The sequence below is a fragment of the Onishia taeanensis genome (genome assembly GCF_900100755.1).
Classification (GTDB): domain Bacteria; phylum Pseudomonadota; class Gammaproteobacteria; order Pseudomonadales; family Halomonadaceae; genus Onishia; species Onishia taeanensis.
The window spans coordinates 56,945-114,615 of sequence record NZ_FNCI01000007.1; the positions used below are offsets into that span (position 1 = coordinate 56,945).

Consider the following 57,671-nt stretch of genomic DNA (forward strand, 5'->3'; position numbering starts at 1 on the left):
CGCCGTCGGCGGCACTGGTAAAGTAGCGAATGAAGCGACTGCCCATGATCACTAATAGCAGCACCCCGGCCACGGCGGCCATGGTCTGCAGGATCTCGCGGGTCAGGTAACGAAAAATGATCAAGACGGTCTCCCGTGTCTCCCGGCAGGCCGCATCGACTGGCGACACTTGCCCTGTGCTGGTGCCGGCTTCCCGTTCAGCGTGGCAGGGTGGTCTGGTGTCGCGCCCCATGCAATGCGCCACTGCATTGCGTACACTGGGATATCGGCCACGGCACACCCTGTCGTGCCGGCATTATCCAGAATCCCCCTTCGCTTGTCTTGTGGAGACGCCATGGAATTCCCTGTTCAGACGGCCAACCCGGCCAAGGTCGAAACGGCCTGCCTCGCCCTTCCGGTGTTCAAGGACGGCGACCTGCTACCGGCGGCCGCCAAGCTCAACGATGCCAGCGAGCGCCTGATCGGCCAGTTGATCGAGCGCGGCGACTTCAGCGCCGACCTCGGTAAGGTGCAGATGATTCCCTTCGCTCCCGGCCTCAATGCCGACCGGCTGCTGCTGGTAGGCCTCGGTGAGCGCGACAAGTGCAACGAAGGCAGCTTCCGCAAGGCGCTGGACGCCACCTTTGCGGCCCTGTCCGAGCTGCCGGCCAGCGAGGCCAGTGTCGCACTGACCGACGTGCCGGTGCCGGATCGCGATACCCAGTGGAAGGCGCGCATGATCAGCGAAGCCGCCACCCGCAGCATCTACCGCTTCACCGAGTTCAAGTCTACCCCCGCCCCGGCACCGCGCCTCGAGCAGGTGACCCTGCTGGTCAGCGAGAGCGATCACGCAGACAAGGCCAAGGAAGGCGCCCGTGTCGGCGCCGCCATCGGCGAAGGCATGAACTATACCCGTACCCTGGGCAACCTTCCGGGCAACATCTGCACGCCGCGCTATCTCGCCGGCCAGGCCGAGCAGCTGGCCGCGGAGTCCAAGGGCGCGCTTACCGCCGAGATTCTCGACGAAGAGGCCCTGGAAGCGCTGGGCGCTCATTCGCTGCTCTCCGTGGGTCACGGTAGCGAAGAGCCCTCACGGCTGATCGTGATGAAGTACCAGGGCGCCGACGACCCGGACGAGGCCCCGCACGTGCTGGTCGGCAAGGGCATCACCTTCGATTCCGGCGGCATCTCGCTGAAGCCCGGTGCCGGCATGGACGAGATGAAGTTCGACATGTGCGGCGCGGCCAGTGTGTTCGGCACCGTCAAGTCGACGCTCGCCATCAAGCCCAAGATCAACCTGGTGGCGATCGTCGCCTCCGCCGAGAACATGCCCGATGGCCGCGCCACCAAGCCCGGCGACATCATCAAGACCCTCAAGGGTCTGACGGTCGAGGTGCTCAACACCGACGCCGAGGGCCGCCTGGTGCTGTGCGACGCCCTGACCTACGCCGAGCGCTTCGAACCGGCCAGCGTGCTCGATATCGCCACCCTGACCGGCGCCGTCATCATCGGGCTTGGCCACCACGCCACCGGCCTGATGTCCAACGACGACGATCTGGCGCTCGATATACTGGATGCCGGCGAGACCGCCTGGGACCGCGCCTGGCACCTGCCGCTGTGGGACGAGTATCAGGAACAGCTCGATTCCAACTTCGCCGACCTGGCCAATATCGGCGGCCGCCCGGCAGGCACCATCACTGCCGGCTGCTTCCTGTCACGCTTCACGGACAAGTATCCTTGGGCGCACCTGGACATCGCCGGCACCGCCTGGGACTCCGGCAAGCAGAAAGGCGCCAGCGGCCGCCCGGTGGGCCTGCTGACCCAATACCTGCTCGACCGCGAGACCGAACTGATCGAGGCCATGGCCAGCAACGACTGAGGCTTCGCATCGCCCTAGCGGCGTGCTAGCGTTTAGGTATGGCGGGCCGGGATCTCCCGGCCCGCTGCCTTATACGATGCAACCCCTTTCCTCGAATACGATCAGGCCCCGCGTGCCTACTGCTGCTATGGAGACCCTCCTGTGACCCCTTCAGGCTTCGACGTTCGGCCGACTGCCCACCCCACGGCCCCTCAGATCCGCGACACCATCCTCGAGAGCCCAGGGTTCGGTCAGTACTTCTCCGACCACATGGCCCACGTACGCTGGACGGAAAGCGCCGGCTGGCACGGCAAGGAAGTGCGCCCCTACGGCCCGCTGACCCTGGACCCGGCCGCTGCCGTGCTGCACTACGCCCAGGAAATTTTCGAAGGCATCAAGGCCTACCGCCATGCCGACGGCTCGGTGTGGACCTTCCGTCCGGAAAAGAACGCCGAACGCTTCCGTCGCAGCGCGCGTCGCCTGGCCCTGCCGGAGCTCGACGACGAGACCTTCATCGGCTCGCTGAAGGCCCTGCTCGAGCAGGATAGCGACTGGGTGCCGACGCCGGCCCATGAAGGCGAGGAATCGAGCCTCTACCTGCGGCCCTTCATGATTGCCAGCGAAAGCTTCCTCGGCGTGCGTCCGTCCAAGGAGGTCGACTACTACGTGATCGCCTCCCCGGCGGCTGCCTATTTCAAGGGCGGCGTGGCGCCGGTATCGATCTGGCTGTCCTCGCACTACAAGCGCGCCGCTCCCGGCGGCACCGGCTTTGCCAAGTGCGGTGGTAACTACGCCGCCTCGCTGGCCGCTCAGAAGGAAGCCGCCAGCCATGATTGCAGCCAGGTCGCCTTCCTGGATGCCATCGAGAACAAGTGGATCGAAGAGCTCGGCGGCATGAACCTGTTCTTCGTTTACAAGGACGGTCGCATCGTCACGCCGCGCCTCACCGATACTATCCTCGAGGGCGTGACCCGCGGCTCCATTCTCGAGATGGCCGCCGAAGAGGGTCTGACCCCGGAAGAGCGCGCTATCAGCATCGACGAATGGCGCGAGGGCGCGGCGTCCGGCGAGATCACCGAGGTGTTCGCCTGCGGTACCGCCGCTGTCATTACGCCGGTGGGTGAGCTGGTCACCGAGGACGGCAGCATCCGTCTGGCCGGTGATAACGGCAACCCGATCGCCAAGCGCCTGCGCAGCCAGCTGCTCGACCTGCAGTACGGTCGTCGCGAGGATACCCGCGGCTGGATGACCCGCCTGGCTTGATCACTTCCTTCCAGGCCCAGGCAATGAGGCGCCGCTGGCAAGACGAAGCGAGGGTCCTTTGCCATGGATGGCAAAGGTAGCGTCCAGGGATGGATTCACCGCGCCCTCGCGAAGGCTTGCCACCGGATGCCCTCATCTCACCGACAGGCCGGCCCGAGATCCCATGACCCAGATCGATTTCTACATTCTCCCCGATACCACCCTCGACGCCCGGCTCGGCTTCGCCTGTCGGCTCGCCGAGACCATTCATCGCAAGGGCTTCCGGCTGCACCTGCACGCCGAGGACGAAGCCATGGCCAAGCTCATCGACGAGCGGCTGTGGACCTTCAAGCCCGAGAGCTACCTGCCCCATGCAGTGGTCGGCAGCGAGATGGCGGCCACGGTGCCGGTGACCATCGGCTGGCAGGGCCCGCCGGACCCGGCGCGGGAAATGGACCCCGACATGGCGATGCTCAATCTGCACCCGGAGATCCCGGAGTGGTTCTCGCGCTTCTCCCGGGTCGCCGAGATCATCAACCAGCATCAGGACGTGCTGACCGCCAAGCGCGAGTGCTGGCGCATTTACAAGCAGCGCGGCTATCCGGTGACGCCTCACCACCTGCCCGCCCAGGGCTGAGCGCGCTCCGAGCACCGCCACCTCGCTCGCCCCTTCCCCGCCCGCGGTGCGCCCAGCGGTCATGACGCGCGCGCCCCGGCAGGCTATAATCGGGCCCATTTTTCGCGCTTTCCACGCCGATCGAACACGGTCCGGCGTCGCTCCTCCTTTCAGGCAGCACTTCTTCAGGCAGAGTTTGCAATGGACAAGACCTACCAACCCGAACAGATCGAAACCCGCTGGTACCAGCGCTGGGAAGCCGACAACCGCTTCGCGCCGTCCGGCGAGGGCAAGCCCTTCTCGATCATGATTCCGCCGCCCAACGTGACCGGCAGCCTGCACATGGGCCACGCCTTCCAGGACACCATCATGGATACCCTGACGCGCTGGAAGCGGATGCAGGGTAACAACACCCTGTGGCAGGTAGGCACCGACCACGCCGGTATCGCCACCCAGATGCTGGTGGAGCGCAAGGTCGCCGCCGAGGAAGGCAAGAGCCGCCACGACCTGGGACGCGAAGCCTTCACCGACAAGATCTGGGAATGGAAGCAGGAATCCGGCGGCCACATCACCCGCCAGCTGCGCCGCATGGGCGCCAGCGTCGACTGGAGCCGCGAGCGCTTCACCATGGACGATGGCTTCTACAAGGCGGTGCAGGAAGTCTTTGTGCGTCTCTATGAAGAAAACCTGATCTATCGCGGCAAGCGCCTGGTCAACTGGGATCCGACCCTACACACCGCTATTTCCGATCTCGAGGTCGAAAACCGCGAGCAGCAGGGCCAGTTCTGGCATTTCCGCTACCCGCTGGCCGACGGCGTGACCACCGATGACGGCCGCGATCACCTGATCGTCGCCACCACCCGTCCCGAGACCCTGCTCGGCGACACCGGCGTGGCGGTCAACCCCAAGGATCCGCGCTTCGCCTCGCTGATCGGCAAGTTCATCACGCTGCCGCTGGTAGGCCGGCGCATCCCTATCGTCGCCGACGAGCATGCCGACATGGACAAGGGCTCGGGCTGTGTGAAGATCACCCCGGCCCACGACTTCAATGACTATGAGGTCGGCAAGCGCCAGGGACACCTGCTGATCAACGTGATGACTCAGGACGCCAAGATCCGCGAGCGCGCCGAGATCTTCGACCTGCAGGGCCGTCCACAGCCTGACGAAGACGCCAGCCTACCGGCCGCCTACTCAGGGCTCGACCGCTTCGCTGCCCGCGAGGCGCTGGTCGCCGACATGGAGGCCGCGGGCCTGCTCGAGAAAGTCGAGGCCGTTACCAACACCCTGCCCTACGGCGACCGTTCCGGTGATGTCATCGAGCCGCTGCTCACCGATCAGTGGTTCGTCGCCGTCGAGGAACTGGCCAAGCCGGCCATCGCCGCGGTCGAGAACGGCGACATCGAGTTCGTGCCCAAGAACTACGAAAACATGTACTTCGCCTGGATGCGCGACCTGCAGGACTGGTGTATCTCCCGCCAGCTGTGGTGGGGCCACCGCATCCCGGCCTGGTACGACGCCGCGGGCAAGGTCTACGTCGGCCGCACCGAGGCGGAAGTGCGCGACAAGCACGGCCTCGATGCCGACATCGCGCTCACTCAGGACGAAGACGTGCTGGACACCTGGTTCAGCTCCGGACTGTGGACCTTCGGCACTCTCGGCTGGCCCGAGCAGACGCCAGAACTGGCCACCTTCCACCCGACCAGCGTGCTGGTCACCGGCTTCGACATCATCTTCTTCTGGGTCGCCCGGATGATCATGATGACGCTGAAGTTCACCGGCGAGGTGCCCTTCAAGCAGGTCTACGTCCACGGTCTGGTACGCGACGCTCAGGGCCAGAAGATGTCCAAGTCCAAGGGCAACGTGCTGGATCCCATCGACCTGATCGACGGCATCAGCCTCGACGACCTGGTCGAGAAGCGCACCGGCAACATGATGCAGCCGCAGAAGGCCAAGGCGATCGCCAAGGCCACCCGAGGCGAGTTCAGCGAGGGCATCGAGCCCCACGGCACCGACGCGCTGCGCTTCACCTTCCTGTCCCAGGCCACCACCGGCCGCGACATCAAGTTCGACATGGGTCGCCTGGACGGCTACCGCAACTTCTGCAACAAGCTGTGGAACGCCTCGCGCTACGTGCTGATGAACGCCGAGGGCCAGGACACGGGGCTCGACCCTCAGGCAGAGATCGAACTGTCGCTGGCCGATCGCTTCATCATCTCGCGCCTGCAGCAGACCGAGGCCCAGGTCACCAAGGCATTGGAAGAGTTCCGCTTCGACCACGCCTCTCAGGCGCTTTATGACTTCGTCTGGAACGAGTACTGCGACTGGTACCTGGAGCTCTCCAAGCCGGTGCTGTGGGACGAAGCGGCCAGCGATGCCGCCAAGCGCGGCACCCGCCGCACCCTGGTGCGGGTGCTGGAAGCCATCCTGCGCCTGGCGCACCCGATGATGCCCTACATCTCCGAGGAGATCTGGCAGAGGGTGGCACCGCTGGCGGGCATCGACACCTCCGCCTCGCCCTCGATCATGACCCAGCCCTGGCCCCAGGCCGAGCAGGACAAGATCGACGAGCAGGCGACCCGCGATATCGAGTGGCTGAAGGGCGTGATCGTCGCCGTGCGTAATATCCGCGCCGAGATGAACATCGCACCGGGCAAGGCTCTCGAGGTGCTGCTGACCAAGGGCGAGGCCGGCGACCGGGAGCGCCTGGAGGCCAACCGCCGCTTCCTGGCGAAGCTCGCCAAGCTCGAGAGCGTGACCTGGCTCGACGATCCGGCTACCGCCCCGCTGTGCGCCACCCAACTGGTCGGCGAGATGGAAGTGCTGGTGCCGATGGCCGACTTGATCGACAAGGACGTGGAGCTCGCCCGCCTCGCCAAGGAGATCGAGAAGCAGGACAAGCTGATCACCGGCACCGAGAAGAAGCTCGGCAACGAGAGCTTCACCGCCAAGGCGCCTGAGGCGGTGGTGCAGAAGGAGCGCGACAAGCTGGCCGACTTCAAGGCCGCCCGCACCCTGCTGGCCGAGCAGCGCGACAAGATCGCCGCGCTTTGAGCCGCCTGAGAGGCGCGCCGCCTAGCCTAGCGAAGGCGGCCTCGTCTCATTGTTGATCACTCGGCCCCATCGCCTCGATGGGGCCGAGTCGTTTGCGTCGCGCCATCAGATTCAATGGCAGGTGCTGGCCTTAATCGTCGGCCCGGGGATCTGCGAACACTGTTCGTTATCACGGCCTTGGCCTATAATCCCGGGCTAATAAGGATTCGTTTCATAAGCCTCACGCTGTGCCCACCGCCTTCTGAACGCGCACGGGTCCCTGTGTGGGCCACCGGTGCCATGTCTACTGGCTAGCGCCCACGCCCTCAGCCGCGTCCATCTCGGTTCACTCAGCATCGCCATCACCCTCAAGGGAGTCATCGTGTCACCCGACCGCATTAATCTCAAACCTATCCTGGCCTTCAACCTGGCCGGTCTGCTGCTAGTCGTCAGTTGGGCGATTGGGCCTCTCAGCCCCCTGTGGAGTGCGCTCGACGCGCAGCTGTTCTGGCTGTTCAATGGCTGGATAACCCCCGAGAACATGGGGTGGAACCAGGTTCTGGCCCTGGTCAACACCCGCTACTTCGACGTAGTGTCGCTGGGCGTGCTGGGCCTGCTTTTCATCATGGCGATACGCTGCGACCCGCGCCCCCAGCGTTTATTCCACTGGGTCGCCATCGGCATTGCCATGCTGGTGACCGCTGGCCTTGTATCGGTGGCGATCAACGAGGCGGTTACTTACGGCCATCCCAGCCCGACGATTTATTTCGAGCAGGCCACCCACCTGACCGATCTCGTCAGCATCCCGACCAAGGATGAGGCCAACAACAGTTTTCCGGGCGATCACGGGCTGATGGTGATGATCTTCGCCGCCTTCATGATGCGTTTCGCCAATCGCCGCGTGGCCTTCTGGAGCATCGTCTCGGTGGTATTGCTCAGCGCCCCCCGCATACTGGTAGGCGCCCACTGGTTCAGCGACGTTTACGTCGGCGGGCTGAGCATTGCCCTGCTGATACTGCCCTGGGTGCTGTGCACCCCCGTCATTGTGGGTATGACGCGGCTCGCCGAAAAGGCGATGCGGCCCTTCTGGCGAGGCAATTGAGCGGCCACCCGTAAAGCGCGGCAGCTGAAAACGACGAGGCCGGCCTTCAAGGCCGGCCTCGCTTTCACGGCAGTACCACGTCTCAATTGGCGCGCCTGAAACCGCCCAATACTCGGCTATCGCGGCCAAACAGCACCAGCCGGTCGTGGTCGATCAGGTAGCGATAGGCGCCGTTAAGCATCGCCTCGACTCGCTGTGCATCATTACCGTTGGGGCAGGCCATCCGCGTCGAGGCCAGGTTCTCGACGCTGAAGCGATTGCCACTCTCGAGATTCAGCTCGCCGCTTATGCGGTTGCAGCCGTTGCTGCCCACCAGACGCAGCTGGCCGCCCTGGCGCACCACTTCGAAATAGGGGGTGTCGGGGTGCGTCCAGCGCTCACTGGTTCCCAACAGCAGCAGGTTCCAGCGCGGGCCCACCACGGGCGAGGCAGCGGTCGTGGTCGCACTGCTTTGATCGTACGTCGGTGTTGGAGCGCTGCTGCAGCCCGCCAGCAGGCCTGCCAGCACGACTCCCATCAACCATCCCTTATGCATCTTGATTCCTTTTGGTCATTCGCCACGTCGTTGAGTAAGGTGTCTTTCATTAGGTTCGCGGTCGCGTCACAGGGACTCTTGTATACTGGCCACTGCTGCCTCGCAAGGTGCTATCTGAACGCGTCGAACGCGCAATGCCAAGGCACCACTCGCAAGGAACGACCGACGCACCACAAGGAGAGACATCATGCTGCAAGCCCTGCATAACGACGCCTTCGGCAAGCTGATCCTGCGCATCGCCGTTGGCGGCCTGATACTGCTGCACGGCTTCGCCAAGCTGACCCACCCGGAAACCATGAGCTGGATCAGCGGCCTGCTCGATGGCTACGGGCTACCGCGTTTCCTCGCCTATGGCGTGCTGATCGGGGAAATCGTCGCCCCGGTCATGGCCATCGTCGGCTGGCAGACCCGCTTGGCCGGCCTGTTGATGACCGGCAACATGCTGGTGGCTTTCGTGCTGGTACATACCGGCGAGCTGTTCGAGCTCGGCGGCAGCGGTGGCTGGGCGCTGGAGCTTCAGGGCATGTTCCTTGCCGGCAGCCTGGCGCTGGTCTTCCTGGGCAGCGGGCGCATGGCCATGCGCCCGGACTGAGGACCGCAAGACAGGCGTACGCTTACCAGCTGCCGGTGTTCTCCATCGACGCCCAGGGCTCCTTGGGCGGCTGCGCATCGCCGGCCTGCAGCAGCTCGACAGAGATGCCGTCGGGGCTCTTCACGAACGCCATATGGCCGTCGCGGGGCGGACGATTGATGGTCACCCCGTTGGCCTGCAGGTGCTCGCACAGGGCATAGATGTCGTCGACGCGGTAGGCCAGATGGCCGAAGTTGCGACCGCCAGTGTACTCTTCCGGGTCCCAGTTATGGGTCAGCTCGACCATCGGCGCACGATCCTCCCGAGCTCGCGCCTCGTCGCCCGGCGCGGCAAGGAATACCAGCGTGAAGCGGCCCTTCTCACTGTCCTTGCGGCTGATCTCGGTGAGGCCGAGCAGGTCGCAGTAGAAATGCAGCGAAGCATCAAGGTCGCTGACCCGGACCATGGTGTGAAGATATTGCATCGGTACCTCTCCTGATAATGCGTGAACGGATGAATCAACGAGTGAATCAACCCGTGCGTTAAGGAATGCCACGCGCCTTGCCATGATGCGTGGAACGAACCCTGATCGCGAGGATCATTAAGATGCGTATCATAAGACGGCGGCGCCCATGAGGCGACGGCAGGCTCATGACGGCGAGCCGCAGGACCACGAGTTGACGAACGAAGAGGAGCTCCCTTGGCCCACTATTGCGACCTGGCCCCCGGGCATCCGTTCCACGGCCCCTATCATGACCACGACTACGGCTTTCCGGTCGAAGACGAGGCGACCCTGTTCGAACGGCTGGTGCTCGAGATCAACCAGGCCGGGCTGTCATGGCTGACCGTGCTCAAGAAGCGCGAGGCCTTCTTTGATGCCTTCCGGGGCTTCGATGTCGACCTGGTTGCCGCGTTCGATGACGACGACAGAGCGCGACTCTTGAGCGATGCCCGGATTATCCGCAATCGCCTGAAGGTCGAGGCCGCCATCCACAACGCCCAGGTGATCCAGCGGCTCAGGCAGGAGCACTCAAGCTTCCGTGGCTGGCTCGAGGCGCACCATCCCCTGCCCCACGGCGACTGGGTGAAGCTCTTCAAGCGCACCTTCCGCTTCACCGGCCCAGAGATCGTCAATGAGTTTCTGATGAGCACCGGCTACCTGCCCGGCGCCCACCGGGACGACTGCCCGGTACAGGCCCGCGTTCTGGCGGCGGCCCCGCCCTGGGCGCGCTGAGCGCTCTTTCCTCAACACCGAACGCACAGCCCCCTAACAGCTTATCCACAGGCTCTCATGAGCCCTCGCGAGGTGTCTCGAATGGACTCCATGACTCAGGTACTGCTCGGCGGCGCGGTCGGCGGGGCGGTGCTGGGGCGCCGACTCGGCCGCAAAGCCGTTATCGGTGGTGCGATGCTCGGCACCCTGCCCGACCTCGATGTGATGATCGACTTCGGCGATGCCGTCGCCAACTACACCTATCATCGCGGCTTCAGCCATTCACTCTGGGTGCTGGCGGGGCTCTCCACACTGCTGACAGCCATCACCGTGCTGCTGACGCGCTGGTATGGCCGCCGCCACCCTGCACGCCATGCCCCCAGGGGCGGCATCGCCTCGGTCACACCCGGCCACTGGTGGCTGTATTTCACCTTCTGCCTGCTGACGCACCCATTGCTGGATGCCTTCACCACCTACGGCACTCAGCTCTGGTGGCCGCTTGCCACACCGCCGGTCAGTTGGGCCTCGGTCTTCATCATCGACCCCCTGTACTCACTGCCGCTACTGGCCGCAGCGCTGATTGGCCTGATCAGCGGCCGGGTGGTCTGGGCGAGCCGGATTGGCCTGGCGCTGTCCTGCGCCTACCTGGCCTTCGGTCTCGGCGCCAAGGCGATGGTCGATGACCGGCTGACGCCGGTACTGGCCGAACGCGGCCTGGAATCCGCCCCGCGGCTGATTCAGCCCACGCCTTTCAACACCTTGCTGTGGCGAGCCACTATCATCGACGGTGATGTCTATCACGAGACGCTGATCAGCCTGCTCGACGACGCGCCGCCCGGCCTCGAGACCTTCAAGCGCGGCGAGGCGCTCGAAGAAGCGGCCCAGGCGACCGCCGACGGAGCACGACTGACCTGGTTCGCGGGCCCCTTTCTGCGCTATACCAGCCGCGAGCTGGATGGCGAGACCCTGCTGGTCGCCACCGATCTGCGCCTCGGCTTCCCCGGCTATCACCCTTTCAGCTTCACCCTGGCCAAGCGGGCGGGCAGCGACTGGCTGCCAGTGGCCAGCCAGCAGCTCGATGCCGGCAATCGCGGCACCCGGGAGGCGCTGGGTCAGTTGGCGCGCCGCGCCCTCAACCAGGCGCCACTCTGCCTTGGGGACTTCGTGTCGCCGCGCCTCGCCGTCGAGGCGCAAAGCTGTTGAGAAAGCACCTTGAGCCCCCTAACGAAACAGCGCGGCCCCGGTAACCGGGGCCGCGCTGTGTTTATCGGGGTATTGCCCATCTATCGCTCAGGCGTCACGGCAGCGCCATGCGCGGCTGAACTGCGCCGTTACAGGCGCTCGAGGTAGCCGTCGATGGCCTTGCGCGCCTCTTCCATGGTTTCGGCCGCCTGCTTGTCGCCCATCGCCAGCCCTTCGGCGAACACCATGTCGACGTCAGTGATGCCCATCAGACCCAGCATCGACTTGAGGTGCGGCGTCTGCGAGTCCATTTCGGTGCCGGCATACTGACCGCCACGGGTGGTCAGCACCAGGGCACGCTTGCCCTCTACCAGCCCCTGCGGGCCGTTTTCGGTATAGCGGAAGGTCTGGCCGGCACGCAGGATGCGGTCGAACCACGCCTTGAGCTGGCTGGGGATGCCCAGGTTATAGAGCGGTGCCGCCAGGACCAGCACATCGTGGTCGCGCAATTCCTGAATCAGCGAGTCGGAGCGCTTGGCGAGGGCCACCTGCTGCTCATTGCGCTCGGCGGGATCCACGCCCCAGCTGGACAGCTCCTCGATGCCGAGGTGCGGAAGCTCGTGATCGATCAGGTCACGCTCCGTCACGGTGACGTCACCGCGGCCCTCGAGGCCCTTCAAGAGATGGCCGGTCAGCGCGCGGGATTGGCTGTTCTCGCCGAGAATGGAAGACGAAACGACAAGTACCTTAGTGGACGAAGCAGTCATGAACATCTCCTTTGAAAGCGGGGTATCAAGCAATGACGTCCATTTTAGGTGCATGCCGTGACATGAAAAGCGCAAAAATCCGCGCCTTCCATGCGACAAAATAGAAAGAAATACCGACAGACTGAGACTAAGGTGGTATCAGGGCGCGATCCCCTGACCACAACCCCGATAGGTCTTGCCATCGACATCGAGGGTCACCCGCACCGGAAAAGGCTCGCCGCTCATGCTGTCGAAGCAGGCGCGAGCCTCGAGCTCCAGGCTAAAGGGCGTATCGGCACGACCGCTGGCCAAGGTCACCCGGCCCCGCTCGTTGTCCAGTGAGGTCACCCGGTAGGGTGACTCGATCTCGCGTTCGCCGTTATCGAGCATCAACGATAGGTGCGGCGCATCGTGATCCAGACGCACCGTCCAACCAGGCTCGTTGCCACGACCATGGAACATCACCCCGGGGCGCTGGGCCCGGGTCAATGCCGTCCGGGTCTGGTCCCGCTGGCATTCGAGCCGGCCGCGATCGCTCTCGACCATCGCCTCGCCGCCCTTCTCCCAAAAGCTCAGGTCGTCCTTTACGTAGCGGCTACCGGACGCGACCACGGCTGGCGTCAGCCGATAGGCATCGTAGGCCGACCACAGCCGCAGCTCGCCCTCTGGAAACGCCGTGACCAGATCCTGAGCGGGCGTGCAGCGCCAGGCTTCGAAGCGCTCCGCGTTGCCGGCGAAGAAGGCCGATGGCATCAGCGGCGCCTTGGTCGCATCACTCGGCGCGGTCGCCTCGTCCTTTTGAGTTGCCGAAGAGGCACTGACATCGCTGACCACGGGGGCCGCACTGTCGGACTGGGGAGCCCCGGCACAGCCCGCCAGCAAAACGCTCAGGCCGAGGGCGGTCATCCGCAGGGATGAGGATACGCCAATGGATGAAGGATGGGCGGAAACGGCGGCGCCGCAAGGCGCCGTGCGGGACAACAGGGGCATGCAACCTCCTTGTCGGTGGAAGAATCCTGGCCGATGAAGAATCCTGGTCGGCGAAAATGCCGGATAGGCCCAAGCATAACAGGGGCCGACGCCCTTGGCGCCGACCCCTGAAGGGTTTTCCCTAGTATCGCGCCTCAGCCGTGGCGACGCCGCAATACCCGGGCAGCCTCGACCATGTGGGTGAGCGCGGGTTCGACCTCGGCCCAGCCACGCGTCTTGAGGCCGCAGTCCGGGTTCACCCACAGCCGCTGGGCGGGAATCCTGTCGAGCGCTTTCTCCATCAGCGCCACCATCCAGTCGACCTCGGGAATGTTCGGGGTGTGGATATCGTAGACGCCCGGGCCGATCTCATTGGGATAGGCGAATTCCTGGAAGGCATCCAACAGTTCCATGTCGGACCGCGAGGTTTCGATGGTGATGACGTCGGCATCCAGCGCGGCGATCGCACCAATGATGTCGTTGAACTCCGAATAGCACATGTGGGTATGAATCTGGGTCTCGTCACGCACTCCGGCCGCCGAGAGCTTGAAGGCATTCACCGCCCAGTCGAGATAGTCCTGCCAATCGCCCTGGCGCAGCGGCAAGCCTTCGCGCAGCGCCGGTTCGTCGATCTGGATCACCGCAATGCCAGCGGCCTCCAGATCCGTGACCTCGTCGCGCAGCGCCAGCGCGATCTGCCGGCAGGTGGTGGCCCGCGGCTGGTCGTCGCGCACGAAGGACCACTGCAGGATGGTCACCGGCCCGGTCAGCATGCCCTTCATCGGCTTGTCGGTGAGCGACTGGGCATATTCGCTCCAGCGCACCGTCATGGCGGCCGGGCGGGTGATATCGCCGAAGATCACCGGCGGCTTGACGCAACGCGAGCCATAGCTCTGCACCCAGCCGAAGCGCGAAAAGGCCACGCCATCGAGCTGCTCGCCGAAATACTCGACCATATCGTTGCGCTCGGCCTCACCATGCACCGGCACATCCAGGCCCAGCGCCTCCTGACGAGCGACGACGTGGGCGATTTCCTCGCGCATACAGGCTTCATAGGCCTCGAGCGTGATCTCACCGGCCTTGAAGGCACGCCGCGTCGCGCGAATATCGCCGGTCTGGGGGAAGGAGCCGATGGTCGTGGTCGGAAACAGCGGCAGCTGCAGTCGCCGCGCCTGCTTAGGCGCTCGCTCCGGGTAGGCGCTGGCCCGTTCGGCATCGGCCGCCGTGGTGGCGGCGAGGCGTGCGGCCACGTCCGGGCGATGGATGCGCGTCGAGGCCCGCCGGGCCTCCAAGGCTTCACTGGCCTCTGCCAGCCGCTGCCGATCCTCTGGCGTCGCACGCTGATCGATCAGGCGCGCAAGGCTCACCACTTCATCGAGCTTCTGGCGGGCGAAGGCCAGCCAGCCGCGCAGCTCCGGGTCCAGGGTCGCGCCCTCGCCCACCTCCCGGGCAAGATCCACCGGCACATGCAGCAAGGAGCAGCTCGGCGCCAGCCACAGCCGGTCGCCGAGGCGAAGTCGTGCCTCGGAGAGCCGCTCACGCAGCAGGGCGAGATCGGCACGCCAGATGTTGCGGCCATCAATGGCGCCGACCGACAGCACCTTGTAGCTCGGCAGGTTGTCGAGCACCGCGGTGAGCTGCTCGGGCGCGCGCACCGCATCGATATGCAGGCCGTCCACCGGCAGCCCGACGGTCAGGCGAAGGTTGTCCCCAAGGGCGCCGAAGTAGGTCGCCAGCAGCAGCTTGACCGGGGCATTGCCGAGCTGGTTATAGGCGGTCTCGTAGGCCTCTTTCCAGGCCTGGGGCAAATCCTGAACCAGCGCGGGCTCATCCAGCTGCACCCATTCCACGCCCTGACCGGCGAGACGCGCCAGCACCTGACCATAGACCGGCAGGATGGCGTCCAGCAGCTCGAGGCGCGAGAAGTCCTCGCGACCGTCCTTCTCCTTGCCGAGCCATAGCCAGGTCAGCGGGCCGGTCAGGGTGACCTTGATTCGATGCCCGGCGCCCTTGGCCTCCTCGACCTCGTCGAAGAGGCGCTCGCTCGACAGTCGAAAGCGCTGGCCTTCGTGCAGCTCGGGCACCAAATAGTGGTAGTTGGTATCGAAGTACTTGGTCATCTCGCAGGCGGCGGCCGGGGTGCCTGTCGGAGCGCGGCCGCGGGCCATGCGGAAGGTGGTGTCCAGGTCGACCACAGCCGGTGCGTCTTGCTCGGTGAAGCGCCTGGGCACGGCACCCAGCAGCGCCGAGACGTTGAGCACTTGATCGTAGAAGGCGAAGTCGCCAACGGTGATGAAGTCGAGACCGGCGGCCTGCTGGTCCTGCCAGTGGCGAGCGCGCAGCGCGCGGCCCTCGGCTTCCAGCGCTGCCTGGTCGATATCGCCCTTCCAATAGGCCTCGGTGGCTTTCTTCAGTTCGCGGTCGGCACCGATGCGCGGATAGCCGAGAATGTGAGCCAGCGTCATGGTTATTCCTTTGTGTAATTAAGAGATACACTTGGCAATGAATTCGCCATAAGCGATGAAGGAAGTTTCGCTGGCCGCTGATAGTGAATCAAACTAAATTATCTAATCTACAACATGAAAAGCGCTCACCCACATGCTGGAACTCCGCCATCTTCGTACCCTGATTGCTCTGCGTGATGCCGGCTCGCTGGTGGAAGCCGCCGAGCGGGTCCACTTGACCCAGTCGGCCCTCTCCCATCAGCTCAAGGATCTCGAGGAGCGCCTGGGCAATCCGCTGTTCCTGCGCAAGACCCGGCCGGTGGAGTTCACCCGCGCCGGCCAGCGCCTGCTGGCTCTTGCCGAGCAGGTCCTGCCCGAGGTGCGCATGGCCGAGCGAGACCTGGCGAGGCTCGCCGGCGACGAGCGAGGCCGGCTGCACATGGCCATCGAGTGCCACAGCTGCTTTCAGTGGCTGATGCCCACCATCGACTACTTCCGCGATCACTGGCCCGAGGTCGAGGTCGATATCCCCAGCGGCCACAACTTCGACCCGCTGCCGGCGCTGGCCCGCGAGCAGCTCGACCTGGTGATCACCGCCGATCCTCAGCCGCTGCCTGGGGTGCACTACGAGCCGCTGTTTCGCTACGAGGGGCTGTTGGCGGTCGCCAAACAGCACCGCCTGGCCGGCAAGACCTGGATCGGCCCCGCTGAGCTCGCCAACGAGACACTGATCACCTACCCGGTGGAGCACACCCGGCTCGATGTCTTCACGCAGTTTCTCGACCCGGCCGGGGTGCGCCCCCAGGAGATCCGCACCGCCGAGCTGACCATCATGATGATGCAGCTGGTGGCCAGCGGACGCGGCGTCTGTGCGCTGCCGAGCTGGGCGCTGACCGAATACCTGGAACGGGACTATGTGCGCGCCGTGGCGCTGGGGGAACAGGGCATGTGGAGTACGCTGTTCGCGGCGATCCGTGAGGACAGCCGCGACGCACCCTGGATGGAAGACTTTCTGCGTACCGCGCGCGAGACCTCGTTCGCGGTACTGGAGGGCATCAAGCCGGCGTGACGCCGGCCTGCTTGAGGGGCAGCAGCAGGCTAAAGCGCGCGCCGCCGAGAGAAGGACTATCGTCGACCATCACGCTGCCGCCGTGCCAGAGCATCACCTTGTGAACGATCGACAGGCCCAGGCCATAGCCGCCTGAGCGCCGGGTGCGGCTGTCGTCGAGCCGAGCAAAGGGCTTGAAGATCTCCTCGCGCTCGCCAACCGGCACGCCAGGCCCGTCATCCTCGACGTCCAACCGCGCCACCTGACCATCGTCACTCAGGGTCAACCTGACCTGGCTAGCGGCATGCCGGCAGGCGTTGGCGACCAGGTTCTGCAGCGCCCGTTGCAGATAGCGGGGGTCTGCCACCACCTCGACAGAAGGGCCTGGCGTCACTTGCAGCGAGAGCTTGGCATGCAGCGGCGCCAGCGCCTCGACCACGTTGTCGGCCAGATCCCGGCAATCGACCAGCTCCGCTTCCTGCAGCACGCCCTGGGCGTGATCATTGCCAAGCTTGGCGTAGGTGAGGATCTCGTCGATCAGGCCGTCGAGCTCCTCGATGTCGCCGTCGATGCCGGAGAGCTGACGCCGAACTGGCCCGCTGTCGGTCATGTCCTCGACCATTTGCACGGCGAAACGGATCCGCGCCACCGGGGTGCGCAATTCATGCGACACCGCGCGAATCATCTCCTGCTGGGCCCTCAAAAGCGCCTGCACCTGAGAAGCCATGCCGTTGAAGGCCATGCCGACCCGCCCCAGGAAGTCGCCGCTCTCGACCTTGACCCGGGTGTTCAGGTGGCCACAGGCGATTCGCGTGGCGGCCTGTTCGAGACGCGCCATTCGCGATTCCACACCCCGCACGATCATGTAGATGATCCCTGCCAGCACGCCCAGCATGGCGACCAGCAGCGACAACGACAGCGACAGCGACATGGGCTCGAAAGCCGCCAGCGGCCCTACCTCGACCCACTGGATGCCTCCATCGGCAGCGGGAAGGCGCAGATACAGCGTCATCGCCCAGCGCTGGGGCAGCAGTTGAATCACCACCTCGGTATCACGCAGGCGGGCAATCTGGGCGGCGGGAAGATCATCGGGAGGTGCGTCGGTGAGCTGGGCCTTGATCACCGGGCTCTGGAGGCGCTCGAGACGCTCGAGGCGCGCTTGGCCATCGACCTCGCCCAGCCACTCGCCGAGCTGGCGAGCCAGGCCCAGCAACTGCTGCTCCGATAGGCTCGCGAGTTCGGCACGCAGCATCCAAGTCTCGCCAGGCAGCTGGCGATACAGCTTCCAGCCCTGGCCATCGGCTCCACTGACCTCATCCACTAGGGTGCGGCCATTCTCGAGGCTGGTGCGCTGAAAGAAATTGAGCGGGTAATTGCGGGTATCGTGCAGGCTCAACGTCATCGACAGCTGCTGGCTCTTGCTGGCCAGCCAGGCGTCACGACGAGGCAACGGCAGAGCCGCCAACTGAAGCGAAAGCATCGCCATCGGCGCTTCTGCCAACTGCTCGCGATAGTGGTCATGGCGAACCTTGTCGACCAGCGCGAAGGTCGACAGGGCAAGAGCAAAAGTCAGCACCAGTGCCAGCGCCAACCAGACATAGACTCGCAGGAAGGCGCTGTCGGCCAGTGGCCGCGGCAGCAGGCGGGAGAGCATCATCAGCTATCCTTGACGAACAGGTAACCCTTGCTGCGGACGGTCTTGATGCGGTGCGGCTGGTTGGGGTCGTCCCCGACCTTGGGCCGAATGCGCGACACCCTTACGTCAATGGAACGGTCCTGGCCGTCATATTTAATGCCGCGCAGCTGCGAGAAAATCTCCTCGCGGGTGAGCACCCGGCCGGCATTGCTCGCCAACAGCCACAGCAAATCGAACTCGGCGCTGGTCAAATCAATGCGCTCGCCTTCGAGCCAGGCCTCGCGAGTGGCGCTATCGATTTCCAGGTTACTGAAGGTCAGGCGCCCTTCGCCGGCCGGGATGCTGACATCGGCGCGGCGCATCAATGCCCGCATACGTGCCAATAGCACCCTGGGCTGCACGGGCTTGGGCACGTAGTCATCGGCGCCCATCTCCAGCCCCAGCACCTGGTCCATGTCATCGGTGCGGGCGGTCAACATCAGAATCGGACCGTCATAGTCTGGCCTTGCCCGGCGGCAGATCGACAGACCGTCTTCGCCTGGCAGCATCAGGTCGAGGATCACCAGGTCCGGCTGCAATTCGACGATCCTTTCGACCCCCTTGGCTCCATCGGCCTCTACCGTCACGGTGAAGCCATTGGCCTCGAGATAGTCTCGCGTGAGCTCCGCGAGTCGCTCGTCGTCCTCGATGATCAGGACATGATCGTGGTCATTGCTTAGCACGCTCTCGCTCGCTCCTCGTTGACGTCCAGTTACTGCGATTGTCATTGGATAGCATATACCAGTCTGCATGATACCCCAGCAAAGCGGTTTTGGCTGTTATTGAGACGCATTGGACTATGGGATGCCTCCAATGAAAAAACCCTCAACCGCTCTAGGATGCGGACTCCACGCAGCCGATTTCTCGCCCCCAAGTCAGGCACAAGATACCCACAGGTTATCCACTTGATGAAAGCTCTCGAGCACACTATCTTGTGCTGCATATCAGAAACGACACAAGATAGTGTGCTCCTAGCAACTCAGAGCACTACTGTCAAACCACGCTGTCCAAGCAGCCTGGCCCCCGGTTTCGCCCTGATGTGATCGTTGTCCAGACCCTTCGTTCAACGTCTTGGGCTCCTCTTCATCCATCAATTACCGCTAGGAAGACACGGCGCCATGGATACTACGCTCTCCCCCGGCAACTCGTCCGTTAACGTGACCGCCCCACAGCAACTGCGGGTGATCAAGCGCAACGGCGATGTTGCACCCTTCGATGCCAGCAAGATCGCCGTCGCCATGTCCAAGGCGTTCATCGCCGTGGAAGGCGACAACGCCGAGGCCTCCTCGCGCATCCGCGACTTCGTCACTCAGGCCTCCGACGCCATCTGCGAGGCCTTCCTGCGTCGCATGCCCGATGGCGGCACCCTGCACATCGAAGATATCCAGGACCAGGTCGAACTGGCGCTGATGCGCGCCGGCGAGCAAAAGGTCGCCCGCGCCTACGTGCTCTATCGTGAGGAGCATGCCCGGGCCCGCGCCGCTGCCGGCGATGATATCCAGAAGCCCCACCCCAGCCTCAACGTCACCCTGGCCGATGGCAGCCTGCGTCCGCTGGACCTGGGCCGCATCGAGACCCTGGTCTATGAGGCCTGCTCGGATCTGCCCAATACCGAACCGCAGAAAATCGTCGACGACTCGGTGCGTAACCTCTATGACGGCGTGAGCGCCGACGGTGTTTCCCAGGCGCTGACCATGACCGCGCGGACGCTGGTCGAGAAAGACCCGAGCTACACCTACGTCACCGCTCGCCTGTTGCAGGACAACATCCGCCGCGAAGCGCTGTCCTTCCTGGGCGTGGCCGAAGAAGCCACCTTCAGCGACATGGCCGAGCTCTACGCGCCAGCCTTCAAGGCCTATATCGAGAAAGGCATCGAATTCGAGCAGCTCGATGCGCAACTGGCCGATTTCGACCTGGAGCGCCTGGCCGAGGCTCTCGACCACACCCGCGACAATGCCTTTACCTATCTGGGCCTGCAGACCCTCTACGACCGCTACTTCATTCACCGCGACGAGGTGCGCTACGAGCTGCCCCAGGTGATGTTCATGCGCGTCGCCATGGGCCTATCGCTCAACGAGGACGACCGCGAAGCGCGCGCCATCGAATTCTACGAGCTGCTGTCCAGCTTCGACTACATGGCGTCCACGCCGACCCTGTTCAATTCCGGCACCCAGCGTAGCCAGCTCTCCAGCTGCTACCTGACCACCGTGCCCGACAACCTGGACGGCATCTACAGCGCGATCCGCGACAACGCCATGCTCTCCAAGTGGGCCGGCGGTCTCGGCAACGACTGGACGCCGGTGCGCGCCCTGGGCTCCTACATCAAGGGCACCAACGGCAAGTCCCAGGGCGTCGTGCCCTTCCTGAAAGTGGTCAACGACACCGCCGTGGCCGTCAATCAGGGCGGCAAGCGCAAGGGCGCGGTCTGTGCCTATCTCGAGTCCTGGCACCTGGACGTCGAGGAATTCCTCGAACTGCGCAAGAACACCGGTGACGACCGTCGCCGTACCCACGACATGAACACCGCCAACTGGGTGCCGGACCTGTTCATGAAGCGGGTCTTCGACGACCAGGAATGGACCCTGTTCTCGCCGGCCACCTGCCCGGACCTGCACGACCTGTACGGCGCGGCCTTCGAGAAGCGCTATCAGGAATACGAAGAGATGACCCGCAACGGTCAGCTCAAGCTCTTCAAGCGGGTCAAGGCCAAGGACCTGTGGCGCAAGATGCTCTCGATGCTGTTCGAGACAGGCCACCCGTGGATCACCTTCAAGGATCCCTGCAACCTGCGCAGCCCGCAGCAGCATGCCGGCGTGGTTCACAGCTCCAACCTGTGCACCGAGATCACCCTGAACACCTCGGTCGACGAGATCGCGGTATGTAACCTGGGCTCGGTCAACCTCGCGCAGCACATGACCGACGGCGAGCTCGACAACGAGAAGCTGAAGAAGACCGTGCGCACCGCCGTGCGGATGCTCGATAACGTCATCGACATCAACTACTACGCGGTGCCGCAGGCCAAGAACTCGAACTTCAAGCATCGCCCGGTGGGCCTTGGCATCATGGGCTTCCAGGACGCGCTGTACGCCCACGGCATCGCCTATGCCAGCGACGCAGCCGTCGAGTTCGCCGACCGTTCCATGGAACTGGTCAGCTACCACGCCATCGAAGCCTCCTCTGATCTCGCCGCCGAGCGTGGCCAGTACCAGAGCTATGAAGGTTCGCTGTGGAGCCAGGGCATTCTGCCGATCGATTCCATCGAGAAGCTCAAGTCCGAGCGCGGCGAGAAGTACATCGAGGTCGATACTTCCACCACCCAGGACTGGGACCGCATCCGCGAGAAGCTGGCCGAACAGGGCATGCGTAACTCCAACGTCATGGCCATCGCCCCGACCGCGACCATCTCCAACATCTGCGGCGTGTCGCAGTCGATCGAGCCGACGTATCAGAACCTGTTCGTCAAATCGAACCTGTCCGGCGAGTTCACGGTGGTCAACTCCTACATGGTCAACGACCTCAAGGAGCGCGGCCTGTGGGACGAGGTGATGATCAACGACCTCAAGTACTACGACGGCAGCGTGCAGCCGATCGATCGCGTACCGGACGATCTCAAGGCCAAGTACGCCACCGCCTTCGAGGTCGAGCCCAAGTGGCTGGTAGAGGCCGCCTCACGCCGCCAGAAGTGGATCGACCAGGCTCAGTCGCTGAACCTCTACATCCAGGGCGTGTCCGGCAAGAAGCTCGACGTGACCTATCGCATGGCCTGGTTCCGCGGTCTTAAGACCACCTACTACCTGCGTGCGCTGGGTGCCACCTCGGTCGAGAAATCCACCGTCGATCGCGGCAACCTCAACGCCGTCGGCAACGGCAGCGAGCCGGCACCCAAGCCGGAGGCAGCCCCGGCGCCAACGCCCAGCGAGCCCCGCGGTATCGAGGACTTCCTGAGCGGCAAGAGCGGCAGCGGTTCGCGCGCGCCCTCGGCCGGCGAGATCGATGAGCTGGGCTGCGAGGCCTGCCAGTAACGACCAAGAAGAAGAGGGAAGGCGGCGCAGTGCGCCGGTGAAGCAGGAAGGCGAATGACCGCCTCCTCTCGCCCGAAGGGCGCTTCCCTCTTATCTCTTCCACCTCCGAGGAATGAGGAAGACGACATGCTGAACTGGGACGAATTTCACGAAGACGAGGCTGCGGTCGCCGACAAACCGGCCGAGGCCAAACCTGCGCCGGCCGCCGCGCCCGCTCCTGAGCCTGAGGCCGTTGCGGAAAGCGCCGGCGCCTACAAGGTCGCCGATCAGGACCGCCAGGCCCGCGCCAAGCAGTCTCTCGAAGAGCTCGATGTGGCCGCCGGCCTCGAGGAACTCGAGATGGGCGCCAAGCGCATCGAGGTCGATCAGAAGCGCATGATCAACGCCCGCGCCGACCTCAACCAGCTGGTGCCCTTCAAGTACGAGTGGGCCTGGCAGAAGTACCTGGACGGCACCGCCAACCACTGGATGCCCCAGGAAGTGAACATGAACGCCGACATCGCGCTGTGGAAGAGCGCGGACGGCCTCACCGCCGATGAGCGTCGCATCGTCGAGCGTTCACTGGGCTACTTCTCCACCGCCGACTCCCTGGTCGCCAACAACCTGGTGCTGGCCGTCTATCGCCTGATCACCAACCCCGAATGCCGCCAGTACCTGCTGCGCCAGGCCTTCGAGGAAGCGATCCACACCCACGCCTATCAGTATTGCGTGGAATCGCTGGGCATGGACGAAGGCGAAGTCTTCAACATGTACCGCGAGGTGCCGTCTGTCGCCGCCAAGTCAGCCTGGAGCCTCAAGCACACCCAGTCGCTGTCGCGCCCGAACTTCCAGACCGGTACTCCCGAGACCGACCAAGAGCTGCTGCGCAACCTGATCGCCTTCTACTGCGTGACCGAAGGCATCTTCTTCTACTGCGGCTTCAGCCAGATCCTGTCCATGGGCCGTCGCAACAAGATGACCGGCGTCGCCGAGCAGTTCCAGTACATCCTGCGCGACGAGTCCATGCACCTGAACTTCGGCGTCGATATGATCAACCAGATCAAGATCGAGAATCCGCACCTGTGGACGCCGGAATTCCAGGACGAGGTCACCCAGATGATCCTCGAGGGCACCGAGCTCGAGATCGCCTACGCGCGTGACACCATGCCGCGCGGCGTGCTGGGCATGAACGCGGCGATCATGGAGGAATACCTGCACTTCATCTGCAACCGTCGTCTGGCACAGATCGGCTTGAAGGAGCAGTTCCCGGGCGCCAAGAACCCCTTCCCGTGGATGAGCGAGATCATCGACCTGCGCAAGGAGAAGAACTTCTTCGAGACCCGCGTGACCGAGTATCAGGTCGGCGGCGCGCTGAGCTGGGACTAAGTTCGCCAGACGCATGGCGTAACGACCGCTTCACGAAACACCCGCCTCCCGGCGGGTGTTTTTTGTCGGCCATGTCCGCCGCCCGTTAGAGGCCTGGGTCATGTTATCAATCGCCATGGTGATGACGGCTGAACCTAACCTACCGAGATCTGAACGATCCCAGGCGCTCCAGTTTGCCGGCAAGGGTTGCTTGACCCTTGGGTGGCACAAAGGTTCTAGGATGAAGGCATCAGGCTGAAGACAAACGAATTCGGCCTCCCTCTAGCTAACACGAGGAGTGTGATGCCTATGAGTAGCAGCCCTTCGACCTCGCCTTCACAGCAAAAGACGGCACGCGTGTACCGCATGAAAACGGCCGAGCACCTTTGTCCCTTTGGCCTGAAGACCGTGGACCTTCTCAAGCGCAAAGGCTATCGGGTCGATGATCGCACGCTCGAATCGCGCGAGGCGATCGAGGACTTCAAGCAGGAAGCCGAGGTAGACACCACCCCGCAGGTCTATATCGGTGAAGACCGCGTGGGTGGCTATGAAGAGGTTCGCGAGTATCTGGGCTTGAGTGTGCCCGGCGAGAAGGAAACCACCTATCAGCCGGTCATCGCCATCTTTGCAACGTCACTGCTGATCGGGCTGGCAGTGAGCTGGGCGGCGAGCAATACCCTCATTTCAGTACGCATGCCGGAGTATGCGATTGCCACGGCCATGACGCTGCTGGGACTTCAGAAGCTGCAGGACATCGAAAGCTTCAGCACCATGTTCCTGAACTATGATCTGCTTGCCCAGCGCCATGTGCCCTATGGCTATCTTTACCCGTTCGCCGAAACCCTGGCCGGTATCCTGATGTTGGCGGGCGCCTTGATCTGGCTCGCCGCGCCCTTGGCACTGTTCATAGGCACGGTTGGCGCCATATCGGTTTTCAAAGCCGTTTATATCGACAAGCGCGAGCTGAAGTGTGCCTGCGTGGGAGGCAACAGCAAGGTGCCGCTGGGTTTCGTCTCATTGACCGAGAACCTGATCATGCTGGCCATGGGCATCTGGATGCCGTTGAAGCTGCTTATTTTCTAATGACCGACCAGCGTCTGATGTCCATGGGAAAGGCGTGCTCCCTGGCCCTCGGCGAGGCGATCGCTGCAAAAAATACCCAACTGCTATAAAGGGCCATGCGGCGATTTTTGTCGGCCTAGTGCCACATGCGAATGACGCCAGCTTGACCGGTATCAAACCAGGCCCTGGCGTCAGGCTTTACCCTGTGAAGCATGCACAGGAGGAGTCGCCATGAGTACCGGCAAGAGCATCATCAAGCGCGTCTATGTCCCAACCTACGTCAAGCGCCTGCCCAATGGCGAGCGGGTCACGGTGCCGGGGCACTACCGCTCCCCTTCGACACGCTAAGCCTCACCGCTCAATAGTCAGCTCCCGGAGATATTGAAACGCCCGGACAGCTCGGCACCGACCTCACATTGCAGGCGTTCGGCGCTAAGGTCGCCCTGGAAGGAAGCGTCGGGCTCGAAAATCGCGCAGCCCGCAATCGATGCATCACCAAATATGCTGCCGGAAAGGATCAGCTCCTGGGCTTCGACCCGGGGCGATACCCGCGCGCCGGCCAGGATGCCAACGCGCTGATTGGGTGCCGAGAGGGTGCCATCGAGCTTGCCCAGGATGCTCACGGGCTCATCCGCCTCGATCTTGCCGACGACATGCAGGCTGGGCCCGATCAGGCTGAAGGATTGATCAGGGTCGTACTCGGTCGTCTCAGCGCTGGGGGCCGATTGCGGCTGCGGGGAGGAAGGGCCTTCCAGCGACGCTAGAGCCGGCTCCTTGTCATCATTCTCAGCCTGGTCGGCCGAGCGTCGATCGCTCTCCCGATACGCCTCTTGTTGGTGAGGTACCCGAGACGCGGCCTTTTGACGCGCCTTGTGGGCCGCGGCACGCCGACTGCCATCCAGCACCAGTAGGCCGATACCGATCAAGCCCCCCAGAAGAAGCCACCCTGCAGTACTCATGGACCACCTATCGTGTTTAATACGTTGTATCGATCATGCTTGGTCTGTCATGCCTAAACATGGCTTGCTGATGCGGGGTCGCTCGTGGGCAAACCGCCCCCGGCACGTCGACATCGACATCGACATCGACTGTTCAAGTTATCGGCAATTCTGCGTCGATCTAAAGTGGGCCGCGGGCATCAGGGCGCGACAGGCCATCAAGAACTTATCGGTCTGGCCGATGAATACCGAAGGTACCATGCGCTGACGGGCAGTGCTGATCACCCTCTTTCTTATCCATAGCGAGCAGGTCTCATGTTCCAGAAACCCAAGGACGAAGCGCGACGCGATAGCGCTCAGTTGCCGACCAGCCAACAGCCGCGCCTTACCCCGGGGGCTCGACCCTCAGGAGCCGGACCGTCTCAGATCGGCGCGGCAACGGTCATCCAGGGGGATATTTCCGGCGACGAGAATCTTCACATTGAAGGGCGGGTCAACGGCCACGTGACCTTCCGCCACAACCTGGTCACGGTGGGGACTGGCGGCAGCGTGAACGGAGAGTTGGTCGCTGCCGAGCTCAAGGTGGAAGGACGCGTGGAAGGCAAGCTCATTGCCGCACGCAAGATCACGCTGAAAGCGGGTGCCGTGGTTAACGGTGACCTTCACGCCCCCAGCCTTTCGCTGGAGGACGGCGCCATCTTCCATGGCAATATCGACATGGCCCCCCAGCAGCGCGAGCTGGTGGAAAACTTCGCTGAACAAGATACCAGCGCCTATGCAGGGGAAGGTACTGGCTCACGCGCCGCCGAAGCGCCTTACGACCAGGACGCCTCTCGAGAGAATGACGCTTTTCTAGATGACGAGGCCTCGTCGGATGACGAAAGCTCGTTATCAAAGACGCACTAGGCAATATCTGAAAGTCAGAGGCAAAAAAGCAGGCACGAAAAAAGGCAGGCCAGCGGCCTGCCTGTCGGACGTCTCGGTGACGGCTGTCAGGCCTTGTCGTCGCCGCTGGCAGCACGCTTCCTGCCGGTGATCATGGCGCGCACCAGGTTCTCCCTGGTCAGCCAGCTGGAGGCGATCACTCCTACCAGATGCAGCCCCACCAGGACCAGCACCAGGTCGCCGGCCAGCTCGTGAACCTCCTGTACCCAGTCCACGCCCCAGAAGCGGTCGGTGGTCGATAGCCAGCCGGAGCATGCGAGTACCGCAAGCGACAACAGCAAGGCGATGATCATCGCCGCACCGGCCGGATTATGGCCCAGGTGGCGTTTTTCCTTGCCGGACAGCATGTCGCGCAGATGCGCGACCGCCGCGGCCGGGGAGCGCACGAAGCTCGTGAAGCGCGCCGATGGCGGGCCGACGATGCCCCACAGGCAGCGCCAGGCCAACAGGCCCGCTACGGTATAGCCCGCCCAATGATGCAGGCTGCTCCACTCATCGGCGCTGAACCAGGCCGTGGCAAAGGCCGCCACCAGCCCCCAGTGGAACAGCCGTAACCAGAGGTCCCAGACCTTTACTGATGACGGCGCGGCCATGACTCAGTCCTCGAAGACGGGTTCGAGCGTTTTGGGATCGAAATACACTTCCCGCCGCTTGCCGTCGGCGTCGATGGCATAGGCCTCGTAGCAGCCGCTATCGACCTTGATGTTCTTGATCGTCCAGCCCTGGTCGGTGAGTTGCTGCTCCAGCGCCTGCTGGGGCTGCCACTGATCCTCGGGCACATTGCAGCGGTCGCTGGCCTGGGCGCTAGCGGCACCGGCCATGGCGGTCGCTGCCAGCAACAGGGGCACGAATTTGAGATGAGTCATCGCCTATCCTCCTCGTACGGTCTCGGAATGAGTGCCACTCGGGTGGCATCGCCCACTCTGTGCTCCGTGACTTAAGGCAACCTTAGCGACGAGGGGATGCTCGGCAAGCAGCCCTCGATCACGAAAACCGCCTCGCCTCCCCATTGGCATCTGGTGCAAGACGCGCCAGCCACTGTTGCCGGGTCGTGTAGAATCGACATCCAAAGGCGTCTAGAACCAGCCTTCACACATAGGACAGGGAGACGACGACGGTGGCCATTACGCTATTGATCAACGTGCTGATCTTTCTCGCCGCGGCGGTACTCATCGTGCCGCTGTTCAAGCGTATTGGGCTTGGCGAAGTGCTCGGCTATCTGGCCGCCGGGGTCGTGATCGGCCCTTCGGCGTTGGCGCTGGTGCCGGACGCCGATGCCGTGTTGCAGTTTTCCCAGGTAGGTATCGTCTTCCTGCTGTTCGTGATTGGCCTGGAACTCAAGCCTTCCCGGCTCAAGCTGATGCATCGGGCCATTTTTCGCTTCGGTAGCCTGCAGGTAGCCATCACCACGCTGGGACTGTCGGCGGCGGCCTGGGGGCTCGGCCTACCCCCGGTGTCGGCCCTGGTCGTGGGCTTCAGCCTGGGGCTGTGCTCGACGCCGCTGGTGCTGCAACTGCTGGGGGAGCGTCATGAGTTGCAGACTCGCCACGGGCGCAACGCTTTCTCACTGCTGCTGTTTCAGGATTTGGCGGCCATTCCGGTGCTGGCGGCGATTCCCATCCTGGCCGCCGGCTCGCTGTTGTCCAACGGCGTTACGCCGCTGCTTACCGAAATGGCCATCGCCTTCGGCGCCTTCGCCGGGCTGATCATCGGTGGCCGGCTGCTGCTGCGCCCGCTATTTCGTTTTGCCGCCGGCACCGAGAGCCGCGAGGTCTTCTCGGGCACCGTGCTGCTGGTGGTGATCGGCGCGGCCTTGCTGATGGAGCTGGCCGGCCTGTCGATGGCACTGGGTGCCTTTATCGCCGGGGTCCTGCTGGCCGATTCTGAATTTCGCCACAATATCGAGGCCGATATCGAGCCCTTCCGCGGCCTGCTGCTGGGGCTCTTTTTCATGGCCGTGGGCATGACCGCCCAGATCGGCCTGCTCGCCGACATGCCGCTGATCATCATTGGCCTGACCGCAGCCCTGCTGCTGACCAAGGGGCTCTCGCTACTGGCGGCTTCGAGGCTCTACGGCACCGGCTGGAAAGAGGCCACTACGCTCGCCATACTGCTCTCGCAGGGCGGTGAATTCGCCTTCGTGCTGCTGACGGCCGCCGGCAGTGCTGCGCTGCTGGATCGCGAGCTGGTCAATTTGCTGGTGCTGGTGGTATCGCTGTCGATGGCGACCACGCCGCTGCTGTATCTGCTGCATGTCCGCGGCATTCGCCCGCTCTTCCATGACAAACGCAAGAAGCCCAGCTTCGATCAACCGGTGGATGATTCGCCGCAGATCATCATCGCCGGCTTCGGTCGCTTCGGGCAGATCATGGGGCGCGCCCTTCAAGGGCTGAAGATTCCCTACACGGTTCTCGACATCAACGCCGAGCAGGTCGAGTTCGTGCGCCGCTATGGCAACAAGGTCTATTATGGCGATGCCTCGCGCATCGACCTGCTCGAAGCTGCCGGCGCCGACAAGGCGAGGGTGATGGTAGTTGCGGTAGGCGACACCGAGGCCTCAATGCGCATCGTCAGCCAGGTGCAGCGCGAGTTCCCGAATCTGCGCCTCTACGCCCGGGCCCGCAATCGCTATCACGCCCACCTGCTAATGCGTGCAGGGGTCGAGCACCTGGTGCGCGAACTGCTGCCGGCGAGCCTGGAATTGACCCGGGAAGTGCTGATCGAGCTGGGCGTCAGCCGCGACCAGGCCCAACACACCATCGACACCTTCCGCCCCCACGACGAGCAGGCGCTGCGCCGCCAGCTCGAGGTCTTTGGCAACGAGAAGAAACAGATACAGACCGTGCAGGAAGCCGCCCGGGAACTCGAGGCACTCTACGAGGCCGACGAAGACATCGATACTTCGCTGACGCCGCTCTCACGCCCACCACAAGGATGACCCCATGGCTGGTGCAAGCCTACTGACGCTGATTGACGACATCGCCACCCTGCTCGACGACGTGTCGTTGATGACCAAGGTGGCGGCCAAGAAGACCGCCGGCGTGCTCGGCGACGACCTGGCGCTGAATGCCCAGCAGGTCACCGGCGTCAAGGCCGACCGGGAGCTGCCGGTGGTGTGGGCCGTGGCCAAGGGCTCACTGCGCAACAAGTTGATCCTGGTGCCCGCGGCGCTGGCCATCAGCGCCGTGATTCCCTGGCTGGTGACGCCGCTGCTGATGCTCGGTGGTGCCTTCCTGTGCTTCGAGGGCGCCGAGAAACTGCTCCATGTGCTGAGCCGCGATAAGGACAAGGACGCAGAGGCCCATGCCGAACACGTCAAGGCGCTTAATGACCCCGCGACCGACGTGGTGGCCTTCGAGCGCAACAAGATCAAGGGCGCGGTGCGTACCGACTTCATCCTGTCTGCGGAAATCATCGCCATCACCCTGGGCAGCGTGGCCGGAGCGCCCTTGCTTCAACAGGTGATCGTGGTCTCCGGTATCGCCGTGGTCATCACCGCCGGCGTCTACGGCCTGGTGGCCGGCATCGTCAAGATCGACGATCTGGGGCTCTATTTAAGTCAGCGTGGCGGGCGCCTGATTCAAGCCACCGGGCGGGGCCTGCTCGCCGCCGCGCCGAAACTGATGAAGACGCTGTCGATCGTCGGCACCGCCGCGATGTTTATCGTCGGCGGCGGCATCCTGGTTCACGGCTTGCCGCTGCTGCACCACGGCGTCGAGGCGCTGGCCGAGCACGCCGCCGAACTGCCCACGACCGGCGCGGTGCTGGGTCCGCTCAGCAGCACCCTGCTCAATGCCGGCATCGGCCTGGCCGCTGGCACCGTGCTGGTCGGGATCGGCAAGGCCATCTCCGCCCTGCGCGGCCGCCTTGCCTAAGCGCGGTTCAGGGATAAGCTTTACCGGCAGATGTCACCGCCCCTGCCTCCTGAACAGTGCACAACGGCCAGCCGCCTTGGTGACGGTCAGGGCAGTCGCCACCAGCCCGGCAGCAGCGCCCTGACCTCGGGCCGGGCGAAGCGATCATCCATCAGCACGACCACGCCGCGATCCTCGGGGGTGCGAATCACCCGGCCGGCGGCCTGCACCACCTTGTTGAGCCCCGGATACTGATAGGCGTAGTCGAAACCGCGCCCGAAGCGCGCCTCGAGCCGCTCGCGCAGGGTCTCCTGCCGTGCACCGACCGGGGGCAGCCCCAGGGTGGCAATGAAGGCGCCGATCAGCCGGTCACCGGGCAAATCGATGCCCTCGGCGAAGGCGCCACCCAGCACCGCAAAACCGATACCTTGCCCGCCCGCTACGAAGCGAGCGAGAAAGGCGTCCCGGGCAGTTTCATCCATCCCCCTCTCCTGCCGCCAGACCGGAATCTCGCCGTGGGCCTCGCCGAAGCGTGCCACGACCGCTTCCAGATAGGCGAAGCTGCTGAAGAAGGCCAGGTAGTTACCCGGCGCGCGCTGAAACTGCTCGGCGAGTGTCGCGACGATCGGCTCGATGGAGGCCTGGCGGTGGGCGTAGCGGGTCGAGATATCGCGGCGAATACGCACCTCGAGCTGTTCGCCGGCGAAGGGCGAGGCCACCTCGAGGCAGGGCGTCTGCGCGGGAAGCCCCAAGAGGTCACGAAAGTAGTCGCCCGGCGAGAGAGTCGCCGAGAAAAGCACCGCGCTATGGCTCGCGGCGAAGCGCGGTGCCAGAAAGGGTGCCGGAATCAGGTTGCGCAGCGCCAGCAGGGCGCGCCCACGGCCGCTTCGGGTCAGCTCGAAGAGCGAGTGATCGTCGAAGGCCTCGGCGAGCCGGGTGAAGGCCAAGGCCTCGAAGAGAAATTCCTGCAGGGCCGGGTCCACCTCACCGGGATGCTCGGCCAGGTAGTCGGTGATCGCCGTCGCCGCCTGGCCAAGCGCCCGAAGCATTCCGCCGGGCGGTACGGACAGTACCTGATACTCGACATCCCTTCCTGACTGGCCGCCCGCCTTATTGCCCTGGTTATCGCCCTTCTTATCGCCCTTCTTGTCGCCCTCGTGATCACCTAGCGCCGCCCACTGGCGACCGAGCCGCGCCAACGGCTTGGCGAGGGCCGGCGGCGCCTGGCGGCGTAGGCCCGCCAGGCGCCGCTGGTCGAGCTCGGCGCTGTACATGCCGCGTGCCCTATCGATCAGGTTATGAGCCTCGTCGACCAGCACCCCGACTCGCCAATCATGGGCCTGGGTCAGCGCATGAAGCAGGGCGTGAACGTCGAAGTAGTGATTGACGTCGCCCACCACCACATCACACCAGCGGGCAAGCTCCTGGCCCAGGTAATAGGGGCAGACCTGGTGAGCCAGCGCCACCTCGCGCAGCGCCGCTCGGTCGAGTCGCCCGCGTTCGACGGCGGCATGGCGCGCGGCGGGCAGGCGGTCGTAGAAGCCACTGGCCAGCGGGCACGCATCGCCGTGGCAGGCGGTGCCCGGGTACTCGCAGGCTTTCTCGCGGGCAACCAGCTCCAGCACCCGCAGTGCGGGGGCCTCGCCTTGCGGCTCGAGGGTGTCGCCCAAGCGTGCCAAGGCGTCCAGCGCCAGGCGCCTCCCAGGGGTCTTCATGGTCAAGAAGAAGAGTCGATCCAGCCCCTGGCGGGGCATGGCGGTGAGCATCGGAAACAGCGTGCCCAGGGTCTTGCCGATGCCGGTGGGCGCCTGGAGCAGCAGCCCGCGGGAGGTGCTCGCCGCCTTGTAGACGGCCTCGGCCAGCGGCCGCTGCCCGGTGCGAAAGGCAGCGAAGGGAAAGCCGAGCTGCCTCAATGCGGCGTCTCGCCCCTCACGATGCAACCCTTCCTGCTTGGCCCAGGCCATGTAGCGCGCGCAGTGCTCCTTGAATATCGCCTCCAGCTCTACTGCCGTACGGGTCTCGTCGAGTCGGGTCTCCCGGCCGCTGCCGAGCTCCAGATAGACGAGCGACAGGGTCAGGCGCTCGAGGCCCCTTGCCCTGCACAGCAAGGCGCCGTAGACGAACAGCTGGGCCCAGTGCAGGGCGCGCTGATTATCGGCCATCCGCGCCAGGTCGCCACGGTGCGTCTTGACCTCCTCGACGCGGCCCTGGGTCGAATCAACGCCGTCGGCGCGACCGCTGACGCACAGCACCTGGCCCGTCGCGTCGACATACTCGCCTTCTAGGGCCACCTCGGTTTCAAAGGCCGCGTCCGCCGCTCGGCGCCGCTCGGCGATCAGCTCATGGCCGGCGATGCCCTCGCTGGCAGTAGGCGACGGGGTGAAGCGATGATCGAGATCGCCGCGGCGGGCGGTGAAGTCGCACAGGGCGCGTACCGCCACCTTGAGCCTCACGGTGCCGGTGCTCCCAAATGGGGGCTCGAGGGCGCTTTCCTGGGCTTTTTCGTAGGGTTCAGCCAAGAGCGCTCTCGCTTGCTTCAACGGAGGCGTCCCAGCGCACCTCGCAGACCGCCGCCGGGACGCCCTGCTCGGCGAAGAAGGCGAGCCAGCGGCGCTGGTTGTCCTGCAGCCGGTCGCCGGGGCCCTTGACCTCGATCAGCCGGTAGCGGGGCTCAGTCTTCTCTTCCGGCGAGAACTGAATCAGGTCCGGCAGTCCCGCGCGATTGGCGCGCGGGTCCTCGAGCAGGCGCTCGAACAGCACACGAAGGTGCCTCGCCGGGATACAGGCCAGGGCCTGCTCGAGCAGCGACGCATCGAGTGCGCCCCAGTGAACGAAGGGCGAGGCCAGGCCGTGCTTGTCCTCGAAGCGCCCGCGCAGGATATCGAGATAGCGGCCGTCCTCGAGCGTTTCGAGACAGTCATCGAAGTGCGTTCGCCGCCGGGCAACGAAGTCCTCCCGGTTAAGGTCGGCGGGCCCCGTGTGGAAAGGATGGAAGAAGGCACCGGGAAGCGGTGCGAAAATCGCCGGCCAGCACAATAGACCGAAGAGTCCGGTGATCAGGGTGTTTTCCACATAGTGCACCGGGGCCGTTTCGGTGGTCAGATGATCGCGCACGGCGTACTCCACTCGGCCAGTCGAGGCTGGCAGGACCAGGGAGAAGCGCTCGGGCGCATGGCCTCGGCGAGGCGCAGCGGGCCGCCCAAGGCGGCGAGCCAGCCGGCTTTCGAGCCGCGCCAGCGCCTGTGCCTCGGCGGCATCTCGCGGCGCCGTCAGCGCCTGCTGGGCGGCGGTGAGAATCGACTGACTGTCGCTATCACTTTCCGCGCGACGCTCGGCAAGGCGGAGGGACCGCACACGGGCCTCGGGGTGATTGGAATGCGGGTAAAGCTCGCCGGCCAGCGTTCTGTCGCCCTGGCGCTCGGCCTCACGGGCGAGCCGGAACACCAGCCGGCCACGACGCGCCTCTAGCCAGGCATTGGGCGCGCGATCTAGGGAAGCCTCGGAGGCGCCTTCGGGCAATTGCGGCCACAGCGAGGCCGGCGGCTCGCCGGCCTCCAGCCGCTCACGCAGCGCTTCCAGGGCCAGATAGGTATCGACCTCATGACGCGCCTGGAAGGCACGGGAGTCATCGCTGAAAGCGACCTGCTCGAAGCGCTGGTGGCCTAGCTCCGCCAGCACGAACTCCGAAAAGCCCTGACGCAGATTGCCAAAGAACATCAGCCGCAGCCGTTCGCAGAGCGCCATGCAGGTCAGCTCGACCACGCTCTCTCCCACCGGTGCGCCCCAGTCGGCGAGCAGGCGCGGGCCGCTCAACTCAGAGGCCAGCGCCTCTAGAAGCCGCGCCTTGCTGGCGCCTGCCGGCAGGCCCGCTGCGCGGATATCATCGCAAAGCCATTGGCGCAGCTCGCCAAGCGTTGCCAGGCCGAACAGCTCGGCGAGATCGAGCCGCGGGGCATCGTCGACGAGTCCCGCCTCTATCAGAGGGGCCAGGGCCAGGCGGGTATCGCCGATCTCGGCATAGCGCAGCTTGTCGAGCCGAAAGCGCTGGCCCTTACGCATGACCATGCGCGTGAGCAGCGAAAGCGAGACCGACGGCAAGCGCTCGAGACGCGCAAGGGTGGCGTGCTCGTCAGCGCTCAGCAGGTCGCCGTAGCGCGCCACGACCCAGTCGAGCACGAAACGAAAGTTGGTCAGGTAATAGCGTGGGTCATCCAGAGAGGCGGTGACCGGCGCCGCCGGCGGGTAACTGTGCATATATACATGCTAGCAAGGGACCCTTGGCCGCGACCAGACAGTTTTCGCCCCTTTCATCGGCCGCGCTCATCCAGGCGCCGTTCACCTGTCATGGGTTATCGGACTCAGGCGGATTGGAGAGCCCCTCTGAGGACATCCAGCGGCATGGGGCGGTGCCACAGAAACCCCTGCATGTGCTCAATGCCAAGATCACGCAGCACCGCCTGTTGCTCCGGCGTTTCGATGCCCTCTGCCACAACGTCCATCTTCAGGACTTTGCCGATATTGGCGATGCCCCGCGTCACCTCCTGAGCCGTTTTGTCGACAGCCAGATTGTCGAGGAAACTGCGGTCAATCTTGAGAATATCCAAGGGTAGCTGGCGCAGGTAGCTCAGCGAGGAATAGCCAGTACCAAAGTCATCCAGAGCGCAGCGGACACCGCGCCAACGCAGCTGGTGCAGAGTACCGACCGCATCATCGATATGCTGAATCAGGGTCTGCTCGGTGACCTCGATGATTAATAGATCCCGTGCTAGCCCGGTCGTAATCAGCGCCTCTTCCACATCGGCCACGAAGCCCTGGCGGTAGAATTCACTGCCGGCAATATTGATGGTGACCGCCACCGGATGCGGCATGCCAAGGTTCCACTCAAGTGCCGCACGGCAGGCCTGATTCAGCACCCAGCGAGTGAAGGTGCGGCAAAGGTGAGGGCTTCCCTCGGTGAGGGGGATGAACTCGCCGGGACTGACAAAACCAAATTCCTCGCTATGCCAGCGTGCCAGTGCTTCGCAGGCCAACATCGGGCCCCCACAGCCGCGGAGAATTGGCTGGTAATGCAACGCCAGCTCATCGTTCTCCAGAGCCTTGATCAGGGCCCGGCTCATCTGATCACGCCGCTTCACCTGCTGATCCAGCTTGGCCTCGTAACGGCGCAACCCAGGCCCCAGTGCCGACTCCTTGGCGAGGTTGGCGCGCCGGATCAATTCGTGGGCATTGGCGACATCGCCTGCGAACTCACAGACCCCGATGGCCACCAGCGCCGAACGCTGGCCTTCGCCAACGGGATACGGAACGATGACGTCCTCATGCACCCGTTCCACCCAGCGCAAGGCTTCCTTGTGGGTAAGGAAGTCGGCGCGCGACACCATCAGGCTGTCTCGCTCCGGCCGAGACACTAGGCCACCCGGCCCTGCCAGGCGGCGCAGGCGCTCCGCGAAGAGCCATATCGCCTCGCTCAAGGCCTCGCGGCCGTAGGTGGTGAGAAACTCATCGAAGTGCAGGAAATGCACGGCCGCCAGCGCTCCCTTGCGGCCTTCAGCCTGCGCCGCGTCGACCAGTCGCTGGAGTTGTTCCTGACCCAGCAGTTTCTTGGGCAGCGACGAATCAGGATCGTAGAATGCCTGATCGAGAAGATCGTCGCTGGCGCCGCGAAGCCGCTCGGTGATAGTGATCTCATGCTCGACCTGCTGGCCGAAGGCTCGCAGGCGCCGTAGCTCTGCCTCGCAAAGCGTCCGTGGCACGCGGTCCATCACGCACAGGGTGCCGACGGGCAGGCCGCCCGGCCCATACAACGCCAGGCCGGCATAGAAACGAACGCCTTCCGGCCCGGTTACCAAGGAGTTGCTGGCCAGCTCGACTTCCTGAGTAGCATCCTCCATCAAAAGCACCTGCCCTGGCTCTTGCTTGAGCGTTCGATGGCACAGGAAGATGTCACGTTGATGGCTGGTACCGGCCGGCATGCCGACCGCCGACTTGATCCAAACCTGGTCGGAATCCAGCAGGCTCACCAGACAGATCGGCGCCTCCAGCACGTCGGCGATCAATCGGGTAAGACGGTCGAACCGCTGTTCGGCCTGGGTGCCCAACAGTTTCAGAGCCTCGAGCTCGCGCAGGCGTGCCTGTTCGGTGCCTGTCGTGGTGACGCCTGAGATGGACTCGGACAAAAGGGTTGCTCCAGAAAATCAGTCGATTGCCGGTGCCATCTCTCCCCATCACTGCGAGACAATCACCAGCACGAACTCACCCCATCGGCTGGAGCCCTGACGCTCTCAGCCGATGGGGTAGATAAGATACTGATGGGATATCGACCTGAAATCAGGATTCTTTAGTCGGCGTGAGGCTCGCTAGCTCGCGGGCTTCCCACTGCTGAGCGGCGCGAGACCCACGATTCTGGTCGACGGCCAAGCAGATCAGAATGGCCATCACGAATAGCGCCGCGCAGAGCAGAATCGAGGCCTTCAGGCCCACGACCGACTGCAGTAGGCCCAGGCCTATGATGCCGACCACCCCGGCCAGCTTGTTGGCCAGCCCCCAGAAGCCGAAGAACTCGGCGGCCTTGTGCGACGGAGACAACAGCCCTACCAGGGCGCGGCTGGCCGACTGACTGGAGCCCAGGCTGAGCCCGGCCAGGCAGCCCACCACCAGGAACAGTTCTTGAGGCTGCCAGCCAAGCCCCAAATAGGCATTGAGCCAGGCGGTCAGTTCCGGCGTGGCCCAGATAGCGAAGATCGCCAGCACCCAAAGACAAAGCGTCAGCAGGTAGGTGCGTTTGGCGCCAAGCCGGTCCTGAATCACGCCGAACCCCAGGGCCCCGGCGGCGGCAGTGATCTGCACGATGATGAACATCAGGTTGCGCGTAGTGGTGTCCCAGCCGATCACCTGGGCGCCGTAGATGAAAGCGAAGGCAATGATGATGTAGACCCCCGCCATCGAGAACACCAGCGAGACCAGAAAGGTGCCCAGATCGCGAAAGCGCCTGAGTTCATGGAAGGTGGTGCCGACCCGCCGCCAGGCGATGCCTGCATAGCCTTGTCCCGCCGGCAGGCGCTGAGGCGTGCCACGTTCCCGCAGCCACAGGAAGGTCGGAATGGCGGTAACCAGGAAGAAGCCGGCAGCGAAGGGCCCGACCCAGCGGATGCGGTCGAAATTCTCGGCAGTGGCCTCGCCCAGCACGACCAGCGTAAAACCCGCGGCGAACAGGCCGCCGACATAGCCCAGCGCCCAGCCAAAACCGGAAATCCGGCCCAGCGCTTCCGGGGGACCGAGGTCCGGCAAAAAGGCCGCGATGAAGGATTCGCCCATCGAGTAGGCGTAGTTGGAGAGCACGATCAGCACGACCCCGAGCCATACGAACCCCGGCGCCACAAAATACAGCAGTGCCGTGGTGACGACGGTGGCCAGGTAGCTGATGAACAGGAAACGTTTCTTGCCCGCCGAAACGTCCATGGCGGCACCGCAGACAGGCCCGCTGGCCACTACCATCAGATAGCTCAGCGCCAGTGCGGCACTCCATAGCAAGTTGGCAAAGCGATAATCATCGCCTCGATCGCCGACGATCACGGTAGTGAAAAGCTCACCAAACACCACCGTGATGATCAGCAGCGTATAGGCCTGATTGGCGAAGTCGAACATCGCCCAGCCGAAGATCTCCTTGCGGGACGCATAAGCAGTCGTCGACATAGGGCGCGTGGCGGCGGCGGCCAGGGTCATGCGTCCTCCGTGCCGGACGCTCGTTCCTTGTCGACCTTCACCTGGTTGCGGCCACCGTGCTTGGCGGCATAAAGCGCCCGGTCGGCGCGACGCATGCACTGTTCGTGTGACGCGTCTTCCTTGGACATGGCAGAAACGCCGAAACTGGCCGTCATGCGCAGTGCAATATCGTCAAAGGGCACTTCAAGAGCCTCCAGAGCATGTCGAATGCGTTCGGCGAGGGCGTAACCGCCATCTTCGCCGGTATCGGTGAGCAACAAGGCAAATTCCTCGCCGCCAATGCGTGCCGGAATATCCAGGTTGCGACACCAGTCAGTCAACACGTAAGCCGTATGCTGAATGACGGAGTCCCCCGCCGCATGGCCATGGACGTCATTGACCTTCTTGAAGTGATCGATATCGAGCAGGATCACCGCAGCGGACTGGCCATAGCGCTTATAGCGAACGAAGGCCTGCTCCAGGTGCTGCATGAAATGACGTCGATTCCACAGTCCGGTAAGACTATCCGTGGTCGCCAGACGCCGCAGGGCGGCCTCGGCATTCTTGCGGTCACCTATCTCCTGATGAATACCGGCCATCATCAGCGGTCGACGATCCGAGGTCCAGCGAAATACTTTGCCGTGAGCAAGCACCCAAACCCACTGCCCTTCTCGATGCCTCATGCGGAACTCAAGCGAGTAAAACTCCTGCTTGCCATGAAAATGAGCATTCAAGCACTCGAACGCTCTGGCCAGGTCATCGGGGTGCACGAGGCGTTCCCAGGTGGCCGCGCTGATCGGCTCTAGCTCGGCGAGAGAGTAGCCGACGATCTCCGCCCACCGCTCGTTAATGAGCAGCTCGCCGGTCTGAACGTTCCACTCCCAGGACCCGGCGTGGGTGCCCTTGAGGATATTGGAAAGTCGCTGACGTTCTTCTTCAAGGGCCCGTTCCAGCACATGGCGTTCGGTGATGTCACTGATGTAGCCGTAACACAACCGACTGCCATCGACTTGATACGTTAGGGTGGCGTTGCCTTCATGCCAGCGCATCCGACCGTCAGGCAGGTAATAGCGATACTGGCAGTGCCATGGGGCCTCACTGTCAAAGGCTCGCTCGATGCTGTCCATGATCTGTGGCAGGTCATCGGGATGGGCGCGGGCAAAGACCGGCGACGCATCTTCCTTGACGACGGAGGAAGGCAAGCCAAAGAGTTCCTCGAAACGCTCACTGACATAAGGAAAATGAGAACTGCCATCGGCACGGATACGATACTGGTAGATGACCCCAGGCACATGGCGAGCCAGTTGAGTGAGCAGCACACTAGTGGCCTGTGACGACTCGATCACCGGCGGTGACACACAGAGTCGACAGCCATCGACCCATGGGGTGAGGCGCCAGGAAAGGCGAACCGCCGAGCCTGCTCGTAACCGGGCCAAAAACGAGCACGCCTCAACGCTCACCAGCGCTTCACGGCACGCCACGGCCTCATCTGCATGCAGCAAGTCAACAAATGGCGCGCCCACCAGAGCGTCCTTGTCACGGCCTAGTGCCATCATGCACGCAGGATTGGCCTCCAGCACTTGCCCCTCAGCCCCCAGCACACAGATCAGGTCGGTCGACTGCGCCAGCAGCGCGGCATAATCGATCTTGCTCATGTCCATCCTGCCTTGATTTATCGTCTTATCCTTAAGATGCGCCGAGCGCAAATTGTTACAATTTGTGTAATCACTAGACTGTATGGTATCAGAACAAGATGGCACCACTTTGACGTTCACGCCACCAAGAAAACCCGCAATTTAGTCACTCTTACATGCTAGAAAGCTCCTCGACGGTCGGCTAGCCCGGGCAGGCTATGCGCTAAATGTTACAAAACATTACTTTGCAGAGCGTCTCAAGGCAACGTCAGAGACAAGATCGAGACCAAGACTAGACCAAATCCCTAGGTATCGTTTCATCCCAGCTCTTGGCAAAGACTCGGGTATCTCCCTCGTAGGCATCCAGCGTGGCCCGCAAGCGGAAATTGTCGGCGTCACTGGTCATCAGAGTGCGCGTCAGGGTGCGCACCTGCCAGTCGCCGCGACGGAAACTGCGCTCCCATTCCGTCCAGCCGCTGACGCTTTCGTAACTGCCATAGGCATAGCGGTAGCGCTCGGTGACCCGTGCCGAAATCTCCATGTCGATGTCATCGAGACGATAGTTCCCCTCGTCATTGATGACCTCCAGCGTCGTCGTGTCATTGGCCAGATCACGGATCACCCGCCAGTGTTCCTGGGTCGGCTGGATCAGCGTCTTGGCAATGGCTGGCGCTGCTTCAGGGTCGGCAAACGCCGGAAGGGCCGCCTCTTCGGCGGGGCGTGGCACCCGCATGGGCAGCAACAGGCGGCTCGGAGCAGGATAAACGGTCATCCGCACCGGCTTCGGTGACGGCCAGGCCAGTGGCCAATAGCTGGTCGAAAGCGACAGGCGGATGGCATGCCCGACCGGGAACTGCTGGGCGATGTGCTTGAGCAACACACGCACCCGGTAGCGCCGCCCGGGGGTCAGCGGCTCGGGAGACTCGTTGCTGTCGCGGTGGGTCAGGTTGAGCAGCCCGTAGGAGACCCGCGTGGCCTTGTCATCGTCGGCCACATCGATCAGGCGCAGCGCCAGCATGGCCACCGGCTGGTCGGCCGAGATTTCCAGCTCGACCACCGGTTGGCCGCAGATCTCGAGCGGGGCCTTGAGCCGCTCGGTCTGGAAGATCAAGGCGCCGCCATCCTCATCGCGCTGATCATGGGGCAGATCGGGGGGCGCATTGTACGAGCACCACTTGCCGGCATAGAGGCCCACCGACAGCGGCGAGCGAATCGTCAGCGGCGTGTCGTCGATGCCCTGCTCCCGTTCGGAAAGCGCTTCTATGATCGGGTCTTGCTCAGCCCGCACCTCGGTAGGCACTTCTGCAGGCAAGAGGTCGTGGCCCGAGGTCAGCCGGAAGGGCGTTTCGATGATGTTCGCCGACGGCCAAGCGGGCTCGGAGATCCAGCGACCGGGGCGCTGCTCGTAACGCGCCGAAGGTGGCGTCGACTCCTGCATCCAGACCCGCAGCATCGGCTCGTCCATGATCCCGGTGTCCTTGCCCTTGAGCCAGTGGTCCCACCAGCGCAGGCCGTCCTGAAGGAATCCCACCGCAGGCCCGGGAACGCCCAGATGGGGATACTTGTGCGCCCAAGGCCCGACCAGGCCCTTGCGTGGCACCTTGAGCCCGGCCAGGAGACGAAAGACCGCATTGCAGTAGCCGTCGGCCCAGCCACTGATGGCGTAGACCGGACACTGAATGGCGGAGAAGTCTTCGCATACCGAGCCGTGACGCCAGTAGTCATCGCGGCGCTGATGTTCGAGCCAGGTAGCAAGCCACAGACCGCTGCCATCGAGGCGCTGATGCCACATCTCGCGCCAGCGCTCACCGACCAAGGCCGGGTCCGGCGGGCTGGCATTGCCATCGAACATGGTCGAGGCCCAGGACAGGTTATCGCCGAGCAAACAGCCGCCCATGTGATGCACGTCGTCGGCAAAGCGGTCATCGGTGGAACACAGCGTGATCACCGCCTTGAGCTGTGGCGGGCGCAGGGCGGCGATCTGCAAGCCGTTGAAGCCGCCCCAGGAGATGCCCACCATACCGACGTCACCGGTGCACCAGGGCTGGCGCTCGAGCCAGTCGAGAATCTCGAGGCCGTCGTCCAACTCCTGCTGAAGATACTCGTCGGTCAGCACGCCGTCAGACTCGCCGCTGCCGCGGATATCCACCCGCACGCCGGCATAACCATGCCCCGCCCAGTAAGGATGCGTCTGCACATCGCGAGCCGCGGTGAGATCGCGCTTGCGATACGGCAGGTACTCGAGAATCGCCGGCACCGGGTCACTGTCGGCATCCACCGGCCGCCAGATCCTGACGGCCAGCTGAGTGCCATCGGCAAGACCAATCCAGGTCTCCTCTTCGAAGACCTCCCGCGCATACTGGGTCACGATGTGCATGAACGTCCCTCTCTATTCTTCGCTATTTTTTATGTTATTTTTTCCATCGATGTTCCTGCTACTTCATCAAAGCTCCTGCCACCTCTGTGCTCGCCATTGAGGAATGCACGGTTCTCTGGCCAAGCGTGTCCCCGAGAGGCGTCGCCGAGAAATGGAGACTGAAGCCCTGATGGATCGCAACGGCTCAACCGACGACGTCCTCGAAGGCGAAGTTGAGCCGTGACGACAGGCTCTCGTAGTTCGAAAGTAGCTCTTCGGCGCTCTGGCCGCCCATCCAGATACAGGCCAGCGCAAAGCTGTAGGCGTCCTGCTCGGGCATGCTCGAGAGCTGCTGGCCGGGCGCTACCTGAAGGGTAATCAGGGTGCCGGGGAACTCGGCCTTCAGCGCGGCAAGCTCCTCCTCGCTGGGCACCTGCGTCACCCGCGCATCGACGAAGAAGACGCGGTAGAAGAACAACGCGGCGATCGGGAATTCACCCTGGCGATACGGCATCGCCGGGCGCCGGCCCAGCCCCAGGTCCAGGCTCACCTGCTGGTTACTGATGCCATCGACTTTCTCGAAAATATCGCAGTGGGACTGCGAGATGCGGGTATTGATCTCCAGTAGCCAGACCCGGTTCTGCACCTCGTCCCAGAAATACTCGATGTTGAAGGCGGCGTTGTCGTAGCCGATGTGGGTCATCACCCGCTCGGTCAGGTCCTTCATCTGTGCCTGCACTTCCGCAGGCAACTGCGACGGGTAGCGGTAATGGAAGAAGCTCAGCACCTGGGGATAGCGCAGCGAGTCGACGATGCCGTAACTGACCACTTCGCCCTCGAAGACATAGCCCTCCACGGTGCACTGCCAGCCGCCAATGATCTCCTCGGCCATGCAGAAGTGGCCTTCTACCGCCGCGATCTCCGGGGGCAGCAAGGCATGCTCGAGCACGGTATTGAAGGGCGTGGCGATCAGGCCGATGTCCTCGCGTAACCGCTCGATCGCATGCGTGAAGTCTTCGGGGCTATCGATGCGAAAGCCGAGCCGCGATCCGGAGGACTTGATGGGTTTGAGAAAGAAGGGAAAGTAGAGCCCCGCCGAGCGGATGACATCCAGCGCCTGATCATCGAAGGGGTCGATGGCGGTGAAGGCGGGAATGGCATCGGGAATCACCTGGCGCTGCACCAGCCGGCTCCAGAACTTGTGTTCGCACTTGAGCAGGCTTTCGAGGCTGGTGGTGCGGGTGCCAAAGCGCCGACACAGAATCGGCAGCATGGTCGATACCGGAAAATCCATATAGCCGATGATGGCGTCAATAGGCCCATCGAAGGCATCCAACTCGTCACCGGCCCGGGACAGCATATCGGCTATATCAAAGACTTCGGTGTCGTATACATCGGCAGGCGGGATGACGCCGTGGAACTCGCAGTCCTTGGCTCCCGGCAACTGCTCGAGCCGGGCACGATTGAAGTCGTTGAGCCCCACCACGAAGATCTGCTTGGGGGTGAGCATGGCTTGCGTCTCTCTTGGGCACTCGGCCCGGGACGGCTCGGGCGCCGCACCGCGATGGCGCCGGCCATGACCCAGAGAACTCGTCACAGAGCAGCATAGCTCACCCCGCGACAGACGGCGGGCTTGATGGCGGTGCTGTTTTTACCGCTCACGTCTCTGCCCACTGTTCCGCTCAGCCCTACTCTGCTCTGCCCTCCTCTACCCCCTCTTCACGTTTCACTCTGCGGCCGCGGCCATCAGCCCGGCTTGCGGTCTGGCTCGTCGCTGCCCGCCTCGCTCGCCCTATCGCCTGAGTCGGTGGCAAACAAATCCGGCTCACCACGTTCCAGGCGCTCGATGGCCGCCTCGCCGTCGCGGGCCAGGCCATCCAGACGTTCGATCTGGGCTGAAAGTTCGGGCAAGGCTTCCTGCCGATAGCGGGCAAGATCATCGAGCGCGGCCATCACATCGCCGAAGGCCTGCTCGAGCGAGCCCATGTCCAATGTCGCTGAGGCGGCCCGTTTCTGGACGTCGACCCCCTGCTGGCGCAGCGCACGGGCGGTGCCAGCGATGGTGTCGGAGGTGGTGGCATTGAGGGACTCGATGCGGTCCAGCACCAGCCGCTGATTGGCCAGTGCCAGCGCCACCGTGGCGGCTACGCTGAGCGCCGAAACGGTGACATTGATGGCTCGGTCGACGCCGCGCATCAGCTCGCGGTTGTTGCGGATGATTACCTCGAGGGCCAGCACGCCCTGCTGGCTGACCGCCAACTGCTGCTGCAGGTCGAGAATGCGCTGACGCAGCGGAAACAGCAGCTCTTCCTCGATAAAGCGACGCTGTTGATCGTCGCCGGCCTTGGGCAAGGCATCCTGCAGACGCCGATCGATCAGGCGCCCAAGCGTCACTTGGCGCGCCAGCTGATGATGAATCTCGCGCAGGCTGGACTGGTCATCGCCAAGGGTCAGGTTATCGCGCTGCAGCCGGTCCCGGCCCGCCTCGAGCTCGCCGATGATGGCGTCGATTGCTTCCTGGGCGGTCTCGAACTTTTGGAAGTATCGCTGCAGGCGATTGCCGACCCCAGGAAGGGCGCCGAGCAGGCGGTCGAAGCGGCCGGGGTTCAAGCGGTGCTGTTGCGGGTCGAGGCGCCCCATACGATCCCGAAGGTCGGTCAGTGCCCGCGCCACCGGGCCACCGTCCTCGCCTTGCTCGGCAAGCTGTCGCAGCGGTGCATTGAGCATGCTGCTGTAATGGGCCGCCTGACGCTGCAAGGAGAGGCCCATCTCATCGACGGCTTGGCGCTGACGGCTCGCCGCGCCCTCATCGGCGAGCACCTCTTCCACGAAGTCAGACGCCAGCGAGGCAAGCTCCGAGTCGATGTCGGCCTCGAATGCATCGCTGGCCCCGTCATCAGGCGCTTCGCTGACTGTGCCAGCGGGCACCTTTTCAGAGGCAGGCGCAGTGTCTTTGTCTCTTTCACCTGGTTGCTGGCCGGTGTGAGGCTGGCGAAGCTCGGCTTCGATCACTTCCACCGGCGGCAGCGACAGGCGCGAGAAGCCGTCCGCAGATTCATCGCTCATCGTTGCGTTCCTCGGGTTGGAATGCCCTTCACCCTAGCCCAATTCATGACGGCGTCCCACTGGCAGCGCCGCGGTCGTGCGGGGCCTAGCGTATCCTGCTCTAGCGCTTACTTGAGTTACTCAAGCCCTCATCGGCTGCGCTCATAGCGCTCGGCGCCCTCGACGAAGCGCTTGAGTTCGGCGCAGGCCTGCTCGGCGGCAAGGCTCGCCTGTGGCTTGTCGGTGCGCAGCCGGGCCACCGCCACGGCAGCATCATCCAGGGCCGTCAGGGCGGCCTCGTTGCGCGCCGCCAACTGGCGTAGCTGGCGCTCGGTATCTTCGACCAGCGCCAGGCGCCGCTTGAGCGCGATGCGCTCCTCGACGGTCAGGTTGGCACCGTCACGGGCGAGCCGCCGCTTGACGTAGGCGGCATCCACCCCCGATATGCCGCTTGCCTGGTAGGCCATGGCCGTCAGGTTGTCGATGGCGCCCAGACACACCTGGGTGACCAGGCCACGAGCGCGCTCGTAGGCCAGCTCGCCGACTTCGAAACGGTTTCCCAGCACGCCGAGCACGTGTCGATAGCGGCTGTAGAGGCGGTCGGCCTGGGGCGCATGGTCACTGCGATTCACCTCGAGCAGCGCCTGCTTGGCACGGCACAGAGACAACACCAGGTCGTCGGCATCCGCCGGAGGGTGCTCGGGATCTAGGGTCTGAACGCCGGTTTCCTGGCGCTCGCTGGCCTGACGCCGGGCGGCCTCTGCGCTTCGCTGCTGAGCTTCCCGGTTCTGGCGACGGCGGGCCAGCCAGCCGCGCCAGCGCCGCTCCATGGGCACCTCGACGGCAATCCCCACGAGACCGGCAAGCCAGCCACCCAGGCTCGGTGAAAAGCCACCCCATAGCGATGTCAGCCACAGAAACACTGCAAGGCTGGGCGCTACGAAGGCATAGCGCACTATCACCGCCCAGCGCCGCGGCGGTGTAGCGGGATCACCGAGTTCGGGGCGAATCACCCCCAGCATCAGCCACACCAGGCTGGTGAGAAAGAGCCCATAGGAAAATCCCTGCAGGAAACCCAGCATTGGCCACACTACCCCGCGCGTCAGAAAACGGCATGCGTATATGAGAGGTGAGTGTAGAGGAAGGTTCCGGCCAGCATAAGCCCCACGAAACCGGCCGCTACCCACCGGTGCGATGCGTCAGGCCAAGGCCCTGTCACCGACCCCGACATAGAGCCTTGTCACCTCTTCACCGACCCGGCGCAAAGCGGCCTCGATGGTCGGCGTCAGGGCCGAGGCATAATTGAGGCGCAGGCAATCGCGATACTTCCCCGAGGCCGAAAAAAGCGATCCGGGGGCGATGCGCAGCCGGGCCGGCACTAGACGCTCGTTAAGGCGCATCGAGTCGATGCCACCGGGCAACTCCAGCCACAGCAGGAAGCCGCCCTGAGGGTAGCTGATGCCGGTATCGGCGGGAAAATAGCGCCTCACCCAACTGATCATCAGATCCCGTTGGCGGCGGTATTGGGTCACCACCGCACGCAGGTGGCGCTCATAGCAGCCCTTGGCAATGAAGTCGGCGATGGCGAGTTGCGGCAAGGTCGCCGAGGCACCGGTCGAGACATACTTCATGTGCTGGACGCGATCGCGATAGCGCCCCGGCGCGATCCAGCCCACCCGCAGCCCGGGCATCAGCGTCTTCGAAAAACCACTGCACAGCAGCACTCGGCCATCGTCGTCGAAGGCTTTGATCGTTCTTGGCCGTGGCGTGTCGAAGGCCAGGTCGCCATAGATGTCGTCCTCGATGATCGCCACATCGAAGCGTTGCGCCAGCGCCAGCAAGGCACGCTTACGCTCCTCTGGCATGGTATAGCCAAGCGGGTTGTTGCAGGTCGGGGTGAGCTGGATGGCACGAATCGGCCATTGTTCAAGCGCCAGCTCCAGCGCCTCCAGGCTGATGCCGGTACAAGGGTCGGTGGGAATTTCCAGCGCCTTGAGGCCATTGGCCTGCAGAATCTGCATGGTGCCGTAGAAGCTTGGCGAATCCACCGCCACCACGTCCCCTGGTTCGGTCAGCGTACGAATGGCAATCGACAGCGCTTCCTGGCAGCCGCTGGTGATCAACACGTCATCGGGGTGCAGCAGACTGCCCGCGCCCGCCATCAGCCGCACGACCTGCTGTCGCAGGGCAAGACTCCCGGCCAGGGCATCGTAGTTCAGATCCTGGCCGCTGGCGTGCCGGTAGCGCTCGGCCAGCAGGCGCTGCAGCGGCTTCAAGGTCGGACAGGCGAGATCGGGGATACCGCGTCCCAACAGCAGCACTTCATCGTCTGGCGGGTGACGCTCCACCAGTTCCAGGACCTGGTCCCAGCGCGAGACATCCAGCGGCCGCTGTGCTGGGCGCGTCACCGCCGGCAGGTCCGTTGGCGCTGGCTGCGAACGTACGAAAAACCCCGATTTAGGCCGCGCCTCGACCAGCCCGGCATCCTCCAACCGCGCGTAGGCGGTTTGCGCCGTAGAGATGCTGACCGCGAATTCGCGACACAGCGCGCGGATCGACGGCAGCCGATCTCCCCCGCGATAGATGCCGCCGTCGATGCGTCGACGAAGCTCGCCGGCCAGCTGCGCATAGCGGGTCATGACAGTTATCTCCACGTCACCAGGTCGTCAATACAGATAGGCCACTCCCCAGCCATACAGAGGGCTTACTCTCGGCATCTGTATGGTTAACTTTTAAACTCTCTATATCTGTATGGCAAGTCGCGCCAATCATAAGCTGGTGGTGGTCAACATCGACAAGCGACTTCGGAGATTTGCCATGCGCCTCGCCCAACGCCCAAGGCTTCTCGTCAGGCCCCCGCTTTTATCTCTTGCCCAGCTCGCCAAACGCTATGGCCAGTTGCGCCAGCGGCTTCGCTACCTAAGCCAGCGCCAGGCCTCGCGGCGCACGCTACTCGGGCTGAATGATCACCAGCTCGAGGATATCGGCAAGTCCCGTCGCCAGGCCGAACGGGAAGGCCGCAAGCACTTCTGGCAGGACTGAGCGCCGCCATGACCGACAAGAAAGTGACCCAAGCGACCAACCAAGGAGCTCAAGCATGTCCCACACATCCCATCCCTACTATCTCCTCGATGTCTTTACCGACCGGCCCTTTACCGGCAATCCGTTGGCGGTATTCCCGGCGTCTGACGGCCTGAGCACTCAGCAGATGCAGGCCATCGCCAACGAGTTGAACCTGTCGGAGACGGTCTTCATCGGGGCGCCGTTAGCGCCTAATCACTTCCCGATCCGCATCTTCACGCCGACGCTGGAACTGCCCTTTGCCGGTCACCCAACCGTGGGGACCGCGCACCTGCTGGCCGCCACGGCAATGGCCGAGCGCGAACGCCCGCTGACCCTGGCCGCCGGTGTCGGCAACCTCGAGGTCAGCTTCGACGGTGACCTGGCCTGGTTCACCACAGCGGGCTTACCGGAAAAGCGGCAAAGCTCGCTAGACCGCGCCACAGCAGCCGAACTGCTCGGCCTGTCGCCGTCGCACGTCGTCACCGAGCCGGTCATCGCGTCGCGGGGGTTGCCCTATCACCTGATCGAGCTCGATTCACTGGACGCCCTGCAACAGGCGATACCCTCGGCAGCAGCCTGGGCGCGGCATGTCGCGGCAAGCGGCGTCGAGCAGCTATATCTGTATGTGGCGATGGGCGATGAAGGCGAGATACGCTCACGCATGTTCTCGATGGAGAGCGATATCCGCGAAGACCCGGCAACCGGCAGTGCGGCCGCCGCGCTGACGGGCATGCTGGCGGGGTTGCTGGAAGACCCAGCGCCAAGCGTCCGTCGGTGGCGAATCGAGCAAGGGATCGAGATGGGGCGGGCGAGCCGCATTCTTTCAGAAACCGAGGCTCGAGCAGACGGTGAGCCTTGCGTACGTATCGGCGGTGAGGCCGTCATCATCGGTCAAGGCACCATCAGCGCCTAATCCCCGAGGCAAGACGGCAAGCATGCCTTCAAGGCATGAAAAATTTCGCCGCCAGGGCCAGGCCGACCATGATCAAGGCGGTCGTCATGGCGATGTCCACCAGGACGTTGAGGCGCGCGTCGGTCAGCCAGCCACCCAGGCTAGGTCGCAAGCGACGGGGCGAAACAGTCGATGTGGGACGTCGAGTGGCGCCGTGTCGGGGCTTTTGGTAACGATGCTTGGGGGTCGTCATCGGCGCCTCCCGCCCTGGCTGGTTTACCAGCCTTTTATCATAGATCGCTCGCCGTCGCTGGTATACTGCCCCCCGACACCCCGTTGCCGAGATGCCATGCTGCGTTCTTTGACCTCTGCCCGTCTGTGGCTTGCGCGCCTGAGCGCCTCGCGCCACGCCCTGTGGCTGCTGGGCCTTGCCTCGGTGCTGGAAACGCTGCTGGTGCCGATCCCCATCGAAGTCATCCTGATTCCCTGGATGCTCGCCGAGCCGCAGCGTCGCTGGCGCCTCGCCGGAGTGGCGCTCGCCGGCAACCTGTTCGCCGCCCTGATCGGCTATGGCCTTGGCAACCTAGCCATGGCGCAGTGGGGCGATGCCTTGCTGCCACTCTTTGGCGGCGAGGCGGCCTACCAGACCTTTCAGGCGCGTTTTCTGGAAGGTGGCTTCATGGCCATCCTGGCCGTCGGCATCATCCCCATTCCCTTCCAGACCGCCATGCTGGTGGCAGGCGCCAGCGACTACCCGCTGCCGCTATTCCTGCTGGCGGCACTGATCGCTCGCGGAGTGCGCTACTTTGGCCTGGCACTGCTGGTGGCGCTAGCCGGCGAGGCTGCACTGGGCCTTTGGAAGCGCCATGCTCGCCCAGTGGGTGCCGGCCTGACCGTGCTGGCCGGCGTTTGGCTCGCCTGGGAGCTGATGGGCTAGCCTGCCAGACGCCGGTGAAGCCGTGGTGACAGAGGGCGCAATCGCGAGTCAATAACAAGGGCCCTCACCCCTTGTTATTGTCGAACGTGACCTCCATGCTGCAATCATAAGGATGCTAACAATCCTCCCCTTGTCTGATGCCAGTCAGGAGTCCCCATGTCACATCTCGCCGATTCTCGTCTCTCGAACACGGCCCTATCGGTGCTCGACCTGGCACCGATTCGCCAAGGCGGCAGCGCCGCCGATACCTTCAAGGAAACCGTTGCCCTCGCCCAGCAGGCAGAGCGGCTGGGGTTCAGCCGCTACTGGCTCGCCGAGCACCACAACATCGAGGGCATCGCCAGCGCCGCCACCTCGGTATTGATCGGCCATGTGGCCGGGCAGACCGAGCGCATTCGCGTCGGTAGCGGGGGCATCATGCTGCCCAACCATCCGCCGCTGGTGGTCGCCGAACAGTTCGGCACTCTGGCGACCCTCTACCCGGATCGCATCGACCTGGGCCTGGGGCGCGCGCCGGGCTCTGACGGCGCGACCATGGCCGCCATGCGCCGCAACCCCCAGGCCGGGGTCAACGACTTCCCCGACCGGCTCGAGGAGCTACGCGGCTATCTCGATGAGGCCCGCCCCGGCCAGCGGGTCAAGGCGATTCCCGGCCAGGGCACCCATGTCCCCACCTGGCTGCTCGGCTCCAGCGACTACAGCGCCAGGCTGGCCGCCAGGCTCGGTCTGCCCTTCGCCTTCGCTGCCCAGTTCGCGCCCGCCCAGCTGCTCGAGGCGCTCAGGCTCTATCGCGACAACTTCCAGCCCTCGGCGGTGCTGGACGCCCCCTATGCCATGGTCGGCCTGCCGGTGATCGCCGCCGACAGCGATCTCCACGCCCAGTACCTGGCCACCACCGCCCAGCAGAAGTTTCTCAACCTGATCCGGGGTCGACCGACCCGCTCGCTGCCGCCGGTCGAAGCGCTGGACTGGAATGCCCGTGAGCGGGCGCAGGTCGAGCAGTTCCTGGGCGCCGCCGTGATCGGCGGACCCGAGACGGTCAAACAGGGACTGGAGACAGTGCTCGAGCTCACCGGTGCCGACGAGCTGATGCTGCATACGGATGTTTTCGCCCAGCAGGACCGGCTGCAAAGCTACGAGATCGTCGCCGGGGTATGGCGAGGGTAAGGGGAATAAGCCCGGCTCCATCGGCGAGGGGCTCAGGGGCGTCGCCAAAAGCATCGTGTCACCAGCCCTCGACCTTCGTCTTGCCCCTCGAGGGCGAAGGCGGCAGGATATGGCGCATCCTCTGCCACCGCCACGGAGCGCCATGTCCTCTCCCCTCTCCAGTGCCCGGCTCGATCGCGCCGGCACCCTCGTCGGCCTCAAGCGCATGGCGCCGATCTCGCTGTTCACCATGGCCTTCGGGCTGGCGTTCGGGGTCGCGGCGCTGCACCGGGGGCTATCCGGCCTTGAGGCCGTGATGATGAGCGGGCTGGTCTTTGCCGGGCCCGCCCAGTTCGCGGTGCTGGAGATGTGGGGCCCAGAGATCCCGCTGGTGGCGCTGATCGCTACCACCTTCGCCATCAACGCCCGTCATCTCGTGATGGGCGCCGCCATCTATCCCTGGCTACGCCACCTGCCGCCGCGACAGCGCTATCTCAGCCTGACACTGCTCAGCGACTCCAACTGGGCGATGGCCGCCACGGACTATCAGCGCGGTGACACCGACAACGTCGGCATGCTGGTCGGCGCCGGCCTGGCACTGTGGCTGGCCTGGCTGATCGGCACCCTGCTCGGGGTGGTGTTCAGCAGCGGCATCACCGAGCCCGAGCGCTTCGGGCTGGACGTGATCATGAGCTGCTTCCTGATGGCCATGCTGATGACCGGCAAGCGGGATCTCTGGGTGCTGCTGCCCTGGAGCGTGGCCGCCCTGACCACCCTGGCGGCACTCACATGGCTGCCCGCCAATGCGCACGTGATCGTCGGGGCCCTGGCCGGCGGCGCCGTCGGCCTGCTGGTGCCGCCCCGCTCCACTGCCCGGGAGGCCGTTTCATGACCCTGCCCGTGAGCCCCGCCGGGGCGCTCACCGCCATCGTCATCATGGCCCTGGTGACCTACCTGACCCGCGCCGGGGGCGTGCTGATGATGTCCTGGGTGCCCATCGGGCCGAAGATGGAGCGGTTCATCAATGCCATGAGCGGGTCGGTGCTGGTGGCGGTGATCACGCCCATGGCGGTCAGGGGCGATAGCGCCGCCCGCCTGGCGCTGGTCGCCACCCTGGGGGTGATGCTGGCGACCCGCAAGCCGCTGCCGTCGATCGGCGCCGGCATCGTCACCGCCGCCCTGTGGCGGCTGACCTAAGCGTCGGCTCCAGCGCTTGCTTATATAGGCTCAGTCAGGGATGCCATGCCGCTCGGCCAGCGCCTGCCGATAGCGAGTGTAGACCGCCTCATAGGCCGCGACGCCTGCCGGCACGGGCTCGGCCCGGGTCGCCTCATCGAGCACCACCAGCCGTTCGCAAAGCGCATCCAGCGCGACGTCGCCCCGGCGTTCACACCAGGCCGCTTGCAACGCCGCTCCCAGCGCCGCGGCATCGGTGACCCGCGGGCTGATCACCGGAATGCCGGTGATATCGGCGACCATCTGGCGCCACACCGGGCTCTTCGACCCACCACCGATCAGGCGAATCTGCCGGGCACCGGCGGCCAGTGAGCCGAGCTGCTCCAGGCCGTAGCGCATCCCGAAGGTCGCGCCCTCCATCACCGCCCGACACAGGTTGGCCCGCGTGAGGTTGGTGCCGGTCAGTCCCAGCAGGCTGGCAGAGGCATGCGGCAACGCCGGCACCCGCTCACCATCGAAGAACGGCAGCATCAGCACGCCTTCGGCGCCGATCGGGGCAGAGGCGATGTGCTCGCCGAAGTCGTCGAGTTCCAGTCCGAACAGCTCGCGAATCCGCGTCGTCGCCGAGGTGACGTTCATGGTGCAGATCAACGGCAGCCAGCCGCCGTCGCTTGAACAGAAGTTGGCGACCATATCGCTTTCGGCCTGCACGGGTTCGCTGGAATGCGCACAGATCGTGCCGGAGGTGCCAAGGCTCATGGTGATTTCGCCGGGCCGAATGTTGCCGGTGCCGATGGCGCCGAGCATATTGTCGCCACCGCCGCTCGAGACCACCACGCCCTCGGCAAGCCCCAGCTCTCGCGCCAGCGCCGGGCGCACGACGCCCGCCGGCTGCCGGGCGTCGATCAGCCTTGGCAGCACCGCCCGCGCATCGAGCTCGGGGGCAATCTCAGCGAAGACATCGAGGCGCCACTCGCGGCGCCGCGTATCGAAATAGCCGGTGCCGGAGGCGTCACCGGCCTCGCTGACCCGCTCGCCGGTCAACCAGAAGTTGAGGTAGTCGTGAGGCAACAGCAGGCTGTCGATACGCCGATAGGCCTCGGGATGGGTGTCGCGCAGCCAGGCGAGCTTCGAGGCCGTATAACCGGTCTGCAGGACCAGGCCCAGTCGCTCGAGACAGCCGGCCTCACCGCCCAGGCGCTCAACCAGTGCAGCATTGTGATCGGCGGTTTCGGTGTCGCACCACAGCTTGGCCGGATAGACCGGCTCACCGTCGCGATCCAGCGCCACCATGCCGTGCTGCTGCCCGGAGATGCCGATGGCGCGAACCGCACGGGGGTCGATGTTCGCCTTGGCCACGGCGTCCTGAAAGGCACCGCGAAACGCCTCGAGCCAGTCGCCAGGATGCTGTTCGCGCCGGCCATTGGTCCCCTCGATCAGCCGGTGCGGCCGGCTCGCCTCGCCGAGAATGGCAGCGGCGTCGATATCGACCACCACCACCTTGGTACTCTGGGTGCCGCAATCCACGCCGAGATACATGGCTAACTCCTCGTTAATCCCCGTTCAGTCCTTGACCAGCGCTTCCAGCGTAGCTCGGGAACCCAGACGATGCAGGCTGTCGAGCGCGGCGAGATAGGCCTCGCGGAAGCGCGCGTTCTCGGCGAGGTCACCGAACAGCTCGCGGTTCTCGATAAAGACAGTGGGATGATCGCGGTTTTTGGCCGCGATCGCCATCAGCTCGTCCTTGAGGCGGTCGACCACCGTGATCGCCTCGCCCTGCTCGTCGACGCCCTCCGCATAGCGCGCCCAGCTTGCCACCACCGCCGCGCAACGATGGATATCGCCGCCCGTATCGAGTTGGGCGCGGACCACCGGCAGCATCCACTTGGGAATGCGGTCCGAGCTCTCGGCACAGAGCCTCGCCAGGGTGTCCTTGACCTCGGGGTTGGCGAAACGGGCGATCAGGGTGCGGCGATAGTCGTCCAGATCAACGCCCGGCAGCGGCGCCAGGGTCGGGGTCGCCTCTTGGGTCATGTAGTCGAGCAGGAAGGTCTCGAACAGCGGGTCGGCGCTGGCCTCGTGGGCATAGCGGTAGCCGGCCAGGTAACCGAAGTAGGCCAGCGCCTGATGGCTGGCGTTGAGCAGACGCAGCTTCATCAACTCATAGGGCTCGACGTCCTCGACCACCTGCACGCCGACCTGTTCGAAGGCGGGACGCCCGTCGACGAAGCGATCCTCGAGCACCCACTGAGTGAAGGGCTCGCAGACCACCGGCCAGGCATCCTCGATGCCGAACTGGCTGCCCAGTTCGGCGATGTCCTCGGGGGTGGTGACCGGCGTGATGCGATCGACCATCGAGTTGGGAAAAGGCACCTCGGCCTCGACCCAGGCACCCAGCTCGGCGTCCCTCGCATGGGCGAAGGCCGTGAACATCTTGCGAGCGACATCGCCGTTGCCCTGAATGTTGTCGCAGGACATCACGGTGAAAGGCGTAATCCCTCGCTCACGGCGGCGACGCAGGGCCTCAACGACCAGGCCAAACGAGGTCTTCGGGGCGGCCTCTGGTGCCAGATCGTGCTGGACGTCAGGGTTGTCGAGATCGAACTCGCCGCTGACCGGATGGAAGTTGTAGCCGCCCTCGGTGACGGTCAGCGAGACGATGCGGATCGCCGGGTCGGCCATCCGTTCGACGACGGCTTCAGGATCCTCCGGGGCGAACAGATAGTCGAGCATGGCGCCGATCACCCGCGCCTCGCGACGGCCATCGGGATGCTTCATCACCAGGGTATAGAGATGGTCCTGGGCGGCCAGCACCTCTTTCATGCGGCGATCGCCGGGCATCACGCCGACCCCGACGATGCCCCAATCCAGTGCCTCGCCGCGATTCATCAGCGCGTCCAGGTACATGGCCTGATGGGCGCGGTGAAAGCCACCGACCCCGATGTGAACGATGCCTTCGGTGACCGCCTTCCGGTCGTAGTCCGGCGTGGCGATATCGGCTCCAAGGCTCTCCAGGTGGGCGTTATCGAGATGGATCATGTCACTGCTCCTGGCGAAGCGTCGATCTGGTGAGAGATCGCGCGAAAAGTAGAAAACCGTACCGAGGTCAGCGCGCTGCCTCGGCCAGGCGTCATTCGTGCGCTGCTGCCACTCAGGCGGTCACGGCCCAATTGACATCGGCGGGCACCGAGGCGGTTTTGATCAGCCGGGCGTTGAGCAAGTCCTTGTTATGGGTGCGCTCGAGGGCACCGGCCTGATCCTGCCCCATGCCCAGCCAGCGCTGGATCAACCGGGCCTCGAGAACTTCATCCGGCACATCGAGAAACAGCGTCAGGTCGTATAACGGCCGCAGCGCCGGCCAGTCCCCCTGGTCGAGCAGCAGATAGTTGCCCTCGACGATGATCAGCCGATGCTCGAGGGTGATGATCCGTCCACCCGCCCGGGCCAGGTCCAGCGGCCTGTCGAAGACCGGCACCGCCACGGGCCGGTCGGCACGCCGAATGCGGGTCAGGTCCTGGCGGAGACCGTCGATATCGAAGGTCTGCGGCGCACCTTTCACCGGCACCAGCCCTTCGGGGTCGAGCACCGCATTGTCGAAGTGATAGCCATCCATCGGCACCACGGCGGCGATGCCGGGCTGTCGCAGGTTGATCTCGCGACACAGCCATTCCGAGAGAAACGACTTGCCGGCGGCAGGCGGCCCGGCGAGGGCCACGATGAACCGCTGACGATGCCTCGAGGCCTCGAGCAGCCGTGCGGCCATGTCATGAATATGCGCGATCATGGTTATCCTTCCTGGCGATCCGCGGTCGCCTTAGCTCATCCAGTTGCCGCCATCCACGTTCAGGGTCTGGGCCACCACGTAGTTGCTGTCGTCACTGGCCAGAAAGACGGCCGCGCCGGCATGATCCTCGGGGCGCCCCATGCGCCCGTAGGGCACCGCTTCGCCGACCAGGCGCTTCTTCTCGCCCAGGGGCCGGCCTTCGTAACGGGCGAAGAGCGCATCGACTTCCTCCCACATCGGCGTATCGACCACGCCCGGAGCGATGCCGTTGACGTTGATGCCGTGCTCGATCAGCGCCAGACCGCAGGACTGGGTCAGGCTGATCACCGCCGCCTTGCTGGCACAATACATGCTTACCAGCGGCTCGCCCCGGCGGCCGGCCTGAGACGCCATGTTGATGATCTTGCCACCCCGCCCCTGCTCAACCATGGCGCGCGCCACGGCCTGAAGGGTGAAGAAAGCGCCCTTGACGTTGACGTTGAACTGCTTGTCGTAGCTCGATTCGGTGACCTCGAGCACCGGGGCCATATCGAACACCGCGGCGTTATTGACGAGGATGTCGATACCGCCGAGATGACGCCGGGTTTCCTCGATCAGCGCCGCGACCGACGCCGGGTCACAGACGTCCAGACGAATCCCCAGCACACGGTCGCCGGTCTCAACGTTGGACTGCTGCAAATGGGCCACCGCCGTGTCGACGGCCTCGCGATCGATGTCGGCCACCACCACCTTGGCCCCCTCGGACAGATAGCGCTCGACGATGGCCAGGCCAATCCCCCGGGCGCCGCCGGTCACCACCGCGACCTTGTCATTGAGTTTCATGCATTTCTCCTGTGAACCGCATGGCATTGAAGGGTGGAACAATGAGTGATGCGACGTGAGCCGGATGCCGGTTTAGGCATCGGCCTCCAGCCGGCGAGTGTCGAGCCACTGCTGAACCAGCGCCTCGAGACCGCGCATGTGAGGCAGGATTTGCCAGGCTCCGGCATCACGCAGCCGCGCGTCCTGCCCCGGTGGCACATGGCTGGCGCCGGTGAAGCCAATCACCGTCATGCCGGCGCCATAGGCCGCCGTCACACCGGCGACGCTGTCTTCCACCACCAGGCAATCGCCGGGCTCACAGCCCAGCTGTGCAGCGGCCAGGCGATAGAGCGCCGGGTCCGGCTTGGGTTGCGTTACCTGGTCGGCGGTGAAGATCGGCACCTGGTCCAAGAGGGCATCGAGCCCGGTGGTCGCAAGGGATGCCAGCACCCGCTGGCGACGGCTGTTGGACACCACCGCCCGGGGCAGCACTAACGACTCGACGGCCTTGATGGCCTCGGCGACGCCATCGATGGCATCGAGTTCATTGGCCAGGCGCGCCTCGATGGTGGCATCGACCCGTGCCGTGGCATCGGCCGGCAGACGATGGGTACTGCGCGCCTCGAGATGGCCAAGGATGTTGGCCGTGGTCATGCCCAGCGCCGCCGTCAGTTCCTCTTCGGTGGCAAGATCCGGCAGCCAGGCCGCCAGCAGGTCGATCAGGGTGGCCTCGGCGATGGCCTCGCTGTCCACCAGCACGC

At 64.3% G+C, this 57,671-nt stretch carries 48 protein-coding genes (2 of these 48 running past the window's edge); 21 read left to right on the forward strand and 27 right to left on the reverse strand.

Translation table 11 applies throughout. The features are described 5' to 3' along the window. Nucleotides 1-124, reverse strand: the 5' portion of a protein-coding gene (gene lptF / locus BLR71_RS10550; RefSeq protein ID WP_092525864.1) for an LPS export ABC transporter permease LptF. 956 nt of this gene lie to the left of the window's left edge; 124 of the gene's 1,080 nt are visible here — the first part of the coding sequence; the start codon lies at nt 122-124; its stop codon lies beyond the left edge, outside the window. A gap of 210 nt (nt 125-334) precedes the next feature. Here lptF and BLR71_RS10555 point away from each other — a divergent pair, with 210 nt between their 5' ends. The 5 genes from BLR71_RS10555 (at nt 335) to BLR71_RS10575 (ending at nt 7,827) form a co-directional block, all read left to right on the forward strand. Further along, entirely contained in the window at nt 335-1,858 is a 1,524-nt protein-coding gene (locus BLR71_RS10555) for a leucyl aminopeptidase (RefSeq protein WP_092525865.1), read from the forward strand. 141 nt (nt 1,859-1,999) lie between these two features. Next, entirely contained in the window at nt 2,000-3,100 is a 1,101-nt protein-coding gene (locus BLR71_RS10560) for a branched-chain amino acid aminotransferase (protein WP_092525866.1), read from the forward strand. 163 nt (nt 3,101-3,263) lie between these two features. After that, nucleotides 3,264-3,716, forward strand: a complete 453-nt coding sequence (locus BLR71_RS10565) for a DNA polymerase III subunit chi (protein ID WP_092525867.1) — start codon at nt 3,264-3,266, stop codon at nt 3,714-3,716. 180 nt (nt 3,717-3,896) lie between these two features. Further along, nucleotides 3,897-6,746, forward strand: coding sequence for a valine--tRNA ligase (locus BLR71_RS10570; RefSeq protein WP_092525868.1), 2,850 nt, complete (start codon nt 3,897-3,899; stop codon nt 6,744-6,746). A 361-nt stretch (nt 6,747-7,107) separates the two neighbouring features. Continuing rightward, nucleotides 7,108-7,827, forward strand: coding sequence for a phosphatase PAP2 family protein (locus BLR71_RS10575; protein WP_092525869.1), 720 nt, complete (start codon nt 7,108-7,110; stop codon nt 7,825-7,827). Between the two features lie 82 nt (nt 7,828-7,909). Here the strand turns inward: BLR71_RS10575 and BLR71_RS10580 are convergent, their stop codons facing one another. Next, a complete protein-coding gene (locus BLR71_RS10580) occupies nt 7,910-8,362 on the reverse strand; it encodes an META domain-containing protein (protein WP_092525870.1) in 453 nt (150 codons plus the stop codon). Between the two features lie 187 nt (nt 8,363-8,549). Between BLR71_RS10580 and BLR71_RS10585 the strand changes: the two genes are divergently transcribed. Then, complete coding sequence (locus tag BLR71_RS10585) at nt 8,550-8,954, forward strand: DoxX family protein (protein WP_092525871.1); 405 nt, start codon at nt 8,550-8,552, stop codon at nt 8,952-8,954. A gap of 22 nt (nt 8,955-8,976) precedes the next feature. On the opposite strand, the gene gloA is transcribed toward BLR71_RS10585, so the two are convergent. Further along, the gene (gene gloA, locus BLR71_RS10590; protein ID WP_092525872.1) at nt 8,977-9,417 is read right to left on the reverse strand and encodes a lactoylglutathione lyase; all 441 of its coding nucleotides are present in this window, start codon (nt 9,415-9,417) and stop codon (nt 8,977-8,979) included. 216 nt (nt 9,418-9,633) lie between these two features. Here gloA and BLR71_RS10595 point away from each other — a divergent pair, with 216 nt between their 5' ends. Together BLR71_RS10595 and BLR71_RS10600 are read left to right on the forward strand one after the other, a co-directional pair. Continuing rightward, on the forward strand, nt 9,634-10,167 hold the full coding sequence (locus tag BLR71_RS10595; RefSeq protein ID WP_092525873.1) for a DNA-3-methyladenine glycosylase I: 534 nt from the start codon (nt 9,634-9,636) through the stop codon (nt 10,165-10,167). 81 nt (nt 10,168-10,248) lie between these two features. Beyond that, nucleotides 10,249-11,349 carry a metal-dependent hydrolase gene (locus tag BLR71_RS10600; protein ID WP_092525874.1) on the forward strand — a complete coding sequence of 367 codons (1,101 nt, stop codon included), beginning with the start codon at nt 10,249-10,251 and terminating at the stop codon, nt 11,347-11,349. Nucleotides 11,350-11,477: 128 nt separating this feature from the next. Here the strand turns inward: BLR71_RS10600 and BLR71_RS10605 are convergent, their stop codons facing one another. From BLR71_RS10605 to metE, 3 genes are all read right to left on the reverse strand, one after another. Next, nucleotides 11,478-12,095, reverse strand: a complete 618-nt coding sequence (locus tag BLR71_RS10605) for an FMN-dependent NADH-azoreductase (protein WP_092525875.1) — start codon at nt 12,093-12,095, stop codon at nt 11,478-11,480. A 138-nt stretch (nt 12,096-12,233) separates the two neighbouring features. After that, on the reverse strand, nt 12,234-13,064 hold the full coding sequence (locus BLR71_RS10610) for a COG3650 family protein (RefSeq protein WP_245696419.1): 831 nt from the start codon (nt 13,062-13,064) through the stop codon (nt 12,234-12,236). 134 nt (nt 13,065-13,198) lie between these two features. Beyond that, nucleotides 13,199-15,508: a 5-methyltetrahydropteroyltriglutamate--homocysteine S-methyltransferase gene (metE, locus tag BLR71_RS10615; RefSeq protein WP_092525876.1), complete on the reverse strand. Its 2,310-nt coding sequence runs from the start codon at nt 15,506-15,508 to the stop codon at nt 13,199-13,201. 133 nt (nt 15,509-15,641) lie between these two features. On the opposite strand from metE, the gene BLR71_RS10620 reads away from it, so the two are divergent. Further along, nucleotides 15,642-16,556 carry a LysR family transcriptional regulator gene (locus BLR71_RS10620; RefSeq protein WP_092525877.1) on the forward strand — a complete coding sequence of 305 codons (915 nt, stop codon included), beginning with the start codon at nt 15,642-15,644 and terminating at the stop codon, nt 16,554-16,556. Here the strand turns inward: BLR71_RS10620 and BLR71_RS10625 are convergent. Together BLR71_RS10625 and BLR71_RS10630 are read right to left on the reverse strand one after the other, a co-directional pair. Continuing rightward, on the reverse strand, nt 16,543-18,192 hold the full coding sequence (locus BLR71_RS10625; RefSeq protein WP_092525878.1) for an ATP-binding protein: 1,650 nt from the start codon (nt 18,190-18,192) through the stop codon (nt 16,543-16,545). The two genes, BLR71_RS10620 and BLR71_RS10625, sit on opposite strands and share 14 nt — an antisense overlap. After that, nucleotides 18,192-18,938 carry a winged helix-turn-helix domain-containing protein gene (locus BLR71_RS10630; protein ID WP_092525879.1) on the reverse strand — a complete coding sequence of 249 codons (747 nt, stop codon included), beginning with the start codon at nt 18,936-18,938 and terminating at the stop codon, nt 18,192-18,194. Before BLR71_RS10630 ends, BLR71_RS10625 begins: the two co-directional genes overlap by 1 nt. Nucleotides 18,939-19,328: 390 nt before the next feature. On the opposite strand from BLR71_RS10630, the gene BLR71_RS10635 reads away from it, so the two are divergent. From BLR71_RS10635 to BLR71_RS10645, 3 genes are all read left to right on the forward strand, one after another. Next, nucleotides 19,329-22,232: a ribonucleoside-diphosphate reductase subunit alpha gene (locus tag BLR71_RS10635; RefSeq protein ID WP_092525880.1), complete on the forward strand. Its 2,904-nt coding sequence runs from the start codon at nt 19,329-19,331 to the stop codon at nt 22,230-22,232. A gap of 126 nt (nt 22,233-22,358) precedes the next feature. Beyond that, nucleotides 22,359-23,597, forward strand: coding sequence for a ribonucleotide-diphosphate reductase subunit beta (locus BLR71_RS10640; protein ID WP_092525881.1), 1,239 nt, complete (start codon nt 22,359-22,361; stop codon nt 23,595-23,597). 288 nt (nt 23,598-23,885) lie between these two features. Further along, nucleotides 23,886-24,659 carry a glutaredoxin gene (locus tag BLR71_RS10645; RefSeq protein WP_340147970.1) on the forward strand — a complete coding sequence of 258 codons (774 nt, stop codon included), beginning with the start codon at nt 23,886-23,888 and terminating at the stop codon, nt 24,657-24,659. Nucleotides 24,660-25,003: 344 nt separating this feature from the next. Here BLR71_RS10645 and BLR71_RS10650 read toward each other — a convergent pair whose 3' ends face one another. Beyond that, nucleotides 25,004-25,597 (reverse strand): bactofilin family protein, encoded by a 594-nt coding sequence (locus tag BLR71_RS10650; RefSeq protein ID WP_092525883.1) that lies wholly within the window; start codon nt 25,595-25,597, stop codon nt 25,004-25,006. Nucleotides 25,598-25,891: 294 nt separating this feature from the next. Here BLR71_RS10650 and BLR71_RS10655 point away from each other — a divergent pair, with 294 nt between their 5' ends. Then, nucleotides 25,892-26,482 (forward strand): bactofilin family protein, encoded by a 591-nt coding sequence (locus BLR71_RS10655; protein ID WP_092525884.1) that lies wholly within the window; start codon nt 25,892-25,894, stop codon nt 26,480-26,482. A gap of 86 nt (nt 26,483-26,568) precedes the next feature. On the opposite strand, the gene BLR71_RS10660 is transcribed toward BLR71_RS10655, so the two are convergent. Continuing rightward, nucleotides 26,569-27,114: a cytochrome b/b6 domain-containing protein gene (locus BLR71_RS10660; RefSeq protein WP_092525885.1), complete on the reverse strand. Its 546-nt coding sequence runs from the start codon at nt 27,112-27,114 to the stop codon at nt 26,569-26,571. 3 nt (nt 27,115-27,117) lie between these two features. Then, nucleotides 27,118-27,387, reverse strand: coding sequence for a PepSY domain-containing protein (locus BLR71_RS10665; protein WP_092525886.1), 270 nt, complete (start codon nt 27,385-27,387; stop codon nt 27,118-27,120). 251 nt (nt 27,388-27,638) lie between these two features. On the opposite strand from BLR71_RS10665, the gene BLR71_RS10670 reads away from it, so the two are divergent. After that, nucleotides 27,639-29,459: a monovalent cation:proton antiporter-2 (CPA2) family protein gene (locus BLR71_RS10670; protein WP_092525887.1), complete on the forward strand. Its 1,821-nt coding sequence runs from the start codon at nt 27,639-27,641 to the stop codon at nt 29,457-29,459. A 4-nt stretch (nt 29,460-29,463) separates the two neighbouring features. Next, nucleotides 29,464-30,396 (forward strand): DUF808 domain-containing protein, encoded by a 933-nt coding sequence (locus BLR71_RS10675; RefSeq protein WP_092525888.1) that lies wholly within the window; start codon nt 29,464-29,466, stop codon nt 30,394-30,396. A gap of 86 nt (nt 30,397-30,482) precedes the next feature. On the opposite strand, the gene BLR71_RS10680 is transcribed toward BLR71_RS10675, so the two are convergent. From BLR71_RS10680 to BLR71_RS10725, 10 genes are all read right to left on the reverse strand, one after another. Continuing rightward, entirely contained in the window at nt 30,483-32,828 is a 2,346-nt protein-coding gene (locus BLR71_RS10680; RefSeq protein ID WP_092525967.1) for an ATP-dependent DNA helicase, read from the reverse strand. A gap of 58 nt (nt 32,829-32,886) precedes the next feature. Further along, nucleotides 32,887-34,629 carry a VRR-NUC domain-containing protein gene (locus BLR71_RS10685; protein WP_092525889.1) on the reverse strand — a complete coding sequence of 581 codons (1,743 nt, stop codon included), beginning with the start codon at nt 34,627-34,629 and terminating at the stop codon, nt 32,887-32,889. Nucleotides 34,630-34,733: 104 nt separating this feature from the next. Beyond that, a complete protein-coding gene (locus tag BLR71_RS10690; RefSeq protein ID WP_092525890.1) occupies nt 34,734-36,551 on the reverse strand; it encodes a putative bifunctional diguanylate cyclase/phosphodiesterase in 1,818 nt (605 codons plus the stop codon). 151 nt (nt 36,552-36,702) lie between these two features. After that, nucleotides 36,703-38,097 (reverse strand): MFS transporter, encoded by a 1,395-nt coding sequence (locus BLR71_RS10695; RefSeq protein ID WP_245696420.1) that lies wholly within the window; start codon nt 38,095-38,097, stop codon nt 36,703-36,705. After that, nucleotides 38,094-39,731: a GGDEF domain-containing protein gene (locus BLR71_RS10700; RefSeq protein ID WP_175491658.1), complete on the reverse strand. Its 1,638-nt coding sequence runs from the start codon at nt 39,729-39,731 to the stop codon at nt 38,094-38,096. Before BLR71_RS10700 ends, BLR71_RS10695 begins: the two co-directional genes overlap by 4 nt. Nucleotides 39,732-40,002: 271 nt before the next feature. Further along, nucleotides 40,003-42,087 (reverse strand): CocE/NonD family hydrolase, encoded by a 2,085-nt coding sequence (locus BLR71_RS10705; RefSeq protein WP_092525892.1) that lies wholly within the window; start codon nt 42,085-42,087, stop codon nt 40,003-40,005. A gap of 184 nt (nt 42,088-42,271) precedes the next feature. Beyond that, nucleotides 42,272-43,576: an ATP-grasp domain-containing protein gene (locus BLR71_RS10710; protein WP_092525893.1), complete on the reverse strand. Its 1,305-nt coding sequence runs from the start codon at nt 43,574-43,576 to the stop codon at nt 42,272-42,274. Nucleotides 43,577-43,812: 236 nt separating this feature from the next. Continuing rightward, a complete protein-coding gene (locus tag BLR71_RS10715; RefSeq protein ID WP_092525894.1) occupies nt 43,813-45,132 on the reverse strand; it encodes a toxic anion resistance protein in 1,320 nt (439 codons plus the stop codon). Between the two features lie 128 nt (nt 45,133-45,260). Then, nucleotides 45,261-46,193: a cobyrinic acid a,c-diamide synthase gene (locus tag BLR71_RS10720; RefSeq protein ID WP_092525895.1), complete on the reverse strand. Its 933-nt coding sequence runs from the start codon at nt 46,191-46,193 to the stop codon at nt 45,261-45,263. Nucleotides 46,194-46,310: 117 nt separating this feature from the next. Further along, nucleotides 46,311-47,750: an aminotransferase-like domain-containing protein gene (locus BLR71_RS10725; protein WP_092525896.1), complete on the reverse strand. Its 1,440-nt coding sequence runs from the start codon at nt 47,748-47,750 to the stop codon at nt 46,311-46,313. Between the two features lie 178 nt (nt 47,751-47,928). Between BLR71_RS10725 and BLR71_RS10730 the strand changes: the two genes are divergently transcribed. Both BLR71_RS10730 and BLR71_RS10735 read left to right on the forward strand, forming a co-directional pair. Further along, a complete protein-coding gene (locus tag BLR71_RS10730) occupies nt 47,929-48,153 on the forward strand; it encodes a DUF1127 domain-containing protein (RefSeq protein WP_139172612.1) in 225 nt (74 codons plus the stop codon). 55 nt (nt 48,154-48,208) lie between these two features. Beyond that, the gene (locus BLR71_RS10735) at nt 48,209-49,087 is read left to right on the forward strand and encodes a PhzF family phenazine biosynthesis protein (protein WP_092525898.1); all 879 of its coding nucleotides are present in this window, start codon (nt 48,209-48,211) and stop codon (nt 49,085-49,087) included. A gap of 28 nt (nt 49,088-49,115) precedes the next feature. Here the strand turns inward: BLR71_RS10735 and BLR71_RS10740 are convergent, their stop codons facing one another. Continuing rightward, on the reverse strand, nt 49,116-49,319 hold the full coding sequence (locus tag BLR71_RS10740; RefSeq protein ID WP_092525899.1) for a hypothetical protein: 204 nt from the start codon (nt 49,317-49,319) through the stop codon (nt 49,116-49,118). A gap of 96 nt (nt 49,320-49,415) precedes the next feature. On the opposite strand from BLR71_RS10740, the gene BLR71_RS10745 reads away from it, so the two are divergent. The 4 genes from BLR71_RS10745 to BLR71_RS10760 all read left to right on the forward strand — a co-directional run bounded on the left by BLR71_RS10745 (nt 49,416) and on the right by BLR71_RS10760 (nt 52,346). After that, nucleotides 49,416-50,003, forward strand: coding sequence for a YqaA family protein (locus BLR71_RS10745; protein WP_092525901.1), 588 nt, complete (start codon nt 49,416-49,418; stop codon nt 50,001-50,003). A 156-nt stretch (nt 50,004-50,159) separates the two neighbouring features. After that, nucleotides 50,160-51,170: an LLM class flavin-dependent oxidoreductase gene (locus tag BLR71_RS10750; protein WP_092525903.1), complete on the forward strand. Its 1,011-nt coding sequence runs from the start codon at nt 50,160-50,162 to the stop codon at nt 51,168-51,170. A 142-nt stretch (nt 51,171-51,312) separates the two neighbouring features. Then, nucleotides 51,313-52,041, forward strand: coding sequence for an AzlC family ABC transporter permease (locus tag BLR71_RS10755; protein ID WP_092525905.1), 729 nt, complete (start codon nt 51,313-51,315; stop codon nt 52,039-52,041). After that, the gene (locus BLR71_RS10760) at nt 52,038-52,346 is read left to right on the forward strand and encodes an AzlD family protein (RefSeq protein WP_092525907.1); all 309 of its coding nucleotides are present in this window, start codon (nt 52,038-52,040) and stop codon (nt 52,344-52,346) included. The genes BLR71_RS10755 and BLR71_RS10760 overlap by 4 nt, the downstream gene beginning before the upstream one ends. A 30-nt stretch (nt 52,347-52,376) precedes the next feature. On the opposite strand, the gene xylB is transcribed toward BLR71_RS10760, so the two are convergent. From xylB to BLR71_RS10785, 5 genes are all read right to left on the reverse strand, one after another. Beyond that, nucleotides 52,377-53,864, reverse strand: coding sequence for a xylulokinase (xylB, locus tag BLR71_RS10765; RefSeq protein WP_092525909.1), 1,488 nt, complete (start codon nt 53,862-53,864; stop codon nt 52,377-52,379). Nucleotides 53,865-53,888: 24 nt separating this feature from the next. Beyond that, nucleotides 53,889-55,364 (reverse strand): mannitol dehydrogenase family protein, encoded by a 1,476-nt coding sequence (locus BLR71_RS10770; protein ID WP_092525911.1) that lies wholly within the window; start codon nt 55,362-55,364, stop codon nt 53,889-53,891. Nucleotides 55,365-55,476: 112 nt separating this feature from the next. Beyond that, nucleotides 55,477-56,109, reverse strand: coding sequence for a nucleoside/nucleotide kinase family protein (locus tag BLR71_RS10775; RefSeq protein ID WP_092525913.1), 633 nt, complete (start codon nt 56,107-56,109; stop codon nt 55,477-55,479). A gap of 30 nt (nt 56,110-56,139) precedes the next feature. Then, complete coding sequence (locus BLR71_RS10780; RefSeq protein WP_092525915.1) at nt 56,140-56,931, reverse strand: L-iditol 2-dehydrogenase; 792 nt, start codon at nt 56,929-56,931, stop codon at nt 56,140-56,142. Nucleotides 56,932-57,003: 72 nt separating this feature from the next. Then, nucleotides 57,004-57,671, reverse strand: partial view of an HAD family hydrolase gene (locus BLR71_RS10785; RefSeq protein ID WP_092525917.1) — the 3' portion only. It continues 28 nt past the right edge of the window; only the last 668 of its 696 coding nucleotides appear in the window; its start codon lies beyond the right edge, outside the window; its stop codon occupies nt 57,004-57,006.

Coding starts and splice junctions, on each gene's coding strand:
- BLR71_RS10555 (WP_092525865.1), top strand. CDS start 335: ATGGAATTCCCTGTTCAGACGGCCAACCCGGCCAAGGTCGAAACGGCC.
- BLR71_RS10565 (WP_092525867.1), top strand. CDS start 3,264: ATGACCCAGATCGATTTCTACATTCTCCCCGATACCACCCTCGACGCC.
- BLR71_RS10570 (WP_092525868.1), top strand. CDS start 3,897: ATGGACAAGACCTACCAACCCGAACAGATCGAAACCCGCTGGTACCAG.
- BLR71_RS10580 (WP_092525870.1), bottom strand. CDS start 8,362: ATGCATAAGGGATGGTTGATGGGAGTCGTGCTGGCAGGCCTGCTGGCG.
- BLR71_RS10585 (WP_092525871.1), top strand. CDS start 8,550: ATGCTGCAAGCCCTGCATAACGACGCCTTCGGCAAGCTGATCCTGCGC.
- gloA (WP_092525872.1), bottom strand. CDS start 9,417: ATGCAATATCTTCACACCATGGTCCGGGTCAGCGACCTTGATGCTTCG.
- BLR71_RS10600 (WP_092525874.1), top strand. CDS start 10,249: ATGGACTCCATGACTCAGGTACTGCTCGGCGGCGCGGTCGGCGGGGCG.
- BLR71_RS10605 (WP_092525875.1), bottom strand. CDS start 12,095: ATGACTGCTTCGTCCACTAAGGTACTTGTCGTTTCGTCTTCCATTCTC.
- BLR71_RS10610 (WP_245696419.1), bottom strand. CDS start 13,064: ATGCCCCTGTTGTCCCGCACGGCGCCTTGCGGCGCCGCCGTTTCCGCC.
- metE (WP_092525876.1), bottom strand. CDS start 15,508: ATGACGCTGGCTCACATTCTCGGCTATCCGCGCATCGGTGCCGACCGC.
- BLR71_RS10620 (WP_092525877.1), top strand. CDS start 15,642: ATGCTGGAACTCCGCCATCTTCGTACCCTGATTGCTCTGCGTGATGCC.
- BLR71_RS10625 (WP_092525878.1), bottom strand. CDS start 18,192: ATGATGCTCTCCCGCCTGCTGCCGCGGCCACTGGCCGACAGCGCCTTC.
- BLR71_RS10630 (WP_092525879.1), bottom strand. CDS start 18,938: ATGACAATCGCAGTAACTGGACGTCAACGAGGAGCGAGCGAGAGCGTG.
- BLR71_RS10635 (WP_092525880.1), top strand. CDS start 19,329: ATGGATACTACGCTCTCCCCCGGCAACTCGTCCGTTAACGTGACCGCC.
- BLR71_RS10640 (WP_092525881.1), top strand. CDS start 22,359: ATGCTGAACTGGGACGAATTTCACGAAGACGAGGCTGCGGTCGCCGAC.
- BLR71_RS10645 (WP_340147970.1), top strand. CDS start 23,886: ATGAGTAGCAGCCCTTCGACCTCGCCTTCACAGCAAAAGACGGCACGC.
- BLR71_RS10650 (WP_092525883.1), bottom strand. CDS start 25,597: ATGAGTACTGCAGGGTGGCTTCTTCTGGGGGGCTTGATCGGTATCGGC.
- BLR71_RS10655 (WP_092525884.1), top strand. CDS start 25,892: ATGTTCCAGAAACCCAAGGACGAAGCGCGACGCGATAGCGCTCAGTTG.
- BLR71_RS10660 (WP_092525885.1), bottom strand. CDS start 27,114: ATGGCCGCGCCGTCATCAGTAAAGGTCTGGGACCTCTGGTTACGGCTG.
- BLR71_RS10665 (WP_092525886.1), bottom strand. CDS start 27,387: ATGACTCATCTCAAATTCGTGCCCCTGTTGCTGGCAGCGACCGCCATG.
- BLR71_RS10675 (WP_092525888.1), top strand. CDS start 29,464: ATGGCTGGTGCAAGCCTACTGACGCTGATTGACGACATCGCCACCCTG.
- BLR71_RS10685 (WP_092525889.1), bottom strand. CDS start 34,629: ATGCACAGTTACCCGCCGGCGGCGCCGGTCACCGCCTCTCTGGATGAC.
- BLR71_RS10695 (WP_245696420.1), bottom strand. CDS start 38,097: ATGACCCTGGCCGCCGCCGCCACGCGCCCTATGTCGACGACTGCTTAT.
- BLR71_RS10700 (WP_175491658.1), bottom strand. CDS start 39,731: ATGAGCAAGATCGATTATGCCGCGCTGCTGGCGCAGTCGACCGACCTG.
- BLR71_RS10705 (WP_092525892.1), bottom strand. CDS start 42,087: ATGCACATCGTGACCCAGTATGCGCGGGAGGTCTTCGAAGAGGAGACC.
- BLR71_RS10710 (WP_092525893.1), bottom strand. CDS start 43,576: ATGCTCACCCCCAAGCAGATCTTCGTGGTGGGGCTCAACGACTTCAAT.
- BLR71_RS10715 (WP_092525894.1), bottom strand. CDS start 45,132: ATGAGCGATGAATCTGCGGACGGCTTCTCGCGCCTGTCGCTGCCGCCG.
- BLR71_RS10720 (WP_092525895.1), bottom strand. CDS start 46,193: ATGCTGGGTTTCCTGCAGGGATTTTCCTATGGGCTCTTTCTCACCAGC.
- BLR71_RS10725 (WP_092525896.1), bottom strand. CDS start 47,750: ATGACCCGCTATGCGCAGCTGGCCGGCGAGCTTCGTCGACGCATCGAC.
- BLR71_RS10730 (WP_139172612.1), top strand. CDS start 47,929: ATGCGCCTCGCCCAACGCCCAAGGCTTCTCGTCAGGCCCCCGCTTTTA.
- BLR71_RS10735 (WP_092525898.1), top strand. CDS start 48,209: ATGTCCCACACATCCCATCCCTACTATCTCCTCGATGTCTTTACCGAC.
- BLR71_RS10740 (WP_092525899.1), bottom strand. CDS start 49,319: ATGACGACCCCCAAGCATCGTTACCAAAAGCCCCGACACGGCGCCACT.
- BLR71_RS10745 (WP_092525901.1), top strand. CDS start 49,416: ATGCTGCGTTCTTTGACCTCTGCCCGTCTGTGGCTTGCGCGCCTGAGC.
- BLR71_RS10750 (WP_092525903.1), top strand. CDS start 50,160: ATGTCACATCTCGCCGATTCTCGTCTCTCGAACACGGCCCTATCGGTG.
- BLR71_RS10755 (WP_092525905.1), top strand. CDS start 51,313: ATGTCCTCTCCCCTCTCCAGTGCCCGGCTCGATCGCGCCGGCACCCTC.
- BLR71_RS10760 (WP_092525907.1), top strand. CDS start 52,038: ATGACCCTGCCCGTGAGCCCCGCCGGGGCGCTCACCGCCATCGTCATC.
- xylB (WP_092525909.1), bottom strand. CDS start 53,864: ATGTATCTCGGCGTGGATTGCGGCACCCAGAGTACCAAGGTGGTGGTG.
- BLR71_RS10770 (WP_092525911.1), bottom strand. CDS start 55,364: ATGATCCATCTCGATAACGCCCACCTGGAGAGCCTTGGAGCCGATATC.
- BLR71_RS10775 (WP_092525913.1), bottom strand. CDS start 56,109: ATGATCGCGCATATTCATGACATGGCCGCACGGCTGCTCGAGGCCTCG.
- BLR71_RS10780 (WP_092525915.1), bottom strand. CDS start 56,931: ATGAAACTCAATGACAAGGTCGCGGTGGTGACCGGCGGCGCCCGGGGG.